Source organism: Streptomyces sp. NPDC017993, assembly GCF_044328065.1.
GTDB lineage: Bacteria > Actinomycetota > Actinomycetes > Streptomycetales > Streptomycetaceae > Streptomyces.
Genome location: NZ_JBIRGO010000003.1, coordinates 114,995 through 170,029, shown reverse-complemented (window position 1 = coordinate 170,029; position 55,035 = coordinate 114,995). Strand labels below are relative to the sequence as shown.

Sequence of the window (55,035 nt, the reverse complement as noted above, 5' to 3'; positions counted from 1 at the left end):
AGCCCGCCCCGAAGGCTCAGGCCCCTGCCCCGCAGGCCGCACCGCAGCCCAAGTCGGACGCCCCCAGCAAGATCGGCGTCGCACAGAACACCCAGTGCAAGTCGCACGACCTGAACGTCAACATCCTCGGCCAGGTCGGGCTGCTGAACGGCGCGTTGGGCAACGCGCTCAACGGTGAAGGCTCGCCGGGCGCCCAGCGCGGCAGCCAGGGCTCGAAGATGGGCTGCGACAACGCCGCCCTCAACAAGTAACGGGGACGGGTTCTGGTGTCCGAGCCTCACGCTCGGACACCAGCGCCTGTTTTCGGCATTTTCCAGCCCGGGCGAGGACCGCTTCGCGGCCATGGTCGCCCGGGCATCAATCACAAAGGACGCAGCACATGTTCAGTCGGAAGAAGATCGCAGCCGTCACCGCGCTCCTGGGCGGCCTCGCCGTGACCGGCGCCGTCGCCCCCCAGACGCACGCCGCCGAAGCCCCGGGCGAATGCACTCGCGACGTCCAACTCAACAAGGTCTGCGCCAAGAAGAGCGAGACCACCTACACCACCAAGGACGGCAAGGTCGTCATCAAGCAGAAGCAGAAGTGCTCGACGGAGTCCCGGCAGCGCACGGCGATGCCCGAAACCGGCCTGCTGAACAAGCAGAACACGAAGATCGGGCCTGAGGTGAGCTGCTCCAACAAGGTGCCGCCGCTCAAGGGCTTCAAGGCGCCTCGCATCGAGTTCTGAGCCGCACGCATTGATGGCCGGGCCGGGTCGACCCTGAGCCCGGCTCCAGTGCTTGATGCCACGGAGCGCAGCCCCGACCGGCCGGCTATCCCCCAATCGGCCACCGCGCCAGTGCGATTGCCTGGCCCGCGGGCGCATAGGCCCTCACCGACAGCTCCACCCGGTAGGCACCGCCAACGGCACTACGCCTACAGCCCGTACGGCGCTGGAACGGTCCCTCGCGCACACCAGCGCGCCCGCCCGGATGAAGCGCCCACGTGGAAGCCCGGCCTCATCGCCCCGACGCACCCATGAACCGGGCGCACGCGCGACGCTGGGCGCGCCGGTTCCATCCTTGGGTCTTGGGATACGGGGCAGGGTCGATCGTCGACCATCGCCATCCCTCCGGATGAATGCCCCACGCCAGGGCCGCCTGGACCCCAACTGCCCGCGTTCGACAAGGCGGCCGGGATCGGTAAGGCACAGGGACTGAGGGGACAGGTGCAGGGAGGGGACTTCAACCCTTACGAATCCGGGCGCCGGCCGCCAGGACTGCCAACAGGTTGCAGCCGATGGGTCGAACGGAGCCAATCCTCACCCGGTCCCGGCCCCGGCCCCGGCCTCTCTCGTGCCCAACCATCGTCGACCGGGGCCGAAATGTGGACCGCCCGGCGGCCACGGCCCCTCCCGGCGTCTCGGGCGCGACGGTCGGCGCCGCTGCCCAGGAAGGCCACCTTTTTTCAGGCCACCTCCTCGGCACGAACCGCCACTGGGTGCGGCCCCGCCCCGGCCTGCCGAGTGACAGATACGAGCGCGAAGAGCCCCCAGCACGCCAGAAGGCAAGCCAACTTGGCGCAGAACGCCCCTGGTGACGCGGGCATTCACCAAGGCTCCAGTAGGCGACCCGATGCGACAGACACCCGGGCAGTCGGAAGTCGCCCGGCAATCCCTCAGACGGGGCCCGGACATCACGATCGCCCCTCTACGGACGAAGGGGCCCAAAGAGCGCTAGCCACCCCACTCATGTCGGACAGGACACGAATGAGCAGGGTCGCCAGAGCCTATTGACTAATTGGCGCGCTGAGGCCTGCCGCATCTCACGGAAGAAGTTTCTGGGGGAATCTCGCATTCGCAGCCGGATGCGAATCAAATGCCCGCGATGTGGTCGCCCGGCCTACGGAAGTCCCTACCGCCCGGGCGGAAAATAATCGACTTCTCCCCGGTGTCCGCCGGCGGGACGGATGCCCGCGCGCTGAGCGAAATTCTTCGGAAGCCGCGCCAACGGACCACCACCCCAATTACCAATCGGCCCGAAGACATGAATGAGTTCCGGCGCCCGGCCACCTGGCCGGACACCGGAACTCTTTTCTGCTTACTTGCCGAAGGCGCTGTTGTCGCAGCCGACGGTCGACCCGAGGTGGGTCTTCTGCGCGCCCGGCGAACCCTCACCGTTCAGCAGGTTGCCGCCCAGGCCGTTGGCGATGCCGACCTCGCCCAGGACGTCCAGGTTGGTGTCGTGCGAGGTGCACGAGGCGCTCTGCTTGATGTCGAAGTGCCCGGCAGGCCCGCCGTCCGCGATCGCGGTGCCGACGCCGAGGAGGCTGACGCTGCCGAGGAAAGCGGCCACGGCAACGGCCTTGTGAAGCTTGCGCATTTCATCTCCGGTGGTTGAGCTGTGCGTTCTGTGATGTACCGACTTCGTACAGTCAGGGAGGCTAATGCGAAATGAGCTGAAGTGGCCGACCGACGCGCCGGGTTGTAGAGTATCGAATTTCGAATCTGGCTAGCTTTCGAGGCGGTTCAGGGCGAGCACAGGCCAGAACAGACACAGCGCCTGCGGTGCGCGTCACCTGTTCGGCCGCACGCCACCGAATTGTTCGGCACCGCATCGCCTGCACGCAGCTTGCATCACGGCAAAGCGTTCACCTTGCGGCCGTTGACGCCGGCGATCCAGGCTCTTACGCCAGCATCGCCGCGAGCGAGCCACAAGCGCTCCTCCCCCTCGCACGGGCCGGAGAGTCAGCCCCTCGGGGAGTAAGCGGGTCAGCGAACTACACTCCGCCCGATCTTTACCTCGGTCCGCAATTCGCAAAACCCCGTGCCTTAAGGCCAGAAGATCAACAGGTCTCGCACCCCCACCCAGTGGGAAGGTAGCTTCAGCACACAATAGAGCCGCCTTGCCCACCAGTTGACGCGTGACCAAATGCCGCTTCAAGTACCCGTCGACGGCAACGCCACCCGCGACCTCACGGAACACGGCGAAAGCCGCACCGAAAGGCGGGCGGACACCGAGCACCGTCACCGCGGATCAGCTGCCGACCCAACTCCAATACGCAACACGGATTGCGCAGCACCACCATCTGCCCTCCCGCGATCAGGTGACCGCCTCGCGTGGACGACGACGCCTACCGGGCACGAATGCAAGGGTGGGGCGCAAGCAGAATTCCCACTCCAAGTAATGAAACAGGAGCCGCTATGCGCCGCACCCTCGCCACCCTCCTGGGAGCCTTCGCTCTCGCCGGGGCCCTCTCCTTCCCCGCCCACGCCGATACTCCCGGCCTGGGCGTCGCCGGAGTCCTCGGCGATCCCGTGAAGGCCGCCTCCGGCGTCGGGCCCCTGCAAGTCGGCCAGCTGCCATTGGATGCGCTTCTCGGCTGAAGCTGATCAGCTCGTCCGTCCAGGACAACCGACACGGGTCGCAATCCACCGAGGCCAGGTGGGGCAACGACAACTCCGCGCGCGGCAGGGCGAAAGCGCAAAGGTCAGGACCACGACAGGCCCATCGGGCTTCCTTGCGCGAGGCGTTCGAGAAGACGCTCCCAGCCTGACTCCGCCCGGTGTGATGACCACCAGGAGCATCTCTCCATAAAAACAGACTTAGCGTCACTCTTCGGCCTCGTAAACGCAGATATCAAGCCGAAGGAGTGATCGAAATGCCTGAATCAGAGCTTTCCTCCTCGGTGCTCGTTATGTCTGTGCGGTCGTGGATGTGACCGCACCGTCAAGGAGGAGTCACGTGATCAAGAAGGTCATCGCCGCTTCGGTTGCCACCGGCGGCCTGCTGCTCGCGAGCGCGGGAGTGTCTGTTGCCGACGCCGATGCCCACGGGGCCGCCGTCGGTTCTCCCGGCGTCCTGTCCGGCAACCAGATCCAGGCGCCCGTAGATATCCCGGTCAACGTGTGCGGCAACACGGTGGATGTGGTCGGAGCGCTCAATCCCGCCTTCGGCAACGACTGCGTCAACAAGTCCAAGAAGCCGCCGGTGCACCACCACAAAGTGAAGGAGCACAAGCCGAAGGAGCGCCAGCAGACGCCGCCGAAGCCGGTCGTTGCTCCCAAGCCCGTGAACCACCCGCACAGTGCGCCTGCTGTTAAGCCCGCGCTGGCGAAGACCGGTGGCGAGGGAACCGCCCTGGCGATTGCAGCCAGCGCCGGACTCCTGGCGGGTGGCATCCTGCTCTACCGTCGGGGTCGCGAGGCTGCCGCACGCGGCTGAACGTAAGAGCGACAACTGCCTTCGGCAGCGCGGATGGTCAGGGCGGGGCACCATGCAGAGCGTGGTGCCCCGCCCGACACTGACAGGGTCAAGTGCCGGTGCACGGAGGGGGAACGGCGCAATCGCTGGACCGGTGTCCCAGGGCCGTGCCGCAACTGCGTTGAGCCATTGGTGCGGGACCGGGCCTCCGCCCCTGCCCCGAAGCCACGAATGTCATAGGCATTGGCCCCGTCGCTCCGCCGAAGTCGCCGTGGACGTCATAGCGAGTCGGCCTCGGAAACGAAGCCGGACAACGTCGACGAGAGCGGCGATCTGTCGCCGTTGGCTCAGGCCCTCGGCCGCTGCGGTGAAAGCACCAGAGTGACGAACACACTGGGCCGTCTACCTCGGTTCAACACCCGAGGCGGGCGGCTTCTTCATTCCTAAAGCCCGCAACCACGCCTCCTCCTTGGCGGGCGCAGCTGGCAGGTGACGTTCATCGACTGGACTCGCAAACGGCCTTCGTCGAGCCGGCCGATGGTGACGGCGTCGCCAAGTGGACCAATGGCTCGCTCGCCGGGCTCTCCCATGCCCTCACGCGCGCGATGCGAGAAGTCCTCCTGGGAGCCGACCCAACCGTGTCGCTCACACGACGGGCTGCGGTGTGCCTCGCCGCGTGGCGGGAGGAAGAAGCTCCTGACATTGTGTATACGGGTGGCACTCTGGCGGCGCGGCAGGGCAACGATGTGCGCTGGTGGACCTGGGCCGGTTACCGCGCGAACGCGACACTCGCGGCAACGCTGCAGTCGATCGCCGACCCCGTGCAGCGGCCGACGGACTGCTACGTGCGCCTGAGGGAGGACCTGACCCCCGCCATGTGGCGTGCGAGCCATGATGCGGCCGACGGCGGTGCAGCGCTCGTGCTGCCGGACGTCGACCGCCGCGCCGTGCAAAGGCTCAAATTCTCCGCAGCCTTACCCGAGCGGCTCACGGTGGCGTCCGTCACCGCCAAGCTCGCCGACTTCGACGGAGCGCGTGCGGCTCTTGAAGAGACAGCGCGGTTCCTCAGCGGCACCACCTGATAAATCGTCATGAGTGCACCAGAATGGCGTCATATCGCCGGTAGCGCCCACAACGCAGAACATGCACGCGAACTGAACCCGCAGTTCAGAACCGCTTTCCCGCAGATTCAAGGATCGCCGCACTCTCCACACGATGCTTCGTCAAGAAGGATTTGAGAGAGGAAGTCTGCGGCGACACCACAGTCAGAGCTCCATGCCATCAACGTGAAGAGGCCGCATGCGTTGGAGGAGCGTCACCAGTGCCGAAGTACGAGACGGCTGCCCAGCTCTGAGTACGTGATCCGCGTCCTGTTCTAGGATGACTAAACCATCTCAGCGGCCCGACGGGCTTCCGCTCCACGTCTGTGGAACAGCAAGGACATGCCCCCACCCGCACGAGCCACTTCGTGCTGCCTGGGGGCATTTCCTTGCTGTTCCGTGAGTCCGCGGCGTCGTTGGCCACTCGCACACACGTCGAAGGCCAGCTGGCGCAGCTTCTTACTGAGAACTTCCTGCACAAACACCGTCACGGGCCCCAGCCGGCGGAGGTGCGCTCCTGGGAGCGCAGCATCCCCGCGCTGACCAATGCGCTGATCGAAGCTGGGCTCGGTGAAGTCGAGATGCTGCTGGAGTACGGGCTGCCGCTGACCAGCAAACGCGCGGACGTGATACTGGCGGGCGTTCATCCGAGCACCGGAGAGCCCTCGTACGTGGTGGTCGAGCTGAAGCAGTGGAGCGAGGCATACCCGGAGGAGAACGATCCGCTGCTGTGCCGCATCGACGCCTACCCCGATCCGGTCCTCAACCCGATCGAGCAGGTGCGCGGCTACTGCGACTACCTGGTCTCGTTCAACGGAGCGTTGGAACGGGTCCCGGAGTCGATCGCGGGGGTCGCCTACCTGCACAACGCGACCGACTTCGGGGTGGCGGGGCTCCGCGCTGTTGCGGAGGACGATCGGGGCCGGATGTTCACCGGCGACCAGCGCGGTGCCTTCCTCGGCTACCTGCGTTCCAGGCTGGCGGCGAAGCCGGGTGCCGACGCAGCCGACGCCCTGCTGCAGGGCAAAGTCCGGCCGTCGCGGCAACTGATGGCCGTTGCCGCCGAAGAAGTGCGCAACCGAGAGCAGTTCGTGCTGCTGGACGAACAGCGGCTCGCCTACGAAACGGTCATGTCGGCAGTCCGACAGGCCCGGCGGTCCAACCGCAAGCAGGTCGTCGTCGTGGCCGGCGGCCCGGGCTCCGGCAAGAGCGTGATCGCCCTCTCCCTATTGGGCGATCTCTATCGGCGCGGGGTGCCCGCCCTGCACGCCACCGGTTCGCAGTCCTTCACCAAGACGATGCGCAAGGTCGCCGGTGCCCGCAAGCCCGAGGTCCAGCGGCTCTTCCGCTATTTCAACAGCTTCATGGAGGCCGAAGCGAACGACCTCGACGTGCTGGTCTGCGACGAAGCGCACCGGCTCCGCAAGACCTCCGCCAACCGCTACACCAAGGCGGCTCTGCGTACCGGCCGGCCACAGGTGGCTGAGCTGATGGACGCCGCTCGGGTTCCCGTGTTCCTGCTGGACCAGCACCAGGTGGTGCGTCCGGGCGAGATGGGAACCGTGGAACAGATCCAGGCGGCTGCGGCCGAACAGGATCTGGACTGCACGGTGGTGCGGCTCGACAGTCAATTCCGCTGTGGTGGCAGCGACGCCTACCTGCGGTGGGTGGTCGACCTGCTGGGACTCGAAGGCAACGCGCCCACCGTGTGGGAGCCGGACGACAAGGTACGGCTTCTGACCGTCGACAGCCCGCAGGAACTCGAGGACCTCCTGGCCGCCCGACGGGCCCTGGGCTTCGGCGCGCGCATGTCCGCGGGCTACTGCTGGAAGTGGACGACGAAGATCACTTCCAGCATGCACACCCTGCCCAGCGATGTGGTCATCGGCGACTGGGCAAGACCGTGGAACCTCTTCGGTGACCGCGCCCTCCTCGGCGCCCCACCGGCCCCACTCTGGGCCACCGACCCCGCTGGGTTCGGACAGATCGGGTGCGTCTACACCGCGCAGGGCTTCGAGTACGACTGGTCCGGCGTGATCATGGGCCCGGACCTCGTCTGGCGTACGGACCGATGGGTGGTGGACCGCAGTGCCTCCAGGGACCCATCCTTCACCAAGGCCACTCCGGACGACGACGTCGACCGCCTCGTCCGCAACACCTACAAGGTGCTGCTGACCCGGGGCATGATAGGCACGATCGTCTACTCGACGGACCCTGAAACCCGCGAGAGACTCCGCTCACTGATCCCTCCAGTGCTCTAGCCCTCGGCAGCCGACCGAAGTCATGCCTGCACCGTCCAGGCGCGTGCCACCGCGAAATCCACGTCCCCGGAGCCGACTCACGAGATAGCATGATCGCGCTGCGCACCTTCCCGGAGGGTGCGAGGCTGCGGTTCCTGAGCTCGCCCCAATGAGCTGCGGATGACGAATGGTTGTGCCCGTCGTGTGGTGACACGCGACGTGAGCGTGGATGCCCGGTAGGGCGTCCCCCTGCCATTCCGATCTCACTACTTGGAGTGGCCATGACCTCGGTCGAGTACAAGCCTGCGCGTCGTGAACGGATCCGTTCGATCCTGATCGAGATCGCTGCCGCAGTCGTCTCCAACCTTCTGGTGACGGCGCTGGGGGCGGTTGCAAGTCTGCTCTTCTAGCGCAGACCGGTGGCGGGCCCGGTGAGCCCGCCACCGCACTCGTGCAACAGCGCTAGTCAGAACAGCCGCAGATCAGGTGCCTGCGAACCCGCACCCTTCCTGCGCCTTCCCTTCCCCCGTCCTCTGCCCGGCCGAGGAAGGTGCGGCTTGCGCGCCTCCACCGGCAAGTTCTCCCAAGTGGGGCGCAGTCCGTGGATCTCGACCTTGCCGACGAGTTCCTTGAGGTAGTCCCGGGTCTCCTTGTCCGTGGAATAGAGGACCGTGGCGCGGCTGGCCCGGGTCATCAGCACGTGATACGCGTGCCGTACAAGCCGTTCGAATCCCTCGTCGTCGACGCTGCCGGCTTTCACCTTCGGATCGAACGAACCCGGCTCGGCGACCCTCTTGATGCCCGGCTCGGCTGTCTTGCGTTCCTTGCCCCGTCGGAACACCCACCGGTCATCACGGCGCACCATGTCCTCACCCATGATCACACCGCACCAGTCCCATTCGAGGCCCTGCGCGGTGTACACACACCCGATCTGGCCGAGGCCGTTCTCATGCACGGACCAGATCTTCGATGGCGGCGCCTCGTCCTCGCAGAAGCTTTCGCTGTCCGCGTTCCACGGCCGGTGCCACTCACCGATGCGGACGTCGGCCTCCAGCCGTCGCTCGTCGCCGAGCGGCTTCGTCCACGGCCAGCAGTAGCCGGCGACCATACGCGCGGACGCACCGGCAAGTGCTTCCGTGCGAATGATCTGTTCGAGCTCCTCCGGGGTGTCCGCTACTTCGATGTGCATCAGTCCGTCCGGTCGCCACTTACCGGGCTCCTCGTCCGTCACATCGAGCAACGCCCTTACCCAGTGAACGTAAGCGGCACTGCCACCGCACCGGAATTGTTCCCGCAGCTTGTACGGAACGATTCGGGCGTCGTGTCGTTCGGCCGCGTCCTTGATCAGATCAACGGTACCGACCTCGTTCGGTCGCACGGACTGGCCCTCATCCAGGAAGAACACCGTCAGGCGGGAAGCCGCGAGGAGTTCGTCCACCTGTGGGCCGGTGCCCCAGTCCTCGGGTTTCCAGAATCGGTTGGTCGACCGGTCCCGGAGACGATGTGCCTCGTCGCAGATCAGCACGTCCAAGAGCGGGTCAGGCGGGGTGACGAAGTTACTGAAGTAGGTGAACGTCTCCCTGAACTGCCGATCTCCGTAACCGACATGCTCTTGAAGGGCGCCGTTGAAGGCTCGGCTGCCGCTGGCGTAGTTGACCGTACGGCCTTGGGCCTCCAGCTCTGCCTTGATCTGCAGGCCGATCGCGCTCTTCCCGGTTCCTGCGCCACCGGTCACGAGGAAGATCACGCGCCGCTCGTCCGACACCAAGGCGGGATGCCGGGGGTCCGGAAGGACCTTCGAAGCGGTCTCCAGCACTTGGTCGGCGACCTCCTTCTGGCGCCCGCGCAGGGTGAAGACCGTGTCGGCTCCTCGGGACCAGATCATGGCGTCGAGCAGCGGGGTGTTGCGCAGGCCCATGCTCTGCAGCATCCTCTCGGCCTCGGAGGCTGCGCCTTCCTCGGCGAAGTTCCTCCTAAGGTCGGACAGCAGCTGCTCTCGTCGATCGCTCGTGTATATGCGGGCGTAGGAGCCTGTCGGTGCGTCCACGTCGATCAGGGCCCGCACGGAATCGTCGGTGGCATTGTGCAGGTAGGCGAAGCCGCCACATTCGAAGTCGGCACCCTGAAACGGGCCACGAGCGCTCGTGAACGCCTCGTAATATGCGCCCAATTGCAGCGCCGGGTGCTTCTTCTCCTCTTTGATGCCGGGCACGTGCAACAGATCTGCGGTCGCCCGTTCCACCCGGCTCACCGTCGACCAACGCTTCAACTCGACCAACTGCACAGAGGGAACGTGACGTTTCGGATGACGTCCCACCAGAACAACGTCGATGAGGCGGGGGTCACCAGGGCAGATCGCCTCGTCGAGCGTGGCAGCACACTCGACGATCATCTCCACGTTCCCGCGTCCCGCCGCGACCAGGTCGTTCGCGAGGCTCACCAGACTCTCCGCCCATGCAGAACGCTCCGACACCGAGGCGTCTGCTCCCCGCAAGTACCGCCACCGGGCAGCAAGGTGCGGCACCATCCGATCACGCAAATCGAGAGTGAGCAGATCCTGCGCCGATAGCTTCAGCAGGAGCATGGACACGAGATGGTCCCCCAGGGCACGAGTGACTCGTGCGGGTGGGGGCATGTCCTGTTCAGGAAGCCCGTCGGGCCGCAATTCGGTTGTGGTGAGCTTAGGTAAGGCCCGGCCTGACGAAAAATATCACCAAGGTATCGGCCGGAACTGCGGCGATCATGGCTGGATCACGACGCACGGATCACGAAGGACCGTCTCTGGGCCCGGCGCCGCCGCGGCCCTCCTTGGAGGCGCCGACCATCATTTGGCTCAGGCATCCGCGCGCACTGGCTTCAGGATCGCCGTGCATCGAGACAACCCGTCCTCGGAAGGAAATAGAAGGGAAACACATCGAAGGAGCCTCCAAGCCACCGCCTGGGGTACAGCTACCAAGCTGGCTCAGGAGTGCATCGTGTGCGGGGCGGACACTGGTGCAAGTGTGTGAACCTGACGGCTCGTTCCCATGGTTAAGCACATGGCGCACCGATCGAGATGAATCGCACAGGTTCGCCCACGGCGTCCGCAGGCCTCAAGCCGCCGAAGCGTCGCTTCCGCGAGCTCGCCGGCAGTGCCTCTGCGAACTTCAGGCCTCGTACCGCCCGCTCATCGGCCGCGGGAGAACAGAGCCGGCCCGCTGCACCTGCAGGGCCGACTCGTTCCGGACAACGGCGCCACGCCACGGGCCCCGACCTGCCGCTTCGACTACCTGACGCGCCATCAAGGTGAGCTTAAAGGGCGTCATTTCAAGACATCGCCCGTAGCACTCACACCGCCCCTGAGGCACGGCCGACAAACCCGGCTCAGGCGCCCTTCCCCGCCTTCTCCAAGATCGCCACGCACTCCACATGATGCGTCATCGGAAACAGATCGAACGCCCGCATCCGCCGCGGCGCATACCCCGCCTCGGCGAAGTACTTCAGGTCGCGGGCCAGGGCTGCCGGGTCGCAGGCGACGTAGGCGATGCGGCGGGGGGTGAGGGAGGCGAGGTGGGTGACGGTTTTCTTGCCGGCGCCGGCTCGGGGCGGGTCGAGGACGATGAGGTCGACGTCGTCGATGCCGGTGCGGGGGAGGATCTGGTCGACCTTGCCGTGTTCGATGCGGACGCGGTCGAGGTCCTGGAGGTTGTGGCGGGCGTCCTCGACGGCGCGCTTGCCGGATTCGATGCCGAGGACGGCGCCCTTGTCGCCGACGCGTTCGGCGAGTGCTCCGGCGAAGAGGCCGACGCCGCAGTAGAGGTCGAGGGCCATGTCGCCCTTCTTCGGCATCAGGCCCTGCATGACGGCTTCGACGAGGAGGTCGGCGGCCTTCGGGTGGATCTGCCAGAAGCCGCCGTTGCCGACGCGCCAGGTGCGGTCGGCGGCGCGCTCGCGGACGAAGGGACGGCCGTGGACGCGGTGGACCTGTTCGTCCTTCTCGCCGATGCGCATGACGGAGACGGGCTTGTCGAGTTCGACGATCGGCAGGCGGCCGCCGGGCTTGGGGGTGAGGATGACCTGGCGGTCGTGGGAGCCGGTGGCGGCGATGGCCTCGACGGTGGCGATCTGGGGCCAGGAGCGGGACTCGATGCCGAGTTCGGAGACGCCGGGGGCGGCGATCATGCAGTGGGTGACCGGCTCGACGTCGTGGGAGCGGTGCTTGCGCAGACCGGCGCGGCCCTCGTCGTCGATGGCGTACTGGACTCGGGTGCGCCAGGCAGGTACCTCGCCCTTGGCGACCTTGTCTCCCGGGGCGGGCTCGACGGTGCCGTCCCAGCGGGCTTCCTCCGGGGTCAGGCCGGCCAGCCGCTCCAGCTGCTCGGCGATGACGGAGCCCTTGAAGCGGCGCTGGGCGCCGGGCGCGGCGTGCTGCCAGTCGCAGCCGCCGCACTTGCCGGGGCCGGAGAACGGGCAGGGCGCCTCGACGCGGTCCTTGGAGGCGGTGTGGATCTCGACGGCGTCGGCGCGCAGGAAGCGGGCGCCCTCCTCGCCGTCGGTGATGCGGGCGGTGACCCGCTCGCCGGGGAGGGTGTGGCGTACGAAGAGGACCTGGCCTTCTTCGGTACGGGCGATGCAGTGGCCGCCGTGGGCGACCGGGCCGACCTCGACCTCGTACTCCTCGCCGACCAGCGACTTCTTCGGTTCTGTCTGCATGGCGGCGGAGCTCCTGAGGTGGGGTGGTGCGGCGGGGCCGCGACCGGGGGTACGGCGGGACAACAGCCTTCAAGTCTACGTGCCGTTGTCCGGTGCCCGTGCCGTGCGGCGAAGGGCGGGGCGGGGCCGCCGGCGGCGGGCCGGGAACGGCTCAGCGGCGGGCGCCGGGAGGGCGTCCGCCGCTGAGGGGGACACGCAGCCGCCGCTTCGGGAGCGGCGACGGGCGACCGCCGGTGGTGGCGGTCGCGGGGCGGCTACTTCTTCGTGGCCGCCTTCTCCTTCTTCGGCTGGCTGACCGGTCCGCGGCGCACCGCGCCCGGAGCGTTCCAGTCCGCGCGCTTGCGGGCCCGCTTCTTGGCGGCTTCGGAGGAGTCCAGCTGCCAGGGCACGGACGTCACCATCACACCGGGGGTGAACAGCAGCCGGCCCTTCAGGCGCAGGGCGCTCTGGTTGTGCAGGAGGTGTTCGTACCAGTGGCCGACGACGTATTCGGGGATGTAGACCGAGACGACGTCGCGCGGGCTCTCCCGGCGCAGCGACTTGACGTAGTCGATGATCGGCCGGGTGATCTCGCGGTAGGGGGAGGCGAGGACCTTGAGGGGGACCTCCATGCCGCGGCGCTCCCACTCCGCGCGCAGTGCCTTGGTATCGGCCTGGTCGACGTCCACGCTGACCGCTTCGAGGGTGTCCGAGCGCATCAGCTTGGCGTAGTTCACGGCGCGCAGGGTGGGCTTGTGGACCTTGGAGACCAGGACGATGGAGTGCACCCGGGAGGGGCGTACGACCTCGTCGGGGGAATCCTCGGCGGCGATCTCGTCGGAGACCCGGTCGTAGTGCCGGCGGATGGCGCTCATCGTGACGAAGAAGATGACCATGCCGAGCAGGGCCACCCAGGCGCCGTGGGTGAACTTCGTCAGCAGGACGACGACGAGGACCAGGGCGGTGAAGGTAGCGCCGAAGGCGTTGATGGCGCGCGAGCGGTGCATGCGGCGGCGCTTGGCCGGGTCCTTCTCGGTCAGCAGGTGGCGGTTCCAGTGACGGACCATGCCGATCTGGCTGAGGGTGAAGGAGACGAAGACGCCGACGATGTAGAGCTGGATCAGCCGGGTGGAGTCCGCGCCGTAGATGTAGACGAGGACGGCGGCGGCGCCGGCGAGCAGCACGATGCCGTTGGAGAAGGCCAGCCGGTCGCCGCGGGTGTGCAGCTGGCGCGGCAGGTAGCGGTCCTGGGCCAGGATCGAGCCGAGCAGCGGGAAGCCGTTGTACGCGGTATTGGCGGCCAGGAACAGGACCAGCGCGGTGGCGGCGGCAAGGACCACGAAGAGGAACGAGCCGCTGCCGAAGACCGCGGCCGCGACCTGGGAGATCACCGGGTCCTGGGTGAAGCCGGCGCCGACGGGGGTGCCGTTGTGCAGCAGGTCCTTGGCCGGGCTCTCCGCCATCTTCACGTCGGTGGCCATGGCCAGGCCGATGATGCCGCAGAACATGGTGACGGCCAGGCCGCCCATGAGCGCGAGGGTGGTCGCGGCGTTCTTCGACTTCGGCTTGCGGAAGGCGGGGACGCCGTTGCTGATCGCCTCGACGCCGGTGAGCGCGGCACAGCCGGAGGAGAACGCCCGCAGCAGCAGGAAGACCAGCGCGAAGCCGGCCAGGCCGCCCTGTTCGGCGTGGATGGTGTAGTCGGCGGTGGGGGCCTTCATCGTGTCGCCCATGACCAGGCCGCGGACCGCGCCCCACATGATCATGATGAAGACGCCGGCGACGAACACATACGTCGGGATCGCGAAGAGCTTGCCCGACTCCTTGACGCCCCGCAGGTTCATCAAGGTCAGCAGGATGATCGTGCCGACCGCGCAGAGCGTCTTGTGCTCGACGACGAAGGGGATCGCCGAGCCGAGGTTCTCCACTCCGGAGGAGATGGAGACCGCGACGGTCAGTACGTAGTCGACCAGCAGGGCGCTGGCCACGGTGAGGCCGGCCTTGGGGCCGAGGTTGGTGTTGGCGACCTCGTAGTCGCCGCCACCGCTCGGGTAGGCGTGCACGTTCTGCCGGTACGACGCCACGACGGTGAACATCAGCACGACGACCGCGACCGCGATCCAGGGGCTGAAGTGGTACGCCGACACACCCGCAACGGACAGGACGAGCAGCACCTCACCCGGCGCGTAGGCCACGGAGGAGAGCGGGTCGGAGGCGAAAACGGGGAGCGCGATGCGCTTGGGAAGAAGGGTCTCCCCCAGCTTGTCGCTGCGCAGCGCGCGCCCGATCAGGATCCGTTTGGGCACGTCGGTCAGTTTGGACACGCAGAGGATGCTAAGCCTTCGTCAAGGGTGGCGCCCACCCGCCACCCGCATGGGGGTCGGAGCGGCGCGGGAGGCGCACATCCGGCCTGCTCCGCGCCCACGGGAGCGCCCCAATCTGCACACGATCAGCACGTCAGGCCCGCACGGCAGCACATTCTGCCGGTGGATACGGGTCCGCCCGGGCCGGGCGGGCGACGTGGCGCTTTTCACGCGGGGCGCCGAAGGTGCAGCTCAGCAGCGGATCACCGCCCCGGCAGCCCGGCCGGTGGGGGTGTCGTCGTGCACATCCTCACCCCCGTCGAGGGTGTGCCCGCCGACACCTCCGATGCCGGCCGGGAGCCGGTGTCGGTGACGATCAGCAGCACGGAGCGCAACGGCGCCGCCCGCAGGCCGACACGGCCGGAGGGACCTCGTCCGTGGCGGTCACGCAGGGGCTGTACCGCCGTTGACGTGCTGCTTTGTCGATGTGCTGATCCTGCCGTCACAGCGGGGGCGCGCACATTGCAAGAACCCGGCAGTCTTAACGCACCTTTGATGTCCTGCTCCCGACCAAGGTGCCGTCGGGGTGGCCCCACAGGCCCGCGCCGCCGCCCCACTAGAGCGGCTTGTCGGGCCAGTCCAGCACTTGCGCGCCCAGGGCAGCGGTTTCCAGGGTGAAGCGCTGTAGGCCGTCTGCCGGGTCGTAGCCCGTGAGGATCTTGATGCGGTCCAGGCGGTAGGACAGGGTGCGCACGCTCACCTTGAGGCGGCGGGCCGCCTCGGCGTTGACGTAGCCGGCCGCGGCGCACGCTCGCAGCGTCTCCAGCAGCGGCCCCGCCCCGCCGCGGCCCTGGGTCAGCGGCCCCAGCACGGTCCGTACGAGATCGGCCATGGCGGCGCGGTCGCGCAGCAGCACCGGGAAGACCAGCAGATCCGCGGCGCGCAGTACCGGCTCGGTCAGCTCCAGTTGCTCGGCCAGTTCCAGGGCGGACAGTGCCTCTTCATAGGAGCGCACCACACCGCCGGCACCGGAGTGCGGCCTGCCGATGGCCACGCGGCGGGCGCCCCGCTGCCGCCCGTCGACGCGCTGCGCGCCGGCGGCAAAGGCGTCCAGGAGACTGTGCTCGCTGCTCGCACCGACGCAGATCAGCCGGCCTCCCTTCGTGGTGATCAGCACATCGCGGTCGCCGAAGCGGCCGATGAGTTCGCGCTCCACCCGCCGGGCGACGGGGTGCACGTCGTCGAACGGCTCGTCGCCCTCGGCCACCGCGACGGCGTGCTCATGGGCCAGCCGCAGCCCGAAGCGTTCCGCGCGCTCGGCCAGCCGGCCCAGGTCGCTGCGCCCGTACAGCAGATCGTCGACAAACTCGCGCCGGGCGGCCTCCTCCTGACGCACCGCCAGCCGCTGCGCGCGCTCGTGGCCCTCGCCGAGTGCCGCGATGGCCGCGTCGACGGCGCCCAGCACCGCGTCGCCGGTTCTGGCGTGGTCGGCGGCGCCGGACGCCCGCGCGACGCCCGGCAGGGTGCCCCACGCCCGGCGGGTCTCCCCCAGGAACAGGCTGACCAGTTCGCGCAGGCCGTGGCCGGCCTCGGCGGCCCGCTCGCCCCGGTCACGCAGGTCGTCGAGTTCTGGGCGGCGCGGCAGCCGCCCGGTGAGGGAGACATCGCCGAGGAGCGCGGCGTAGCCCTCGACGAAGTCGGCGGGGAGTGCGGCGGCGGGGCTGTATCGGTTCATCGGACGCCGCCACGCACTGCCGCCGCATCGACCGTCCGCGAGGACCGCCGCGGCGGCCGAAGCCGTTCTCCGTCGTCCGCACCCACCACGTCGCGTACTCCCTCGCACCCTGAAATTGCCGGGTCCCGGCCACCGGGACGGGGTCAATCCTGCCGGATCCCGGCAGCGTGCGGACGCCGGGCCAGCAGATCGCCCATCCCCTTGCGGGTGGCAGCCAGCAGGACCCGGTCCTCCGGACGCAGGACGTAGTCGTCCCCCAGCTCGTGCACGAGGCGCGCGGGCTCACGCTCCTTGCCCTGCGGCGGCGGTACGGGGGAGGTGTTCGGCGCCGGTTCGCCGGCCGCCGAGGTGTCGACCGCCAGCACCCGCAGCCGGCCGGGGCGCAGCACCTGAGCGATGGTGCGGCCCTCCAGCGTGCGCTGGCCGCGCACCTCGACACGGGCGACCAGCAGCACCCGGCGCTCGACCGGGATCGCCCCGAGAATCTGACGTCCCATCATGGCGCCGGCGAAGGCGGGCGCGGCCAGGAAGGAGACGCTGCGACTGCGCGTCAGCGCCCTCGGGTGCGCTGCGCGCAGGGTGCGGTAGACGGCGGTGGCGAAGCGGTCGTCGAACAGCCGCAGTGTGACCCGCAGCCCGGGTTTGACCGACCGCGCGTACAGGGCTGCCTCCAGGTTCGTCGTGTCCTCGCTGGTCAGGGCGAGCAGTGTCCGTGCCCGGTCGACCTTGGCGGCCTCCAGGACGCCTTCCTGGGTGACGTCCCCCAGGACCGTCGGCACGCGCAGCCGACGGGCCAGCGCGACTCCCCTCGCCTCGGGGTCGGACTCGACGCAGACCACCGGGATGCCCATCTCGTGCAGCCGGGCCAGGACGCGGGTGCCGACCTTGCCCAGACCGAGCAGCACCACATGGCCCGACAGACCGCGCGGCGGCCGGCGCAGCGCGGCGGCGCTGCGGAAGGTGCCGAGTCCCTCGAACGCCGCCGCCACCAGCACCGGCAGGAGCAGCAGCCCGGTCAGGCCGGACAGCAGTTGCAGCACCTTGCGTGCGGTGGGCTGGCCGATCGCGGGGTCGTTGATGGCGAAGAGGTCGAGCAGGGAGAGGTAGACGGCGTGCACCGGGTCGTCGCCGGTCGTCAGGGAAGAGGCGACGGCCAGCGCGAGTACCGCGCCGACAACGCCGCCCAGCGACCAGCGCAGCCGACGGGAGAATAACGAGGCGAGTGGTGCGCCCCGGCCCCGCAGCCCGCGGGGACGCACCGGGCGGCCGGTGTAGGACACGGTTTCCAGGACGATGGTGCCGCAGCCGTCGGCGGCCGCGGTCGCCGCGTCGTCCGGCAGCAGCACGGGCCCGTCGTCACCGGCGGCGGAGTTCGGTACCTCCGCGGGGTCGTTGGCCGAGGGGGAGAGCAGCGCCAGGGTGCACAGTCCGGGCCCGCCGGGACGACCGGGCGGCACGGGCATCCGCTCCACGGCGCGCAGCATCAGGCCGTCCGCCTCGATGACCTTGCTGGTGCCGGCGACGGCGGTGGCCGCCAGAGCCGGGGCGACGGTGTCGGCGTCGGAGAGCACCGTGGTGGAGGCGTCGACGCTCTCGGCGTCCTCGGTGCCGAGCGCCGCGACGGCCGCCGCCTGGTCGAGCAGTTCCTCCAGGTGCTGGCCCAGTTTGCGGTTGTAGAGCCGGATGACCAGCCGCAGCCGGGGGTTGAGACGGCGGGCGCGCAGCGCGGCGTGGATATTGGTCTCGTCGTCGTCATAGACGAGTGCCAGTGCACCCGCCTCGGGGACGCCGGCCTCGATCAGCGCGGCGTCGTCGGCCTCCGCCGCCTCCAGGATCCGCAGCGCTTCCTCCGGCGGCTCGTCCTCCTCCTGGGCCGCCTCGGACGGCAGCGGCGAGGGGCGGACCATCGCCGCCGACACCCGCCCTATCAGTGCGGTGGCTCTCCCCAGCCCGCCGCGCGCAGGCGGCGGGATGCGTGGTCGGTGCGGCTCCCGTGCCGAGGGCACGACGAGAGTCACCCGTTCGCGGTAGAGGTCGCGGAGTTCGGCGGCGAGCCGGTGCGCGAGCGCATCGTCACCGCAGATCACCATGTGCGGGGCGGGAGAGCCCTGTTGGGGCTGTTGAGGCAGGTTGGGCACACCTCGTAGCGTGCCTTACCCGCGCACGGCGGCGCAGCCCGGCGCGGGAGAAGCCGGCCACGCCCCTACCGACCGCACCCGACGAGCGCCGACCGCGCCCCCTACCGGGGTCGGCAATACAGCTACGGTTGTACCGGACCGCGGTGCACCCAACCCGCCCGTTGACGCACCAGGTCACTGTCGCGAGCCGTAGCTTCGTGCCGCCGGTACTGGGAGAAGAAAGTAGTGAGCAGGGTGTTTGTGCAGGTCAGCGCGCTAGTCCAGGGCACGGGGTAATCAGCATGCACATCGTCATCATGGGGTGCGGTCGCGTGGGCTCCGCGCTCGCGCAGACTCTGGAGAGCCAGGGGCACACCATCGCGGTGGTCGACCAGGACCCGACCGCGTTCCGCCGCCTGGGCTCGTCCTTCGGTGGCCGCCGGGTGACCGGGGTCGGCTTCGATCAGGACACGCTGCGTGAGGCCGGCATCGAGGAGGCGGGCGCCTTCGCCGCCGTCTCCAGCGGCGACAACTCCAACATCATCGCGGCCCGGGTGGCCCGCGAGATGTTCGGCGTGGAGAACGTCGCGGCCCGGATCTACGACCCGCGCCGCGCCGAGGTCTACCAGCGCCTCGGCATCCCCACCGTCGCCACCGTCCGCTGGACTGCGGACCAGATGCTGCGCCGGCTGCTGCCCTCGGGGTCCGAGCCGCTGTGGCGGGACCCCAGCGGCGCCGTCCAGCTCGCCGAGGTGCACACCTCCCCGGCATGGGTCGGACACAAGATCAGCACGCTGCAGGAGGAGACCGGCGTCCGCGTCGCCTTCCTCACCCGGCTGGGCGAGGCGACCCTGCCGACCTCGCAGACGGTGCTGCAGGAAGGCGATCTGGTGCACGTGATGATGCGCACCGACGATGTCGAGACGGTCGAAGCGGCATTCGCCGAAGGTCCTGAGGAGGCGCACGCATGAGGGTCGCGATTGCGGGCGCGGGTGCGGTGGGCCGTTCCATCGCCGGCGAGCTGCTGGAGAACGGGCACGAGATCCTGCTCATCGACAAGGCGCCGACCGCCATCTCGGTCGAGCGGGTGCCGCTCGCGGAGTGGCTGCTGGCCGACGCCTGCGAGATCACCTCGCTCGACGAGGCGGCGCTGCAGCGCTGCAACGTCGTCATCGCGGCGACCGGCGACGACAAGGTCAACCTCGTCGTCTCGCTGCTGGCCAAGACCGAGTACGGCGTGCCGCGGGTGGTCGCCCGCGTCAACAACCCGAAGAACGAGTGGCTGTTCAACGAGGCATGGGGCGTCGATGTCGCGGTCTCCACGCCGCGCCTGATGTCGGCCCTGGTCGAGGAGGCGGTGAGCGTCGGCGATCTCGTCCGGCTGCTGCGCTTCAGCCACGGCGACGCCAACCTCGTCGAGCTCACGCTGCCCCCGGAGGCGGCCCTGGCGGGCACCCGGGTCGGCGATGTGGAGTGGCCCGTGGACACCTCCCTGGTCACGATCATCCGCGGTACGCGGGTGCTCACGCCCAACAAGGAGGACGCGCTGGAGGCGGGCGACGAGCTGCTGTTCGTCGCGGCCCAGTCGCGCGAGGAGCAGCTGGAGGACCTGTTGTCGATGCGCCGCGAGGACGCGTCGGACTGAGTCCGCTCTGAAACGGCCGAGGGCCCCTGGGACCGATGTGGTCCCAGGGGCCCTCGTGCGTGGCGATGGGCGCCGGAAGGTGAGCGGGTCACCGGCGGGCCGGCGGAGCGCGTACGGCCCGCCGGGACCGGCCCGGAGCCTCAGCGGCGGTGGCGCGGACCCTCCGCCGGCTGCTCGGCGACCGCCTCGGGCGTGACGCCCTGCGACAGGTCGTCCGCGACCCGGCTCAGCACCGTGCGCTCCTTCTCGGCCTGCTCCGCCGCCTTCTCCTTCGCCTCCATCTCCGCGAAGACGTCGATGGGCGGCGGCGCCTTCGCCAGGAAGACCCAGGTGAGGTACACCGCGAGCAGGAACGGTGGAATCTTGAGCGCGATCAGCACCCAGCCCAGCTGAGAGGTGTTCGCCCACCAGTACAGCGGGAAGAGGATCGCGCACTTGGCGAGGAGGATCAGGCCCCACGCCATGCTGGCCTTGGCGTATGCCTTCTTCCGGCCGGGATTGCGGGTCCGCCAGGAGAGGTTCTCCTTGAAGACCGGGCCCAGGATCAGGCCGATCAGCGGGGCGCCCGCGAGCGTGGTCAGGATGTAGGCGAGGGCCAGGCCGAGCGTGTAGAGCATGCCCGGCAGGTAGAAGTCCTTGGCGTTGCCGGTCATCATCGCGAAGACGACGCCGAAGGCGACCCCGAAAACGCCGCTGAAGGCGTGCTTGACGGTGTCCTTGCGGACCAGCCGCACGGCCGCCATCACCAGCGAGACGGCCAGCGCCGCGATCGCCGAGAGGTGCAGGTCCTTGTTGATCGTGTAGATCGTGATGAACAGCAGGCCGGGGAGAACGGTCTCCACCATGCCGCGTACGCCACCGAACGCTTCGAACAGCGCCGCCTCGGTGACATCTCTGCCGTTGGCGTCCTTGCCCGCGCCGGAGGCGGGCGGAGCGGAGGAATGATCTGCGGAAGCGTCAGTGGTCGGTCGGTCGTGAGACGTCACCGGCTACTCCTGTCCGAGCGGTCGGAGTTCGTACTTCGGGTTGAAAAGCACCCGGCGTCCGTGGCTCATGGAGACCCGGCCCGAGGCGATGAGCTTACGTCCCGGCTCTATCCCGACGATGGAGCGGCGTCCGAGCCACACCACGTCGAGGGCGGCGGAGCCGTCGAACAGCTCCGCCTCCAGCGCGGGTACACCGGCGCGCGGCCGCAGCGTCACATGCCGCAGAGTGCCGGTGACCTTGACTATCTGGCGATCGTCGCAGTCGCAGATACGGGTACACCCCGTCGCCTGCGTGTCCTGCTGCAGCTCAGCGCTCTGCAGCTCCTCCTCGGAGGAGGACAGCCTGTCGAGCATCCGGCGGAAGCGACCGGCCGGCTTCTCGGATCGGGTCCCAGCACTCATAGCCCCAGCGTACCGGTGCGCCCGCTCGTGCATCACTGCCCGCACACCTCCTCCGCACGGGCCTCGCCCGGCCTCCCCACGCGACCTCGACCGGCGCGGACCGGCGACGAGGTCACTGCTCGAACCGGTAGCCCATCCCCGGCTCGGTGAGGAAGTGCCGGGGGTGGGAGGGGTCGCTCTCCAGTTTGCGGCGGAGCTGGGCCATGTAGACCCGCAGATAGTTGGTCTCGGTGCCGTACGACGGGCCCCAGACCTCCTGGAGCAGCTGCTTCTGGCTGACCAGGCGGCCCGCATTGCGCACCAGGACCTCCAGCAGATGCCACTCGGTGGGCGTCAGCCGGATGTCCCGGCCGTCGCGGTTGGCCTTCTTCGCGGCGAGGTCGACGGTGAAGCCCTCGGTCTCCACGATCACGTCGTCCCCGGCGGGCCCGGCCGGCTCGGCCCGGCGCACCGCCGCCCGCAGCCGCGCCAGCAGCTCGTCCATCCCGAACGGCTTCGTGACGTAGTCGTCCGCCCCGGCGTCCAGCGCCTCCACCTTCTCGTCGGAGGTCTGCCGGGCGGACAGCACCAGGATCGGCACCCGCGTCCAGCCCCGCAGCCCCTTGATCACCTCGACGCCGTCCATGTCCGGCAGACCCAGGTCGAGGACGATGACGTCGGGATGACGCGCGGCGGCGAGTTTGAGGGCGGTGGCCCCGTCCGGGGCCGCGTCCACCTCGTACTTGCGCGCCTTCAGGTTGATCACGAGGGCGCGGACGATCTGCGGCTCGTCATCGACCACAAGCACCCGGTTCACTGGCGTTCTCCTCGTGGGGTCGGTTCCCGCCGGTCGGGGCCGGCGGGGTGTGGGGTGGGGGTGGGTACGGCGGCCGGGCTCACGTGATGGCCTGCGCCGGAAGGGCGGGCGGAGCCGCCGACGGGCCGGCCGCCGCGCGCAGCGTCAGGACCATCGTCATCCCGCCGCCCGGGGTGTCCTCGGCGGCGAGAGTGCCGCCCATCGCCTCCGCGAAGCCGCGGGCGACGGCCAGACCGAGGCCCACGCCCGCCCCGCGCGGCGCGTCGCCATAGCGCTGGAACGGCTCGAAGATCCGGTCCTTGGAGCTGTCGGGGACGCCCGGCCCGCGGTCCGCGATCCGCAGCTCGACCCGGTCGCCCAGCGCACTGGCCGCGGCCAGCACCACCGCACCCTCCGGGCTGTACTTCACGGCGTTCTCGACGAGATTGGCGACCGCGCGCTCCAGCAGCCCCGGGTCGACCGCGACGATCGGAAGCTCCTCGGGGATGTCGAGCGTGACACTGCCTTCCGGCACGCCGCCCAGCGCCATCGGCACCACCTCGTCGAGGTCCGTCTCGCGGATCAGCGGGGTGACCGTGCCGGTCTGCAGGCGTGACATGTCCAGAAGGTTGCCCACGAGATGGTCGAGCCGGTCCGCGCCCGCCTCGATGCCCTCCAGCAGCTCGCTCTCGTCCTCCTCGGACCAGGCGACGTCGTCGGAGCGCAAGGAGGTGACGGATGCCTTGATGCTCGCCAGCGGGGTCCGCAGATCGTGGCTGACCGCGGCCAGCAGCGCCGTCCTGATCCGGTTGCCCTCGGCCAGTTCCCTGGCCTGCTCCGCCTCGCCCACCAGCCGCTGCCGGTCCAGTACGACGGCGGCCTGCGCGGCGAACGCGGCGAGCACCCGCCGGTCCTCGGCCGGCAGCACCCGGCCGGACAGGGCCAGCGCCATGTGGTCACCGACCGGCATGTCGACGTCCGCGTCCTCGGGGCGCAGCAGCGTACGGCCCTCGGCCCCCTCGCCCACCCGGCCGGCGCAGGTCCACGGGGTGACGTCGCTACTGCGCTCCAGCAGAGCCACCGTGTCCATCCCGAAGGTCTCCCGGACGCGCTCCAGGAGGGCGTCCAGCGTCGTCTCGCCGCGCAGCACACTGCCGGCGAGGAAGGAGAGGATCTCCGACTCGGCGCGCAGCCGTGCCGCCTGCTGGGTGCGGCGGGCGGCGAGATCGACCACCGAAGCGACCGAGACGGCCACCGCGAAGAAGATCACGATGGCGACGAGGTTCTGGGGATCGCTGACGGTGAGGGTGTGGGTGGGGGGCGTGAAGTAGTAGTTCAGGAGCAGGGAGCCGACGGCGGCCGAGGCCAGCGCCGGCCACCGCCCGCCGAGCAGCGCCGCGATCACGGTCAGGAAGAGGAACAGCAGCACGTCGTTGGCCAGGCCGGGGCCGTTCTCGACGCCGGTGAGCAGCAGCGACAGCAGCACCGGGCCCACCACGCCGACGAGCCATCCGGCGATGATCCGGGCCCGGCTCAGCCGCGCGCCGCGGGCGACGGGCAGCCCCCGGCCCCTGGCCACCTCCTCGTGGGTCACGATGTGCACATCGAGGTCCGGCCCGGAATCCCGGGCGACGGTGGCTCCCACGCCCGGCCCGAAGATGTACTGCCAGGTCTTGCGGCGGCTGGAGCCCAGCACGATCTGCGTGGCGTTCACCCCGCGCGCGAACTCCAGCAGCGCATGCGGGATGTCGTCGCCGATGACGTGGTGGAACGTTCCGCCCAGGTCCTCGACGAGGGTGCGCTGCACGGCGAGTTCCTTGGGCGAGGCGGAGGTCAGCCCGTCGCTGCGGGCGGTGTAGACGGCGAGCACCTCGCTGCCCGAGCCCTTGGCCGCCATCCGGGCGGCGCGGCGGATCAGCGTACGTCCCTCGGGCCCGCCGGTGAGCCCGACGACGATGCGCTCGCGGGCCTGCCAGGTGGAGCGTATGGAGTGCTCGGCGCGGTACTGCTGCAGATACTCGTCGACCCGGTCGGCGACCCACAGCAGCGCCAGTTCGCGCAGCGCCGTGAGGTTGCCGGGCCGGAAGTAGTTGGAGAGCGCGGCGTCGACCTTGTCGGAGCGGTAGATGTTGCCGTGCGCCATCCGGCGACGAAGCGCCTGTGGAGACATGTCGACAAGTTCGATCTGGTCCGCGCGGCGGACGATCTCGTCCGGGACGGTCTCCCGCTGGCGGACGCCCGTTATCGATTCGACGACGTCCCCGAGCGATTCGAGGTGCTGGATATTGACCGTGGACACCACGTCGACCCCGGCCGCCAGCAGCTCCTCGATGTCCTGCCAGCGCTTGTCGTTGCGGGACCCCGGGACGTTGGTGTGGGCCAGCTCGTCGACCAGCGCGACGGCCGGCTCGCGGGCGAGGACCGCGTCCACGTCCATCTCGGTGAAGGTCGTGCCGCGGTGCTCCAGCTCCCGTCGTGGGATCGCCTCGAGGCCGGCCAGCATCACTTCGGTGCGGGCCCTGCCGTGGTGCTCGACGAATGCCACCACGACGTCCGTGCCGCGCTCCGCGCGCCGGTGCGCCTCGGACAGCATCGCGTACGTCTTGCCGACGCCCGGTGCCGCACCGAGGTAGATCCGTAGCTTGCCGCGTGCCATGGCCTCATTGTCTTACGTAAAGGCCTCCCCCATCGGGCTGCCCCGGATCCGACACTACCGACCCGGTAATGTGACAAAAGGGGTGAACGATGGTAGGGCCCCCGGTCTTGACGCGACCCTGATACGGCGGGGCGGGCGTCGGGTTTCCGCCGCACGCTCCCGCCCTTGGGCGGGCCCGCCCCTGCCGCTCCCCCTCCCCTGGAATCCCGTCGTCGCCGCGCGCACCGGCTGCGAGGATGACGCGCATGACCGAGGTACGCATCGCCCATACCGCCGATCTGGACGCCGCCACCCTCGAGGCGGCCCGCACCCTGCTCTACGACGTCTTCGACGACATGACCGAAGAGGACTGGGAGCACGCACTGGGTGGCTTGCACGCACTGGTCCACGAAGGCGGGGAACTGATCGGGCACGCGTCCGTGGTCCAGCGCCGGCTCCTGCACGGCGGCCGGGCGCTGCGCTGCGGGTACGTGGAGGGCGTGGGGGTCCGCGCGGACCGGCGCGGACGCGGCCACGGCGCGGCCATGATGGGAGCCCTGGAGCGGGTGGTGCGCGGCGCCTACGAGCTCGGCGCGCTGGGCGCCTCCGACGAGGCCGCGGACTTCTACGCGGCGCGTGGCTGGCAGGTGTGGCGCGGCCCGTCCTGGGCGTTCACTCCGGACGGCATCCGCCGCACCGCGGACGAGGACGGCTCGCTCTACGTCCTGCCGGGGCCCGTACCCCTCGACCTCGACGGCGACCTCACCTGCGACTGGCGCGACGGCGACGTCTGGTAGCGGCACGGGCCGGAGGGCGCGGATCCCGGCCTCGGCCGGTGGACGCGGCGGATCAGCGGGCCGGACGGGCCCGCGTCTTCGCGGTCCCGTCCGGCCCCGAACCGCCCGACCCTCCACCTGGGGCCGCAAAGCGCGGTGCACCCAGCTCGGCTCAGCTGGGGTTTTCCGCGTGCGTGAGCGTCTCCCAGCCGACGAAGAGGTTGTTGGAGCCGGCGGGCCGCTGCTGCCCGGTCAGCTTCTGGGTGTTGGTCATCTCGTGGCCCAGCCGGTTGTGCAGGGCGTTGTAGCCGACCTCGGTGACCGGCCCCAGGCCGCGTTTGACGCTGCCGCCGCACAGCCAGGACGGCGGGGCGGTGCCCAGTTGGTAGGTGGAATGGAGGCCGAGCGCGTGGCGTAGCCGGTCGGCGACCTCGGGGTAGAGGTCCTGGCCCTGGAGGCGGGTGGTCTCGGCGATGTGGGAGATGGCCGACAGGCCGTAGCCGGTGTGCGTGAAGTCGCGGCAGGTCTCCTGACTGAGTCCGTCGACGAAGGTGGACTGCCCCTGCCAGTACTTGATGATCTTGTCCCGGCTGTTCAGGCCGCTGCCCGGGGCGGTCTTGGGCAGAGCGCCGTCCGACTTCAGATAGATGTACGCGGGCACACGGGTGCGGAACTTCGCGATGGCCTTGTCGTAGGACGCCTTGTCCTCGAGGAAGACCGAGATGCCGACGGCCGCCTCCATCATGCTCAATTCCCAGTTCCCGTTGCTGTGCGAGCCGTTGATGACCTCCGGCAGGTACACCTCGCGCAGCATCCCGGCGAAGCGGTCCACCCGGTCCTCGGCCCAGCCGTCGTAGGTGTAGCGAATGATCTCGGCGGCCCGCGGCCAGGAGGAGCCGGCCCAGCCGGTCTGCAGCGGGGCGTTGCTGTTGGTGTGGTCCTTGAGGGTGGCGGACCAGGCGTCCATGAGCGCGATGGCCTTCTCCGCGTACTTGCTGTCGCGAGTGATGTACCAGGCCAGCGAGAGGGTGTACGCGGCGAGCGCGTCCTCGCGTTCGTCGGTGCAGCCGTAGTTGGGGTCGGAGTAGGAGCCGCACTCGACGACGGCGCGGGGCTTGGGCGTACGGGAGAGCGAGGCGTACTTGCTCGCCATCATGCTGTCGTAGGCGCTCTTCCAGGGCTGGGCGCCGGAGTTGACCTTGCTGCGGGTGAAGTCGAGCTGGGCGGTCCCGACGAGGACGCCGGGGTGGGTGAAGGTGGCCGGTGCCGCGGAGGACGGGCCGCCTATGAGGAGGCCCGCCGTGAGGGCGCCGAGCAGCGCGCCTGCGACCAGGGTGAACTTTCTGCGCATGGGGGGTGTGCCTTCCTGTCGAGATGCTCGATGAGGAGAGCTGTTCTCGTACATGAACGACAAGCGTTGATATGAACACCTGTGATGGCTGGCGAACGTAAGGGCAGGCACGCACGCCGTCAAGGCTTGGCGTCAATGTCGCGCCACCGCAACCACCCTTCACGGAGGGCCCGTTCAGCGGCCGGTGCACGATTCACGACGGCGCGAACCGCGTGCCACCTGCCGGAAAGCCGAAGGCGGGCAGCCCCCGGGGGTCTCCCAGGGGGCTGCCCGATCGGTGCCCGTTCCTGGTGCACCCCCACTTGGCCTTCGGCGCAGGAATTCCTTCGCCGGAGAGCCAACTCCAGGAGACTGACCCACGGTTCACCCATGAAACCGACGGTGCGCCCGCCCACAAAAGCCGAAAGGGGTCGCACTCCCCTCGGGAAGTACGACCCCTCGCAACGGTCACTGTCGGGCCGCAGCCGGGCGCTCAGCGCGCCCGACCGGCCCAAGGACGTCGGGTCAGCGGATCTCGGTGATCTCCGGTCCCCGCTCCAGCCTCTCCACGCCACCGCTGAAGCGCGAACCCTCGGCCGGCTCCTGCTGCACACCGTCCGGCACCATCTGGGCGTCGTCCGGCAGCTTCAGGACGATCGGGTCACGCGGCGCCATCGGGGCGTCGCCGCGGATGACGACGGTGTCCAGGAAGATGTGCTCCAGGATCCCGGCGGCCTGCGGCTGCACCGCACCCTGCCCGGAGATCACACCACGCAGGAACCACCGCGGACCGTCGATGCCGACGAAACGCACGACCTGGACGCCGTTCGTCCCGTCCGGCAGCTGTACGGGCACCTGCGCGCGCAGTTCCCAGCCCAGGGGTCCCTCGACCTCGTCGATGATCCCACCCTGCTGGGTGATGCCGGAGGCGATCTCCTCGCGGACCTCGCCCCAGATCCCCTCGTTCCTGGGGGCGGCGAACGCCTGCAGCTGCACGGCGCTGTCCTGCAGCACCACGGTCGCGGCGACGATCGCGTCACCGGCGACCTCCACCCGCAGCTCCATGCCCTCGACGCCGGGCACGAACATGCCACCGAGGTCGACCCGGCCCTCGCCCGGGTCCTTGACCTCGGACACGTCCCAGGGACCGTCCGGCCGCGGCGCGGGCGGGAGGTTGAGCCGCTCACCCGTCGCCTCGTCCTCGTCGGCGTCGCTCACCGCTTCCTCCTCGGCGAGCGTCGTGTCCTCCGCCGACTCTTCAGGAGCCTCGTTCTTCTTGCGACGTCCGAACACGTCACTGTCCTTCCCGGTCGGCACCGACCGATGCGTATCCATTCCCGCCCGTGGAGCCGCCCACCGCCGCATGGCCGCCGGTGGAACCGAATCCCCCCTCGGCCCGCGCCGAGCCGGGAAGTTCCGCCACCTCGTGGAAGCGCACCTTCTCGACCTGCTGGACGACCAGTTGGGCGATCCGGTCGAGCCTCTCGAACCGCACGCTCTCGCGCGGATCCAGATTGACCACGATCACCTTGATCTCCCCACGGTACCCGGCATCCACCGTCCCAGGGGCATTCACGAGCGCCAGTCCGCAGCGGGCGGCGAGGCCCGACCTGGGGTGCACAAATGCGGCGTAGCCGTCGGGCAGCGCGATCGACACTCCCGTGGGGAGCACTGCGCGCTCCCCCGGGGCCAGTTCGGCGGCCTGTGTGGTCACCAGATCCACGCCGGCGTCGCCCGGGTGCCCGTAGGACGGGACGGGCACGTCCGCGTCCAGCCGCCGCAGCAGCACGTCCACCGGATTGCGTACCTGGGTCACGGGTTCACCTCGAAGGCGCGGGCTCGCTTGAGCTGGTCCGGGTCGGCCATCGCTGCCTGAATCTCCTCGGGCCGGCCGTTGTCGATGAAGTGGTCGACCTTCACCTCGATGAAGACGGCCTCCGCGCGCACCGCGACGGGCCCGTCGGGGCCGCCTATCCGCCCCACGGCCGTCGAGTAGATCTTCCGGCCGTGCACCGCCGTGACCTGCGCGTCCAGCCGCAGCAGCGTGCCCACCGGCACCGGTCGTACGAAGTCGGTCTCCAGCCGGCCGGTCACCGCGATCACCCGCAGCAGCCAGTTCAGCGAACCGAGCGTCTCGTCCAGCGCGGTGGCCAGTACGCCGCCGTGCGCCAGGCCCGGAGCGCCCTGGTGGGCCTCCTTGACGGTGAACTCCGCGCTCACGCTCACGCCGTCGCCGGCCCGCGCCTCCAGGTGCAGGCCGTGCGGCTGGCCGTCGCCGCAGCCGAAGCAGCGGTCGTAGTGCGCGCCGAGGAGTTCTCCGGGCGCCGGCGCATCGGGATGCCGGACCGGAGCGACGGCGTCCTTCGGTGGCGTCAGCCGCGGCAGATCCGTCCTCGTTCTGTCAGTTCCACTCACGAGTGCAGACCCTACCCGCGCGCATAAGGGGCCCGCGCCGCCGTGCCAAGCTGGAGCCATGCAGTCGTACGAAGAACGCCTCACCGCGCCCCGCTCCTGGTGGGTGATCGCGGCCCTGATCGGTGTCGCCTGTGCCCTGATGCTGCTCCCCCTGGGGACGCTGCCGATGCTCGGTGGGCTGATCGCCGGGGCCGCGGCCGCCGCGGTGGCGGTGAGCGCGTACGGCTCGGTGCGGATCCGGGTGGTGGGCGACGCGCTGATCGCGGGCGACGCGAAGATCCCGGCGTCGGCGCTGGGCGAGGCTCGGGTACTGGACGCCGAGGAGGCGCTGGCCTGGCGTACGCACAAGGCCGATGCCCGCGCGTTCATGCTGCTGCGCGGCTATGTGCGAACCGCGGTGCGGGTGGAGATCGCGGATCCGCAGGATCCGACGCCGTATGCCTATCTCTCGACGCGGGAGCCGGAGCGCCTGGTGGCTGCTCTGACGGCCGTACGCGCCTGAGGGGAGACGCGCGGGGCGGGGCTCAGTCGCCCGGCGGGGGCAGGGGCGCCCCTGCCCGTCTGCCGGCCGGCAGGATGCGGGGCGCGGAGTCGGGGAGCGCGTCCCAGGGAATCTGCCGGGCGCGCAGGTCCTTGCGGACCTTCTCCGCGAGTCTGCCGGTGTCCCGGCGGTTCATGAACGCGCCGACCGCGGCGCCGATCATGAACGGCGTGAGGTTGGGGAGGTTGCGCAGGGTGCGCTTCATGATCTGCTGGCGCAGTTCCCGCTTCATCTGCCCGCCGAGCGCGATGTTCAGCGACGCGGGTTTGGTGATCTCGATGCCGCGTTCCTCGGTCCAGGACGTCAGATAGGCCATCGCGCGCTGCGCACGGCTTCCGGCGGGCCGGAGGCCGTAGACCTCGTGCAACTCGGCGAGCAGTTTGATCTCGACCGAGGCGACTCCGACGACCTCGGCGGCCAGTTCGGCCGGCATGGCGGGCGGTGCGGGCAGCATCGCTGCCGCGCCGATGCCCGCGCCGACGGCGGCGGTGCCCCGCCGGGCGCCCGCGATGAGCTTGTCGGCGAGTTCCTCGGGCGTCAGGCCGGGAAACTGCGCGCGCAGGGTGGCGAGATCGCGGACCGGGATCCGCGGGGCGGTGTCGATGATCCGGTCGGCGATGGCGGCGAGACCGGCGCGCGCGCCACTGCCGCCCTTCTTGGCTCCACGACCGAAAGCAGCCGCGAGCGAGGCCGTGCGGCCTCGCTCCTGCAGTGATTCGGTCGTCCGCTCCGCGGGGAGGGCGGTCTGGTCGGCGGGCACGGGCGCGGTTTCCTCGCGTGATCGTGCGCCGGCCGCCGAGCCTTTCTCGCCCTTGTGGCCCTTACGGAACGGGTTCACGCCTGCCACGGCGTAGACCGTTCCTCAGGCCGCGCAGTCGCGGCAGATCGGCTGGCCGTTCTTGTCCTCGGCAGCGAGCTGGCTGCGGTGGTGCACCAGGAAGCAGCTCATGCACGTGAACTCGTCCTGCTGCTTGGGCAGCACGCGCACGGCCAGTTCTTCGTTGGAAAGGTCGGCGCCGGGGAGTTCCAGGCCCTCGGCCTGCTCGAACTCATCGACGTCGACGGCCGAGGTGGACTTGTCGTTCCGCCGGGCCTTCAGCTCTTCGATGCTGTCCTCGTTGAGGTCATCATCTGTCTTGCGTGGGGTGTCGTAATCCGTAGCCATTAGTCGCTCTCCCCCTCTGGGTGTCTGCGGTGTCTCAGCGCTCGTAACGCGTGAGAGGCCGGACTTGTGCCCGACCTGAGGCGGAGATTTTGCCTCACATCAAGGTCTGTTACTCAATCGACACCCAACCGCGCCTCTGAAGAGGCGATCGGTTTGGATGCGATCAGGACCGTACACGGTCCGAATGTCGCACCTCGCGCAGCCCATCCCGTGTACTTCCCGTGATCAGGGCCCCGGGAAACCCGGATTTTCCCGGCTTTCCACCGGGAGTTTCGATCACGGAGCGTAGATGGCCGGAAAAGCGCAGCTGTGAGGGATCACACACGGTCGGACCGGTGGGTGGACCAGCCGAATTCCGCGCAAAGCGAACTTGGGCGAAGGATCCACGCCCACCCGCCGTCACGTCAAACCGCGAGGCGAGGCGATGTACGGGCGTTCGGCGGGCGACTCTACGCACAGATGTCCGAGGTCACCCGGGCGCCCCCGCGACGCCCCCACGGGCCGCACAGCGCCTCTGCGGCCCCCGCGCAGCCGCCCCGCGAGGCTCCCGGAACAGGAGGCTCGCGGGGAAACCGCGCTCAGAGCGGCAGAACGACCCGCATCACGAGTCCGCCGCCCTCGCGCGGCTCGGCCATGATGCTGCCGTCGTGCGCCCGCACCACCGAGCGCACGATGGACAGGCCGAGCCCCACACCCTTGTCGCTGCCGGTGCGCTCGGTACGCAGCCGCCGGAACGGCTCGAAGATGTTCTCCACCTCGTAGGCGGGAACCACCGGCCCTGTATTGGCCACGACCAGGACCGCGCAGCCGGGCTGCGGTTCCGTGGTGACCTCCACCCAGCCGCCCTCCCCGACGTTGTACCGCACGGCGTTCTCCACGAGATTCAGCGCGATCCGCTCCAGGAGCACCCCGTTGCCCTGGACGAACACCTGCCGGCGCACTCCGCGGAACTCCACACCCCGGCTCTGCGCCTCCTGACGGGTCTGGTCCACGGCCTGCGAGGCGACCTCGGCCAGGTCGACGGGCTTCTTGTCGACGACCTTGTTCTCGCTGCGGGCGAGCAGCAGCAGGCCCTCCACCAGCTGCTCACTGCGCTCGTTGGTCGCCAGCAGCGTCTTTCCGAGCTGCGCCAGCTCGGGAGAGGCGTCCGGGTCGGCGAGCTGGACCTCCAGCAGGGTGCGGTTGATCGCCAGAGGCGTGCGCAGCTCGTGCGAGGCGTTGGCGACGAAGCGCCGCTGCGACTCGAAGGCCCGGTCGAGGCGGTCGAGCATCTCGTCGAAGGTGTCGGCCAGCTCCTTGAGCTCGTCGTCGGGCCCGCCCAGCTCGATCCGGCGGTGCAGATCGGAGCCGGCCACCCGCTGGGCGGTGCGCGTGATGCGGCCCAGCGGCGACAGCACGCGCCCCGCCATGGCGTAGCCGAAGGCGAAGGCGACCACGGTCAGGCCGAGCAGGGCCAGCAGGGAGCGGTTGAGGAGGCTGTTGAGCGCCACCGCCCGCTGGTGCTCCAGGCAGTTGTTGACCGCCTCCTGGAGCATCTGCCCGGAGGTCTCGGTGGGCAGATCGCAGATGTCACTGGTGGACTGGAACTTGCCCCCGAGAATCTTCAGCGGCAGCGCACTTCCGTCGTGCAGCGCGTCCGCCGCGAGCATGTAGATGATCGTCAGCAGCACGATGCCGGCCATCAGGAACATGCCGCCGTACAGCAGGGTGAGCCGTATCCGGATGGTCGGACGCAGCCACGGGAACGGCCGGACGTTGATCGGCCGGGGGTCCCAGGTGGGCTTGGGCGGGGTGCCCGGCGGCGGATGGGACGGCTTGGAGAACGAGGGCAGGGAGGGCATCGGCGGTCAGATCCGGTATCCCGATCCGGGGACCGTCACGATCACCGCGGGTTCGCCGAGTTTGCGGCGCAGCGTCATGACCGTGACCCGGACGACGTTGGTGAAGGGGTCGGTGTTCTCGTCCCACGCCTTCTCCAGGAGCTGCTCGGCCGAGACGACCGTGCCCTCGCTGCGCATCAGCACCTCAAGCACCGCGAATTCCTTGGGTGCGAGCTGCACCTCCTTGCCGTCGCGGAAGACCTCGCGGCGGTTGGGGTCGAGCTTGATGCCGGCCCGTTCCAGGACGGGCGGCAGGGCGACGGTCGTACGCCGCCCCAGGGCGCGCACCCGGGCGGTCAGCTCGGTGAAGGCGAAGGGCTTGGGGAGGTAGTCGTCCGCGCCGATCTCCAGGCCCTCGACGCGGTCGCTGACGTCGCCGGAGGCGGTGAGCATCAGGACGCGGGTCGGCATCCCCAGCTCGACGATCTTGCGGCAGACGTCGTCACCGTGGATGAGCGGGAGGTCGCGGTCGAGGACCACGACGTCGTAGTCGTTCACCTCGATCCGCTCCAGGGCGGCAGCGCCGTCGTAGACCACGTCGACGGCCATGGCCTCCCGGCGCAGTCCGGTGGCCACAGCATCGGCGAGCAGCTGCTCGTCCTCGACGACGAGAACACGCACGTCGCTAGTCCTTCCTCAGGGCCCGTTCGGGCAGGGCGGTACCAAAAAATCATGTCTCGGAGCTCTTCCATCCTGCCCCGAAGAGCCATAAACCGGCGGTAAGGGGGGTGCGAGGGGGTGGAGAGCGGGTCCGGTCGCCCGATTGCCAGGATTCTTCTGTGCGTTGAGGTTTCCCTGAGGTGGCGCGGGGGGAGGACGACTGCACACCCGCGATCACGCCCTGTACGGCGCTTTGCCACGACCGATCCTCCACAGGGACCACGCCGTGATCGACCCACCCGTCGGCACACCCCTGTGCCACCGACCCACGACGAGGGGGCGCACCATGGACGCGTTCACCGCAGGCATTCTGCAGCGCATACGGAACACCGAAGCTGATCTGGACAGGGCCCGCGCGACGGGCGACGACTTCCTCGCCGAGGTCGAGCAGGCAGAGCTCGAAGACCTGCAGCGCCTGGCGACCGAGCACGGAGTACATGTCGGCGCGGCGACCCCCGCCTGACCTTCCGGCTGCACAGCACAGCGCCCCGGCACCCAGTGGACGGTGCCGGGGCGCTGTCGTGCCCGGTCAGTCGTGCCAGGCGCCGAGGTCGTCCAGCAGGGGCTGGAGCTGCTCGAAGAGCGCCGGGGCGGCCGCCACGGTCAGCTCGTGGGAGGCGGGCTGCCCGGGGCGACCGCCGGTGAGCGCGCCGGCCTCACGGGCGATCAGCACGCCGGCGGCCAGGTCCCAGGGGTTCAGCCCGCGCTCGTAGTAGGCGTCGACCCGGCCGCAGGCCACATCGCACAGGTCGATGGCGGCGGAGCCGCCCCGCCGGATGTCGCGGACCTGCGGGATCAGGGTGCGCAGCACCTCCGCCTGGGCGGCCCGGCGCTCGGCGAGGTAGCCGAAGCCGGTCGCGACGAGTGCCTGGGACAGCGGCGGAGCGGGCCGGTGGTGAAGGCGCTCACCGTTGTTGAACGCTCCACCGCCCACGACGGCCTGGTAGGTCTCGCCGCGCATCGGGGCGGCGACGACGCCCACGACCGTCTCGCCGTCCCGCTCGGCGGCGATGGACACCGACCAGGACGGCAGGCCGTAGAGATAGTTGACGGTGCCGTCGACCGGGTCGATGACCCAGCGCACACCGCTGCTGCCGTGGACGCTGGCGCCCTCCTCCCCCAGGAAGCCGTCGTCGGGACGGTGTTCCGCGAGGAAGCCGGTGATCAGCTTCTCGGAGGCGATGTCCATCTCGGTGACGACATCGATGGGGCTGGTCTTGGTGGAGGCAACGCCGAGGTCGGCGGGGCGGCCGTCGCGCAGCAGGGTGCCGGCGCGGCGAGCGGCTTCCAATGCCAGTTCGAGAAGTTCGTCGTTCAGCGGGTCGGGGTGCAGCGGGTCGGGCACGATGCTCCTTGCTCGGACGAGCGGTGGTCGGGTGGGCGGGCTGTGGCCTTACGCGGGGGCCTCGGCGACCGGGCCCTGCCAGTCCGCGCCGGCCGCGGCCGGCCGGGGCGCCCGCGCGGGGCAGCAGCCGACCGGGCACAGGTCATGGGAGGCGGCGAGGGCGCCCAGGGCGCAGCGCTCCGGGGCGCCTCCCCGTTCGGTGGCAGCGCGCTCCAGGAGGAGGTCGCGGACGGCGGCGGCGAACCGCGGGTCGGCGCCGACGGTGGCCGATCGGGCGACCGGCAGGCCCAGCTCGGCCGCCTTGGCGGTGGCCTCGGTGTCGAGGTCGTACTTGACCTCCATGTGGTCCGAGACGAACCCGATGGGGGCCATGACGACTGCGGGGGCGCCCTCGCCATGCACCTCCTCCAGGTGGTCGCAGATGTCCGGCTCGAGCCACGGGATGTGCGGTGCGCCGCTGCGGGACTGGTAGACGAGCCGCCAGGGGTGGTCCACACCCGTTTCCGCCCGTACCGCGTCCACGATCGTGCGTGCCACGTCCAGGTGCTGGGCGACGTAGGCGCCGCCGTCGCCGTCCCGGGTGTGGTCCTCGGGCGTACCGGAGGTGTCCGCCGCGGCGAGGGGGATGGAGTGCGTGGTGAAGGCGAGGTGCGCGCCGGACCGCACCTCCTGGGGCAGTTCGGCCAGCGAGGCCAGCACGCCGTCGATCATCGGGCGGACGAATCCGGGGTGGTTGAAGTAGTGCCGGAGCTTGTCGACCCGGGGCACGGGCAGGCCCTCGGCCCGGAGCACGGCGAGCGCGTCCGCGAGGTTCTCGCGGTACTGCCGGCACCCGGAGTACGAGGCGTAGGCGCTGGTCGCCAGCACGGCGATACGGCGGTGGCCGTCGGCTGCCATCGTGCGCAGGGTGTCGGTGAGGTAGGGCGCCCAGTTGCGGTTGCCCCAGTAGACCGGCAGATCCAGGCCGTGCTCGGCGAAGTCCTTGCGCAGCGCGTCCAGCAGTTCCCGGTTCTGGGCGTTGATGGGGCTGACGCCGCCGAACAGGAAGTAGTGCTGACCCACCTCCTTGAGGCGCTCTCGGGGGATGCCGCGGCCGCGGGTGACGTTCTCCAGGAACGGGACGACATCGTCGGGGCCCTCGGGGCCTCCGAAGGACAGCAGCAGCAGGGCGTCGTAAGGACGTGAATCGCACTGTTCGGGCATGTCATCGATCCTGCCACCCCCACCGCGGATGCGACGTGCAGGCCCCCGGGCGGACGGTCTGCGGCCTGCTGCGCCTTCCCCCGGGGCCGGCCTCCGGAGGGAGCGGAAATCCGGCAGCGGCCGGGGCTTTGCGCCCGTAAGCTGTATCGGCCACAGACATTCCTTACCGAGATTCGGTCCTCACCCGGCGGAGCCCCCGTTGCCCAGTCCCTACCGCGCCATTTTCGGCCGCCCCGGCACCCTGTCCTTCTCCGCCGCCGGACTGCTGGGCCGGATGCCGCTGTCGATGATGGGCATCGGCATCGTCACGATGGTCTCCCAACTCACCGGCCGCTACGGCCTGGCGGGCGCCCTGTCCGCCGCCGTCGCCCTGTCCGCGGCCGTCCTCGGCCCGCAGATCTCCCGGTTGGTCGACCGGCACGGCCAGCGCAGGGTGCTGCGCCCGGCCACCCTCGTGTCCATCGCCGCGGTCGCCGGTCTGCTGCTGAGCGCACAGCAGCGCTGGCCCGACTGGACGCTGTTCGTGTTCGCGGCCTGTGCGGGGTGTGTGCCGAGCGTCGGCGCGATGATCCGGGCGCGCTGGGCGGAGCTCTACCGCGGCTCCCCCCGGGAGCTGCACACCGCGTACTCCTGGGAGTCGATCGTCGACGAGACGTGCTTCATCTTCGGCCCGATCCTCTCCATCGGGCTGTCGACCGCATGGTTCCCGGAGGCGGGCCCGCTGCTGGCCGCGGTCTTCCTCGGCACCGGCGTCTTCTGGCTGACCGCCCAGCGCGGGACGGAACCGGTGCCGCATCCCCGGGAGCAGCACTCCACGGGCTCCGCACTGCGCTCGCGGGGCCTGCAGGTGCTGGTGGTGACGTTCGTGGCGACCGGCGCGATCTTCGGGGCGATCGACGTCGTGACCGTCGCGTTCGCCGAGGAACAGGGCCACAAGGCGGCCGCCAGCCTGGTGCTGGCCGTCTACGCGCTCGGCTCGTGCCTGGCGGGCGCGGTCTTCGGGCTCCTCCACCTCAAGGGGCACGCCTCACGCCGCTGGGTGGTGGGCGTCTGCGCGATGGCCGTCAGCATGGTGCCGCTGCAACTGGTGGGTTCGCTCCCGTTGATGGCGGTGGCGCTGTTCGTGGCGGGGCTGTCCATCGCCCCGACGATGGTCACCACCATGGCGCTGGTCGAGGAACATGTGCCCCGGTCGAAGCTGACCGAGGGGATGACCTGGACGGGCACCGGACTCGCGGTGGGTGTCGCGCTCGGTTCGTCGGCGGCGGGCTGGGTCGTGGACGCCGCCGGGGCGGGGCGTGGCTATCTGGTGCCGGGTGCGGCGGGGGCCCTCGCCGCGCTGGTCGCCTTCGCCGGCTGGCGCAGGCTCCGGCCGCAGCCCGTCACACAGTCGGTGCCAGTGGCGGCCGCTCCCCTCCCCGGAGCGAGCCGGGCCGCGGAGGAACAGGACGGCGAGCGCGTCGGCTAGCCGGCGCTGCGCCCCTGGCGGGCCGGCAGCGTCGGAAGCGGCGGGCCCGGCCGCGCGCCTGGCGGACGCCCGAGGCGACATGTCCGGAAGCCGGGCGACAGCAGCCGATCCCCACCTCTGTGATTCGCGTCACCCCGCCTGGATGTCGCGTCGGTGACTGACATCATGCGCTCACACCAACGGCGGCCGAACGCGGCCTGCCCGCGCGGAGGGGAGGGGACGTCACCATGGCAGCCAGCAACGCCGACGGCGGCTCGGGAGGGCGCGGCTCGGGAGGACCGTGGCGCAACTGGGCGGGCAACGTCACCGCCCGCCCCGCCCGCACCGTGGCCCCGGCGTCCGCCGAGGAACTGGCGGCGGCCGTGCGCGGCGCGGCCGCGGACGGACTGACGGTCAAGGCGGCCGGCACCGGCCACTCCTTCACCGCCGCGGCCGCCACCGACGGACTGCTGATCCGTCCCGAGCGGCTGACCGGCGTACGGAAGATCGACCGCGAGGCCGGGACGGTGACGGTGGCCGCCGGCACGCCCCTCAAGCTGTTGAACGAGACCCTGGCCGCGCACGGACTGTCGCTGACCAACATGGGCGACATCATGGAGCAGACGGTCTCCGGGGCCACCAGCACCGGCACCCACGGCACCGGCCGCGACTCCGCCTCGCTGGCCGCCCAGATCACCGGCCTCGAACTCGTCACCGCCGACGGCTCGGTCCTCACCTGCTCCGCGAAGGAGAACCCGGACGTCTTCGCCGCGGCCCGGCTGGGCCTGGGCGCGCTGGGCGTGATCACCGAGCTGACCTTCGCGGTGGAGCCGGAGTTCCTGCTGACCGCCCGCGAGGAGCCGATGGCCTTCGACGAGGTGACCGGCCGCTTCGATGAGCTGGTCGCCGAGAACGAACACTTCGAGTTCTACTGGTTCCCGCACACCGGCAGCTGCAACACCAAGCGCAACAACCGCAGCCAGGGTCCGTCGGCGCCGCCCGGCCGGGTCAGCGGCTGGATCGAGGACGAGCTGCTGTCCAACGGCGTCTTCCAGGTCGCCTGCAGCGTCGGCCGGGCCGTACCGGCGGCCATACCGGGCATCGCCAAGATCTCCAGCCGTGCCCTGTCGGCCCGTACCTACACCGACATCCCCTACCGGGTGTTCACCTCGCCGCGGCGGGTGCGGTTCGTGGAGATGGAGTACGCGGTGCCACGCGAGGCCGCCATTGCCGCGCTGGGCGAGCTGCGGACGCTCATCGAGCGCTCGGACCTCAAGGTCAGCTTCCCGGTGGAGGTGCGCACCGCGCCGGCCGACGACATCCCCCTGTCCACCGCCTCGGGCCGCGACACCACGTACATCGCCGTGCACATGTACCGCGGCACACCGCACGAGAGGTACTTCGCCGCCGCCGAGCAGATCATGGCGGCGCACGACGGGCGTCCGCACTGGGGCAAGCTGCACACCCGGGACGCCGGCCACCTCGCCGCCGCCTATCCGCGGTTCGGTGAGTTCACCGCGCTGCGCGACCGACTGGACCCCGACCGCCTTTTCGCCAACGGCTATCTGCGGCGCGTACTGGGCGACTGACCGACGACGGCCGCGCACCGGCCACCCCTGGGCGGGGCACCGGGGCGCGGCCGTCGACCGGTCCCCTCCCTGTCAGGAGGCGTCCGGAGCAGGGGCCTGCTGTGCGTCGGAGTCGTTCCGGTTCTGCTGGGTTCCCTCGTCCTGACCGCCGGTCGAGCCGTCACCGGTGTCGCCACCGGATCCGGTGGGGTCGTCCGGGGACGGACCGGTGCTCGGCGAGGAATCGGGATCGGGAGAGGTCTTGCCGCCGTCCGGGGTCGGCGACGGGGACTTCGTCCCACGGTCGGTGTCACTGCCGGTCTTACCGGAGGTACTCGGGTCCGGTGACGGCTCGTCGCCGCTCCCGCGCGTCCCGTCGCCGGTGGAGTGCCCGGGGTCGGGCGACCGCGGGGTTTCGGGCTGCTGCCGGCCGGAGCCGCCGGTGTGGGTGATGTTGGTGAGCGTGGTGCCCTTGTCACCGCTCGGCGTCTGACCGGTGATCAGCTCGGTCCCCGTCACCACGCCCATGGCCAGCACGAAGACGGCGAGCGTGCCGAGCGCGGGCCGTTTCCAGCCGCGCAGCCGGGTGCCGTACGTCGCGGCGCTGACCTCTTCGGCCGGATGCGCCCCGGGCATCGCCACGGTGGCGTCTGCCGGAGGCGTCGCCGCTCCGGCGGGCCTGACGGTCCGCTCGTCGAGGCGCGGCACCATCTGGGTCCTGTCGGTGGGCCGCCCCTGAGCACCCGCGTACGCCGGGCGCAGCACTCGGGTCTCATCGGAGCGGCCGGCCTCGACGGAATCGATGGACCCGTCAGCTCCGGCAGCACCGGCAGACGTCGCCGCACCCTCGGCTTCGGCGCGCCCCGGCAGCCGGGTTCCGGCATCGGCGTCCGGGAGGGGATGCGCGGCGGTCGGGTCCCGGCGGTGGACCGCTTCGGCCCGCGGGGTCAGCTGCGTACGGTCCGTGCCGGGACCGGTCCGCCGGGCCGCGACGGACGTGATGTCGTCCTCCGCGCCCTGCTTGTCGAAGGTGGGCAACACCATGGTGGGGTCGGCGCGATGCGCCTCCCCGGTGGTGGATCGAGTGGTGGTGGAGAAGCGGAGCGGCTTCGGCCGTGTGGTGACCGTGGCTTCCTTGAGCTGCTCGCCGGTGCGCCGGAACAGATGTTGGAATATCGAGCCGCCGGTGGTGGCGACGACACTGACCACACCCGCGCCGATGATCGTTCCGTAAACGCCCAGCCGGCCCGCGAGGAACGCGGCGACGGCCGCTGCGAGAGCACTGCCCGCGACCTGAGCCACGCTCAGGTCGATCCGCTTCTCCTTCTTCTTGGCGTCGGTTTTGGTTTCTTCGTCCATCTCCAGCCTTTGATCGCCCCTTCGATCCATCTTGCATGGAGAAGAGACCATTTGGCGGAGCCAATAGTTCCGATTCTGGGGAATCTGTGAATCTCGCCACCGCGAGACCGGTAGAGAGATCGACAAGGCGACCAACTCCGTTACCCCACCAGAAGTTCAGCGGCGCGGCGGTCCACCTCGGTGGCCCGAATGGAGTACTGTGGCGAGCCCTGGCCCCGGTTCCCGTCCGGCTGCCCGGACCCGCGGGAGGGGCCCTGGAGGCGGCACCCGACCTGGGGCGCCGCCGCTCGACACGGGTGATCGGCGACAGGACGAACGACACGGGCACCGAGCGTTGCGAACCGGTAACCGTGTCATAACGGCGTTTCTGGGCCCAACCCGGACACGCCGGGCAACTCGGCAATGTTGTGGCAGGCTGCACCCGGGCAGGTCACACTCGACTAGCGGAAGCAGCGACGCACGTGACGTCGGCAGGCACCACCCGGGAGGTCCCCATGCCCGAACTGCGTGTCGTGGCCGTCTCCAACGACGGCACACGGCTGGTGCTCAAAGCTGCGGACAGCACCGAGTACACGCTTCCGATCGACGAGCGGCTGCGCGCCGCCGTCCGCAACGACCGTGCGCGGCTCGGCCAGATCGAGATCGAGGTCGAGAGCCACCTCCGCCCGCGGGACATCCAGGCGCGTATACGTGCCGGGTCCTCCGCGGAAGAGGTCGCCCAGTTCGCCGGCATCCCGGTCGACCGAGTGCGCCGCTTCGAGGGCCCAGTGCTGGCGGAACGCGCGTTCATGGCCGAGCGCGCCCGCAAGACCCCGGTGCGACGGCCCGGCGAGAACGCCGGCCCGCAGCTCGGCGAGGCGGTCGCGGAGCGGCTGCTGCTGCGCGGCGCCGACAAGGAAAGCGTCCAGTGGGACTCCTGGCGCCGCGATGACGGCACCTGGGAGGTGCTGCTGGTCTACCGCGTCGCGGCCGAGCCGCACTCCGCGTGCTGGACGTACGACCCGCCCCGGCGGCTCGTACAGGCCGTGGACGACGAGGCGCGGGCGCTGATCGGCGAGACCGACGACACCCCCGAGCCGAGCTTCCCGTTCGTGCCCCGGATCGCGCGGCTGCCGCGCGACCGGCCGCTGGACCGCGCCCTGGACCGCCAGTCGTCGCCCGAGCGCGGGGACCGCTCCGCGCCGGCCGGCGACGCGGAGACCGAGGCGCCGCTGACGGACGAAGCCGTCAGTGAGCGGGACCGCGAGCGCGACTCGCTGACCAGCCTGCTGGAGGCGGTGCCCAGCTTCCGCGGCGACATGATCGTGCCCGAGGCACCCAAGGCGCCGCAGAGCGACGAGGCGGCCGCGGAGGCCGAGGTCGAGGAGCCGCCCGCGGCCAGCGCGGGCGCCGGCTCGGCGTACGCCGATGTGCTGATGCCCAGGGCCGTCGGCGGCCACCGCGACCGGCTGACGGGGACGACGGACCGCCAGGCCGAGGCCGACGGCGTACGCCCCGGGCGCCGGGCCGCGGTGCCGAGCTGGGACGAGATCGTCTTCGGCACCCGGCGCAAGAAGCCGGAGTAACGCAAGCGGGCGCACGCGCCCGCGGCAATCGCGTGGCAACGCCCGCTGCCTGCCCCCCACCGGGGCGGACAGCGGGCGTTTGCTCGTTGCCCTCCGCGGGCCGCTCAGCCCGGCTGGGGGCCCGTGGCGATCGGGCGGGACGGATCGGCGGACCACTCGCTCCACGAGCCGACATAGAGCGCGGCGGGCACACCGGCCACCGCGAGGGCGAGAACCTCGTGGGCACCGGAGACGCCGGAGCCGCAGTAGACACCGACCTCCGCGTCGGCGGTGGCACCCAGCGACGCGAACCGCTCGGCCAGGTCCGGCGCGGCACGGAAGGTGGTGCCGTCCGGGGCGACGTTCTCCGTCGTCGGTGCGGACACGGCGCCCGGGATGTGCCCGCCGACCCGGTCGATGGGCTCGACCTCACCGCGGTAACGCTCGGCCGCCCGCGCGTCGAGCAGGACACCGCGGCGGGCCAGGTCGGCCGCGTCCTGCGCGGTCAGCAGCGGCAGCGCGCCAGGCGCGGGTTGGAAGTCGCCGGGGCCCGGGGCGGGGATCGTGGCGGTCACTTCCCCGCCCGCCGCCTGCCAGGCGGGAAGACCGCCGTCCAGGACACGGACGGCGGGGTGGCCGGTCCAGCGCAGCAGCCACCAGGCGCGGGCGGCGCCCCAGCCCAGCCCGCCGTCGTAGACGACCACGCGGCGGTCGGCGCGCACGCCGGCCGCGCGCATGGCCGCGCCGAAGACGGCGAGGTCGGGGAGCGGGTGACGGCCCGCCGGGCCGGCCGCACCGGCCAGGTCGGTGTCGAGGTCGACGAAGACCGCGCCGGGCAGGTGCGCAGCCTCGTAGTCGGGGCGGCTGGACGGACCGCCGAGCTGCCAACGGACGTCCAGAAGTACCGGAGTGGCGGACCCTGCCAACTCGCTCGCGAGTTCGGTAGCGGTGATGATGGCATTCATGGGACTCATCCTTGCGTAGGGACGGCTACGCACAGAAGGCGGGTGCCCACCCTCCGTATGACGGAGTTCTGTCGGAACGTAACGCCGCCGAAAAGGATGCGAAACACCAAAACGGGCATTCTCCATCGCGAACGTCTCGCGGTCGGCGCGGCCGAGGCATACACCAGGACCCGGGGTGCGAGCATCTGCTCCAGACCCCCGCGGTACCCGCACATGGCCACACCCGATGGTCCGAGGAGAATATCGATGACGACCGAGGCAGCGACCCGGCGGATTCCCGGTGCGCCCTGCTGGGTGAGCCTGCTGGCACACAGCCTGTCCGCGACCCAGGAGTTCTACGGCGCGCTCTTCGGCTGGGAATTCCGCCCGGGGCCGCAACACTTCGGTCCGTACGCCCGCGCCTTCCTCAACGGCCGGGAAGTGGCAGGCCTGGGCGAAGTGGCGCCCGACCGTCATCTTCCGGTCGCCTGGACCACCTACCTGGCGAGCGACGACGCGGACACGACCGCCGAGCAGATCCGTTCCTGCGGCGGCACCGTGGCCGTCGGACCACTGGACGCGGACGCGGCGGGGCGGATGGCGATCGCCTCCGACCCGCAGGGCGCCATCTTCGGCATCTGGCAGGGCAGGACGATGATGGGCACCGCGCTCAGCGGCGAGCCCGGCACCCCGGTGTGGAACGAACTGATCGCCCAGGACACCGACTCCGTCCGCACGTTCTACGAGCACGTCTTCGCCTTCGAGGCGGAAGCCGCGGACGCCCCCGGCTTCGACTACCTCACGCTGCATCTCAAGGGGCGGGCGGTGGCGGGTATCCACGGCGCGGGCGCCGACCTGCCGCGCGACCGCGGCCCGCACTGGATGACGTACTTCGCCGTCCCGGACACCGACGCCGCCGCGCGCCGTGTCACCGAGCTGGGCGGACATGTGCTGCGCCCCGCACGGGACTCCGCACACGGCCGGCTGGCGACGGTCGCCGACAGCGACGGTGCCGTCTTCACCATCATCCAGCCGCGCTGACACGGCAGTTGCCTCCGCGTCGCGATGCGCCGGATGGCTACCGCGGGGCGTCGACCGGCAGGACGTCCGGGGAGAGCGCGGCCGCGCGAGCGGCGGCGGAGGTCTGCTGACGGCGGTGGTGGCGCCGGCAGAGCACTTCGTAGCCCACCTCCGCCTGTGGGCTGTCCACATCGCCGACGACGTCACCGACGACGACCTGCTCCCCCTCGACGACCATCCGGCCGTCGACGGTACGGGCGTTGTGCGTGGCACGGGCGCCGCACCAGCACAGCGCCTCGACCTGCAGGACCTCTATGCGGTCGGCCAGCTCCACGAGCCGCTGGGAGCCGGGGAAGAGCTTGCTGCGGAAGTCGGTGGTGATGCCGAACGCGAAGACGTCCAGGTCGAGGTCGTCCACCACCCGGGCGAGCTGGTCGACCTGCTGCGGGGCGAGGAACTGGGCCTCGTCGACGATGGCGTAGTCGACCCGGCCGCCGGAGCTGAGATGACCGACGACGTGTGCGTAGAAGTCCATGTCGTCCGCGGCCTCGACGGCTTCGGTCACCAGTCCGAGGCGGGAGGAGAGCTTGCCGTGCCCGGCCCGGTCGTTGCGGCTGTAGATCATGCCTTGCAGACCGCGGGCCGAGCGGTTGTGCTCGATCTGCAGAGCGAGGGTCGACTTTCCGCAGTCCATCGTTCCGGAGAAGAACACCAGCTCGGGCATGGGAAGTTGCGGGCCTTTCGGGCTCGTTTGCGGCGGGCGGGGCGGGCGGGGCCGTGCGTCAGGTACGGACTTCCAGGAGCGGCACCAGCTGCTCCACCGGGGTCATCGAGCCGTGCATCCCGACCATCTCCGACTCACGGGGCTCGCGTTCGGTCGCGATGATCACCATGTCGGCGTGCGCGGCCGCGACGACATCGCCGATCCGGCCGCGGACGCGGTCGTCGACGCGCGGGCCGAACCACCCGGCGGCGATGGCCTCTTCACGGCTCGCCACCCACATCTGCTCGCCGACCACCTCGCGCCATACGGCGAGCACATCGGCGGCCGCGCCCGGGTGGGCGTACAGATGCCGGGCCCGGCCCTCGCCGCCCAACAGGCGTACGCCGGCGCGCAGTTCCCAGTCCTCGTCGAAGTCGATCCGGGAGTCCGGGTCGAAGGGGATGTCGATCATGCCGTGGTCGGCGGTGATGTAGAGGGCCGTGCGGGGCGGGAGCTGCTCGGCCAGCCGCTGCGCGAGCCGGTCGACATACATCAGCTGGCCACGCCAGGCGTCGGAGTCGACGCCGTACCGGTGCCCCTTGCCGTCGACCTCGGAGTAGTACGTGTAGACCAGCGAGCGGTCACCGGCGGCGAGTTGCGCCGCGGCGAAGTCCATCCGCTCCTCGCCGGAGAGCCGGCCGTGGAACGTGCCGCCGCTGAGCGCCACCTTGGTGAGCGGGGTGTGCTGGAAGTTCGGCGCGGAGACCTGGCAGGTGTGGATGCCCGCGGCGTCCGCCAGCTGGAAGACCGTCGGGTAGGGCTGCCAGACATGCGGATCGGTCCACGGGTGCCAGCGCAGCTGGTTCATCAGCGCGCCGGTGTCCGGGTCCTCGCAGGTGTATCCGGGCAGGCCGTGCGCGCCGGGCGGCAGGCCCGTGCCCACCGACGCGAGGGAGGTGGCGGTGGTGGAGGGGAAGCCCGCGGTGAGCGGATGTCCGCTGCCGTTGAACGAGGTGCCGAGCAGGGAGGTCAGGAACGGCGCCTCGTCGGGGTGGGCGCGCAGCAGATCCCAGCCGAGGCCGTCGATCAGGAAGACACAGGCGCGGTCGGCGGGGGCCAGCTCCATCGGGGAGCCGGGATTTCCCAGCCCCTGGCCCGCGACGATGGCGGGCAGCAGGTCGGCGAGCGACCCGGCGCCGTAGCGGGGAACCGGGGCGGTGAGCGGGTCGAGTGGTTCCGGCTCCGGCCAGGCGGGGGCGGCGTGCACCATCAGCGGGTGCTGGTGGTGGCCGCGGTGGCCTCGGAGAGTGCTTGGGCGAAGGTGAGCGTCTCGCGCACGGAGTCCGGTCCGTCGCCCGCCTCGCTGACCCGCAGCGAGAGGTCGTCGGCGGTGGAGCTGCCCGTGTAGCCGTGGTCCGCCTCGCAGTTGGGGTCGCCGCAGGTGGCGGGCTCCAGGTCCAGGCGGGCGACGGCGCCCCAGCCGATGGTGAGAACGACCTCGCGGGGCAGCTGCCCGGGGGTGTAGGACTCGGGGTTGGCGACCACCCGGCTGAGCACCACCGAGGAGATCCGGCCGAGCTTCACGGACTCGGTCGAGGTGGTGGCATACGGCGAGGGGGAGGTGGCATCGGCGGCCTGCTCGTCGGTGTGGCTGACGATGAAGCGGGTGCCGGTCAGGACCAGGACGGTGACATGGCGGCGGACCTCGTTGGCGTCGAAGGTCGTCTCCTGGTGCACGAGGTACGACACCACGGGCTCACCGCCGACCGCGGCCTGCACCGCCTCGGCCACGAGCGTCGGGTAGTAGCCACTGCGCTCGATCGCCGCGCGCAGCCCCTGGGTCGTCGTACCGGTCTTAGCCATGGGGTCCATCTTACGGGGCGTGCCGGGCCTTAAGAGCCTCAGTAGACGGGCAGACGGCGGGGGCCGAGGTCGGTGGTCACCGGAGGACGGGCCAGGCGGACGGCGGCTCCCAGGACGGAGAGGCCGCTCGGGGCGACGACGACCGGTTCGAGGTCCACGGCGACGACCTCGGGGTGGTCGTCGACGAGCCGGGAGACCCGCAGCAGGAGCTCCGAGAGGGCGGTGGTGTCGACGGGCTGGGAGCCCCGCCATCCGAAGAGCAGGGGGGCGGTGCGGATCGACCGGATCTGGTCGGTGACATCGCGGTCGGTGGCGGGGATGAGTCGGTGGGCGACGTCGCCGAGCAGCTGGGAGGGGGCGCCGGCCAGGCCGAAGGAGAGGACGGCACCGGCGGCCGGGTCGATGGCGGCGCGGATGACCGTGTCCACCCCACGCGGCACCATGGCCTGGACGACCGGGCGGAGCTCTTCCGCGGAGCCGAGGAAGTCGGTCAGTTCCGCGAAGGTCCGGCGCAGTTCGGTCTCGTTGGCCACGTCGAGGCGGACGCCGCCGAGGTCGGCGCGGTGCCGGAGGTGGGGCGCGGTGGTCTTGAGGGCGACCGGATAGCCGAGCCGGGCGGCGGCGCGGACCGCGGTGTCCGGATCGGGGGCCGGGAAAGCGGGGTGGGTGTGAATGCCGTACCGGGCGAGGAGGTCCGCGGCGTGGTCCGGCGACAGTGGGACGGACCGGCCGGTGTCGGTGTCGGGCACGAGCCGGTCGAGCAGCCGGTCGATGTCGGCGCCGGCGGCCGCCTCCTCGATGTCTTCGTATGCGGGCACCCGGCCCGGCTCGGCGGCCTCGCGGCGCCAGGCGGCGTAGCGGACGGCCTCGGCCAGCGAACGCACGGCGCGCTCGGCGGCCGGGTAGGCGGGGATGCGCACGGGACCTGGTCGGCGGACAGGGGCGGGCGCGGCGCTGTCCTGGGCCTCGGGGGGCCTGGAACTGAACGGGCTGGGCGGCGGGCCCGAGGGGACCTGGGGCCGTGCTGGGCGCGTCGCGTACGGCGGGGCCGGCGGGCGGGGCGTGGGCGGGGCCGGGGGACGTGGCGTGGGCGGGTCCGGGCTTGCGGAGGGATCGAGCGCCTCCGAAGGCGGCACGTCCGCCGGTACGGAGGTCTTCTCGCCCGGGGCCGCCAGCGTCCGCGCCAGGTCGTCCATCGCGAGGTGGACGACCGTCACCGGCTTGTCCGGGGCCGCTTCGGCGGCCGCGCGCAGGGCGATGGCGAGCGCGGTGCCCTCTCCTTCTTCGGGGGAGCCGGGCGCCTCCTCCCCCACCCAGGGGATGGCCGTGACGACGACGGCGTCGCAGCTGTCGGCCGCGAGCGCCTCGGCGAGGGCCTCGCGGAAGTCGTCGGGCGTCGCCGCGGACGCCAGCGCCCGGGGGCTCATCGGTCGCAGCCCCTCGGTCAGGCAGGCGTCGTAGGCGAGCAGGGCGAGGGACTCGGAATTGCCGAGGATGGCGATGCGCGGGCCGGCCGGCAGCGGCTGGGAGGCCAGCAGCAACCCGGCGTCGATCAGCTCGGTGACCGTGTCGACGCGGATCACGCCGGCCTGGCGCATCAGGGCGGCGACGGTGCTGTCGGGGATGCGGACGGTGGGTACCGCGTGGCCCTGGGGCGCGACGCCGGTGTGCCGGGCGCCCTTGGCGACCACGACCGGTTTGACGAGCGCGGTGCGGCGGGCGAGCCGGGTGAATTTGCGCGGATTGCCGATGGACTCCAGGTAGAGGATCACGACGTCGGTGTCCGGGTCGTCGTGCCAGTACTGGAGGAGGTCGTTGCCGGAGACGTCGGCGCGGTTGCCGGCCGAGAGGAAGGTGGAGATTCCGGCGATGCCGCCGTCGCCGGGGCCCCGGGCATGCAGCCCGCTGAGCAGGGCGATGCCGATCGCGCCGGACTGGGTGAACAGGCCGATGTTGCCGGCTCCGGGCATCCGGGGCGCGAAGGAGGCGTTGAGCCGGGCGTCGGGGGCGGTGTTGATCAGACCGAAGGCGTTGGGGCCGATCAGCCGCATGCCGTAGGAGCGGGCCTGCTGGAGCACCGCCCGCTGCCGCTCGCGGCCTTCGGGACCGGCTTCCGCATAGCCGGACGAGAGGATCAGCACGCCCTGGACGCCGTGCTCACCGCAGTCGCGGACCACCTCGGGGACGCGGGCGGCGGGGACGGCGATAACCGCGAGGTCGACCGGGTCGGGGATCTCGCGCAGGGAGCGGACAGCCGGCACGCCCTCGGGCTCCAGCCGCTCCGTGCCGTCGGCGAAGGCGTGGTTGACGGCGTGCAGACGGCCCGTGAAGCCGGCGTCGAGGACGTTGCGCAGGGCGGTGCGGCCGATGCCTCCGGGGGCACGGCCGGTTCCGATGACGGCGACCGAGCCGGGGGCCAGCAGCCGATGGACGGAGCGGGCCTCGGCGCGCTGCTCGCGGCCGCGCATCACGGCCATGGACTGCTCGGTCGGTTCGAGGTCGAATTCGAGGCGGACCACGCCGTCCTCGAAGGTCCGCTTCTGGGTGTAGCCCGCGTCCGTGAACACCTTGATCATTTTAGTGTTCGCGGGGAGCACCTCGGCGGCGAAGCGGCGGATGCCGCGCTCGCGGGCGACGGCGGCGATGTGCTCCAGGAGGGCCGAGGCGACGCCGCGGCCCTGGTGGGCGTCCTGGACCAGGAAGGCCACCTCGGCCTGGTCGTCCTCGGGGTCCTTGGCGGGCAGCCCCTGGTCGTTGATCCGGTCGTAGCGGACGGTGGCGATGAACTCGCCGCCGACGGTGGCGGCTAGGCCGACCCGGTCGACGTAGTCGTGGTGGGTGAAGCGGTGCACATCGCGGTCGGACAGGCGCGGGTAGGGCGCGAAGAAGCGGTAGTACTTCGACTCGTCCGAGACCTGCTCGTAGAAGGAGACCAGCCGCTCGGCGTCGTCGGCGGCGATGGGGCGGATGCGCGCCGTCCCACCGTCGCGCAGCACCACATCGGCTTCCCAGTGGGTCGGGTAGGCGAGGTCCGGCGGCGTCTGCATGCGGCCAGGGTACGGCCGGGCACCGACAGCCGGCTCGGCATGCGTACCCTCTGGAAGCGGAACAGGCACGGGGTACCGTGCCCGGCGCGGGCCTTGGCCCGTTCCGCCGGTAACTCCCCCGGGAAGTGCCTGCTCGCAAGAAGGCCAGGCCGAAGGGCCGCCGGGGCATCCCGGCACCGTGAGAGACTGGTCTAGACAACAGTCACGACTTGAAGGGCAACACCATGGCTGAGCGCCGCGTCAATGTCGGATGGGCCGAGGGCCTGCACGCCCGTCCCGCGTCGATCTTCGTCCGTGCCGCGACCGCGTCCGGCGTCCCGGTGACGATCGCCAAGGCCGAGGGCAACCCGGTCAACGCCGCCTCCATGCTCGCGGTCCTGGGCCTCGGCGCCGAGGGCGGCGAGGAAATCGTGCTGGCCTCCGACGCCGAAGGCGCCGACGCCGCGCTCGACCGCCTGGCCAAGCTCGTCTCGGAGGGCCTCGAGGAGCTCCCCGAGACCGTCTGAAGTCCCTCGGGACCCCAGCGTCCACGGCCCCGCCGCGGCGACCTGACAACGGTCGCCGCAGCGGGGCCGTGCCGTTGCCGGGGGTAGCGCGATGCGCGGCGGGACGCGATGCGCGGCGGGACGCCGGCCGAGGTCTCGGCGCCATCAACGGGCGCGTGGGGGCGTGCAGCGAAGGCCTTGATTGCCGCATCGGTGGAACGCCCGTTAGAAAATATGGCGCGGGATAATCGGTGCCCCGCATTCCATCGAGAAAACAGCGCCACCGCGCGGGCATGCCGAATATCCGGTTCACCGAATTCCGGGACCGGCCATGAGGAAACAGGCCGAATACCGGCCACCGCTTCCCCGCGCGCAAATGCATTGCGCGCCTTCTTTGTATACGGGGCGCTTGTTAATGGCGGGCGCGTGCCGTGTTGACGGGCTGTTTCGGATTCCTCACCTCGGCCGCGCCGGGGCGCCGCAGCCGGTGCACCGGCAGGGACCGCTCGATATGAGCGGCCATCAGGGCGCGGGCGCGCTCGGCGTCACCCCGGGCCACCGCGTCCAGCACCGCGCCGTGCTCGTCCCACGACTCGGCCACCCGGGCGGGCAGTTCCACGACATACATCCACTCGATCTTCCGCCGCAGCTGGGTGAGCAGCGCCGTCAGGCTGGGGCTGCCGGCCGCCTGGGCGAGGGTTTCGTGGAACCAGCCGTCCAGTTGGCGCAGGTCCGCGGGATGGCCGTGGCGGGCCCGCTCCCGGCCCAGTCGGACGAGGCCGCGCAGCACCTTGAGGTGGGCCGGGCTGCGGCGGGTGGCCGCGCGGGCGGCGCCCAGCGGCTCCAACAGGGCGCGGATGTCCAGCAGATCGGCGGCCTCCTGCTCGGTCGGCTCGGCGACGCAGGCGCCCGCGTGGTGGCGGGTGGTGACGAACCCCTCGGACTGCAAGGTCCGCAGCGCCTCCCGGACAGGGACCCTGGAGACGCCGTAACGGGCCGCCAGGATGTCCTCGATCAGCCTGCTCCCCGGCGCGAGCACACCGGAGACGATGTCATCGCGAATCGCCGTGCATACCGCGTGCGCGGAAATATGGCCTCGCATCGCCTGGTGCCTCCGCCGTAATCCCCTGGAAACGCCGCCGATCGGCGACTTTTCCGTGACTCTATTCGACCGGGCCGGGTTTTCCGACGGGCTTCGGGTATTCATGGATATTTTTTGGCCATCGGCGTATCCGGTGGCCGACGTGCACCGGATACGCCGAAGCCCCGGCCGGGGCCGGGGCTTCGGAGAGGCTGCGGTGTCGGACGCGTCAGACGTTGACGCCGTGCCCGCGGAGGTACGCGACCGGGTCGATGTCCGAGCCGTAGTCCGGACCGGTGCGGGCCTCGAAGTGCAGGTGCGGCCCGGTGACGTTGCCGGTGGCCCCGGAGAGGCCGATCTGCTGGCCGGGGGTGACGGTCTGGCCGACCGAGACACCCAGCGACGACAGGTGGCCGTACTGGGTGTACGTGCCGTCGTTCATCTTGATCACGATGTTGTTGCCGTACGAGCCGCCCCAGCCGGCCTCGACGACGGTGCCCCGGCCCACGGCGTGCACGGAGCTGCCCGAGGCGGCGTGGAAGTCGATGCCGGAGTGGCTGCCGGAGGACCACAGGCCGCTGGTGGCCTTGTAGGCGGTCGAGACGTAGGAGCCGTCGACGGGGGCGACGTAGGCGTTGAGGCGCTTGCGCTCCGCCTCGCGGGCGGCGCGCTCCTTGGCCTCGCGCTCCGCCTTGGCCTTCGCCTCGGCCTTCTTCTTGGCTTCCTCGGCACGCCGCTTGGCCTCTTCGGCCACCTTCTCGGCCAGGGCCTCGGCCTTGGCCTTCGCGGCGGCGGCCTCGGCGGCCTCCTGCTGGGCGTCGGCCTGGGCGGCGATGCGGCCGGCGAGTTCGTCGCCCAGCACGACGGCCTGCTGCAGGCCGGTGTCCTGGGTGCGGGCCGTGTCCGTCGCGGCCAGCGCCGGCGAGGCCACGGAGGCGACGACGCCGGTGGCGGTGAGGGTGGCTATGCCGGCGATTTTGCGGGTCGTGCGAGCGGTGCGGCTCGCACCACGATGCTTCCCGGTGGCACGGGTGAACGCCATGTGCTGGCTTGTCCTTTCCTTCCTTCTCGCCTACCGGGTTAGCTGACGGGTTCGGAGCAGGAAGGTCTCCTACGGCCCCCTCCGAGGAGGGATCCGATTCACCCCAGGGGACATGTGGGTCCCCGGCTCCCCTGGCTCGCGCCGTACGGGGACTCGGCGATGACTGCCCGGTGCCACGGTTGCGGCGTACTTCTGACGAACAGCCGGACTGACGCTAAACGGGACATCTTTCAATCGGCAAACAGAACCGGCACTTTGTGCGGCACGCCACAGGGGCACCACGCAACCAGCCACAATAATCCGGACATAAAGGTGATCCCGTGACGGGTGAGCGTCACGGGATCACTTTTCATGCGATATGTGCGACGGTCGCCGGCCTCCGCCGGACCGCCGCGGTGTCACCACGGCAGGTCAGCCGCTGACGACCTTCACCTCACCGACACCCAGCGCCTTGACGGGCTCGGCGATCTGCACGGCGTCGCCCACCAGGATCGTCACCAGCCGGTCCCCGGGGAAGGCGTTGACCACCGCGGCGGTCGCCTCGACCGTGCCGGTCTCGGCCAGCCGCGCGTACATCTGCGCCTGGAAGTCGTCCGGCAGATGCTGCTCGACCTGATCGGCGAGGGTGCCCGCGACGGCCGCTGCCGTCTCGTACTTCAGCGGCGCGACCCCGACGAGGTTCTGCACGGCGACATCACGCTCGGCGTCCGTGAGTCCCTCCGCCGCCACGGTACGCAGCACCTTCCACAGGTCCTCAAGCGCCGGTCCGGTGGAGGCGGTGTCCACCGAGCCGCTGATCGCGAGCATCGCGGCGCCGCTGCCGTCCGCGGAGGAACGCAGCACCTGTCCGAACGCACGCACCCCGTAGGTGTAGCCCTTCTCCTCACGCAGGACGCGGTCCAGACGGGAGGTGAGGGTGCCGCCCAGGCAGTACGTGCCGAGGACCTGCGCCGGCCAGACCCGGTCGTGCCGGTCGGCACCGATGCGGCCGATGAGCAGCTGCGTCTGGACGGCGCCGGGGCGGTCCACGATCACCACGCGGCCGGTGTCGTCCGCGGTGATCGGCGAGGCCTTCACCGGCTCGGCGGTCGAGCCGGTCCAGGCGCCGAGGGTGCCGGCGAGCGCCGCGTCCAGGTCGATGCCGGTGAAGTCACCGACGATGACGGCGGTGCCCGTCGCGGGCCGTACATGCGCCGCGTAGAAGGCACGGACGGCCGCGGCGTCGATCCGCTCGACGGTCTCCTCGGTGCCCTGGCGGGGCCGCGACATCCGGGACGTCGCCGGGAACAGCTCCTTGGACAGGGCCATCGCGGCCCGCCGCGCGGGGTTGGCGAGCTCGTGCGGGATCTCGTCGAGGCGGTTGCGTACCAACCGCTCGATCTCGCTGTCCGGGAAGGCGGGCGCGCGCAGGGCGTCGGCGAGCAGGCCGAGGGCGCGGTCCAGCCGGGACGCCGGCACTTCGAGGGAGACCCTCAGGCCCGGGTGGTCGGCGTGCGCGTCCATGGTGGCGCCGCAGCGCTCCAGCTCGGCCGCGAACTCCTCGGCATCGTGCTTGTCGGTGCCCTCGGACAGCGCGCGGGCCATGATCGTGGCGACGCCGTCCAGGCCCTCGGGCTCGGCCTCCAGGGGCGCGACGAGGTTGATCTCGACGGCCACGACCTGCTGGCCGGGGCGGTGGCTGGTCAGGAGGGTGAGCCCGTTGGGCAGTTGACTGCGGTCGGGGGCCGGGAAGGCCCACGGCCGGGGAGCGCCACCCTGCGGCCTGGGGTGGAAGTCCATGCTGGTCATGGCGGAATCTGCGCTGGTCACGGCATCGCTCACTGGGCCGCCTCCTCTTCGTCGTTCTCGGCGGTATCGGCCGCCGCGTCGGCCGGCTCGGTGGGCTCGTACACGAGCACCGCGCGGTTGTCGGGACGCAGTCGTGCCTTGGCGACCGCCTGCACCTCCGACGCGGTGATCTCCAGAACGCGCTGCACGGCCGTCAGCGCGAGCTGCGGGTCGCCGAACAGGACGGCGAACCGGCAGAGTTCGTCGGCGCGGCCGCTGACCGTCGCGAGACGGTCCAGCCACTCGCGCTCCAACTGGGCCTGCGCACGCTCCATCTCCTCCGGGGTCGGTCCCTCGGCGGCGAACCGGGCGAGCTCCTCGTCGACCGCCCGCTCGATGTCCGGGACCTCCACCCCGCCGGACGTCTTGACGTCCAGCCAGCCGAGCGACGGCGCGCCGGCCAGCCGCAGCAGCCCGAAGCCGGCCGCGACGGCGCTGCGGTCACGGCGCACCAGGCGGTTGTAGAGGCGGGAGGACTCGCCGCCTCCCAGGACGGTGAGCGCGAGGTCCGCGGCGTCCGCCTCGCGGGTACCGTCGTGCGGCAGTCGGTAGGCCGCCATCAGCGCGCGGGCGGGGACCTCCTCCTCGACGACCTCGCGCAGCTCACTGCCGAGGGTCTCGGGCAGCGAGCCGTCCCGCGGCGGCTGCTTGCCGTCGTGCCCGGGGATCGAGCCGAAGTACTTCTCCGCCCAGGCCAGCGTCTGCGCGGGGTCGATGTCGCCGACGATCGACAGGACGGCGTTGTTGGGCGCGTAGTACGTACGGAAGAAGGCGCGCGCGTCCTCCAGGGACGCCGCGTCCAGGTCGGCCATCGACCCGATGGGCGTGTGGTGGTAGGGGTGGCCCTCCGGATACGCCATGGCCGTCAGCTTCTCGAAGGCCGTGCCGTAGGGGACGTTGTCGTAGCGCTGGCGGCGCTCGTTCTTCACGACGTCGCGCTGGTTCTCCAGCGACTCGTCGTCGAGCGCGGTGAGCAGCGAGCCCATGCGGTCCGCCTCCA

Annotated in this window: 45 protein-coding genes, 3 pseudogenes and 1 riboswitch (1 of these 49 running past the window's edge); of the genes and pseudogenes, 18 read left to right on the top strand and 30 right to left on the bottom strand. The window is 70.7% G+C overall.

What is annotated here, in order from left to right; translation table 11 throughout:
• A pseudogene (locus tag ACH4FH_RS06070) lies at positions 1-251 on the top strand (hypothetical protein); the annotation flags it as partial.
• Positions 252-379: 128 nt separating this feature from the next.
• Positions 380-727, top strand: a complete 348-nt coding sequence (locus tag ACH4FH_RS06065; RefSeq protein ID WP_398554528.1) for a hypothetical protein — start codon at positions 380-382, stop codon at positions 725-727.
• 1,351 nt (positions 728-2,078) lie between these two features.
• Here ACH4FH_RS06065 and ACH4FH_RS06060 read toward each other — a convergent pair.
• A complete protein-coding gene (locus tag ACH4FH_RS06060) occupies positions 2,079-2,360 on the bottom strand; it encodes a hypothetical protein (RefSeq protein ID WP_398554527.1) in 282 nt (93 codons plus the stop codon).
• 821 nt (positions 2,361-3,181) lie between these two features.
• On the opposite strand from ACH4FH_RS06060, the gene ACH4FH_RS06055 reads away from it, so the two are divergent.
• The 6 genes and pseudogenes from ACH4FH_RS06055 to ACH4FH_RS06030 all read left to right on the top strand — a co-directional run bounded on the left by ACH4FH_RS06055 (position 3,182) and on the right by ACH4FH_RS06030 (position 7,931).
• Positions 3,182-3,364, top strand: coding sequence for a hypothetical protein (locus tag ACH4FH_RS06055; RefSeq protein WP_398554526.1), 183 nt, complete (start codon positions 3,182-3,184; stop codon positions 3,362-3,364).
• A gap of 358 nt (positions 3,365-3,722) precedes the next feature.
• Positions 3,723-3,950, top strand: a pseudogene (locus ACH4FH_RS06050) (chaplin); the annotation flags it as partial.
• Between the two features lie 18 nt (positions 3,951-3,968).
• Positions 3,969-4,202, top strand: coding sequence for an LPXTG cell wall anchor domain-containing protein (locus ACH4FH_RS06045; RefSeq protein WP_398554784.1), 234 nt, complete (start codon positions 3,969-3,971; stop codon positions 4,200-4,202).
• A gap of 438 nt (positions 4,203-4,640) precedes the next feature.
• A pseudogene (locus ACH4FH_RS06040) lies at positions 4,641-5,263 on the top strand (ATP-dependent helicase); the annotation flags it as partial.
• Between the two features lie 407 nt (positions 5,264-5,670).
• Positions 5,671-7,542, top strand: coding sequence for a DNA/RNA helicase domain-containing protein (locus ACH4FH_RS06035; RefSeq protein ID WP_398554525.1), 1,872 nt, complete (start codon positions 5,671-5,673; stop codon positions 7,540-7,542).
• Between the two features lie 260 nt (positions 7,543-7,802).
• Positions 7,803-7,931 carry a DUF6408 family protein gene (locus ACH4FH_RS06030; RefSeq protein ID WP_398554524.1) on the top strand — a complete coding sequence of 43 codons (129 nt, stop codon included), beginning with the start codon at positions 7,803-7,805 and terminating at the stop codon, positions 7,929-7,931.
• Positions 7,932-7,987: 56 nt separating this feature from the next.
• Here the strand turns inward: ACH4FH_RS06030 and ACH4FH_RS06025 are convergent, their stop codons facing one another.
• From ACH4FH_RS06025 to ACH4FH_RS06005, 5 genes are all read right to left on the bottom strand, one after another.
• A complete protein-coding gene (locus ACH4FH_RS06025) occupies positions 7,988-10,105 on the bottom strand; it encodes a DNA/RNA helicase domain-containing protein (RefSeq protein WP_398554523.1) in 2,118 nt (705 codons plus the stop codon).
• A 779-nt stretch (positions 10,106-10,884) separates the two neighbouring features.
• Positions 10,885-12,213: a class I SAM-dependent RNA methyltransferase gene (locus ACH4FH_RS06020; protein WP_398554522.1), complete on the bottom strand. Its 1,329-nt coding sequence runs from the start codon at positions 12,211-12,213 to the stop codon at positions 10,885-10,887.
• Between the two features lie 254 nt (positions 12,214-12,467).
• Positions 12,468-14,516: an APC family permease gene (locus ACH4FH_RS06015; protein ID WP_398554521.1), complete on the bottom strand. Its 2,049-nt coding sequence runs from the start codon at positions 14,514-14,516 to the stop codon at positions 12,468-12,470.
• Positions 14,517-15,111: 595 nt separating this feature from the next.
• Positions 15,112-16,230, bottom strand: a complete 1,119-nt coding sequence (locus ACH4FH_RS06010) for a PucR family transcriptional regulator (RefSeq protein WP_398554520.1) — start codon at positions 16,228-16,230, stop codon at positions 15,112-15,114.
• Between the two features lie 143 nt (positions 16,231-16,373).
• Positions 16,374-18,320, bottom strand: coding sequence for an NAD-binding protein (locus tag ACH4FH_RS06005; RefSeq protein ID WP_398554783.1), 1,947 nt, complete (start codon positions 18,318-18,320; stop codon positions 16,374-16,376).
• 329 nt (positions 18,321-18,649) lie between these two features.
• On the opposite strand from ACH4FH_RS06005, the gene ACH4FH_RS06000 reads away from it, so the two are divergent.
• The gene (locus ACH4FH_RS06000) at positions 18,650-19,318 is read left to right on the top strand and encodes a potassium channel family protein (protein ID WP_398554519.1); all 669 of its coding nucleotides are present in this window, start codon (positions 18,650-18,652) and stop codon (positions 19,316-19,318) included.
• A complete protein-coding gene (locus ACH4FH_RS05995; RefSeq protein WP_393893398.1) occupies positions 19,315-19,992 on the top strand; it encodes a potassium channel family protein in 678 nt (225 codons plus the stop codon). The genes ACH4FH_RS06000 and ACH4FH_RS05995 overlap by 4 nt, the downstream gene beginning before the upstream one ends.
• A 140-nt stretch (positions 19,993-20,132) precedes the next feature.
• On the opposite strand, the gene ACH4FH_RS05990 is transcribed toward ACH4FH_RS05995, so the two are convergent.
• From ACH4FH_RS05990 to ACH4FH_RS05975, 4 genes are all read right to left on the bottom strand, one after another.
• Positions 20,133-20,978, bottom strand: coding sequence for a DUF3159 domain-containing protein (locus ACH4FH_RS05990; protein WP_398554518.1), 846 nt, complete (start codon positions 20,976-20,978; stop codon positions 20,133-20,135).
• A 3-nt stretch (positions 20,979-20,981) separates the two neighbouring features.
• On the bottom strand, positions 20,982-21,380 hold the full coding sequence (locus tag ACH4FH_RS05985; protein ID WP_362711830.1) for an OB-fold nucleic acid binding domain-containing protein: 399 nt from the start codon (positions 21,378-21,380) through the stop codon (positions 20,982-20,984).
• A gap of 112 nt (positions 21,381-21,492) precedes the next feature.
• Positions 21,493-22,176 (bottom strand): response regulator, encoded by a 684-nt coding sequence (locus tag ACH4FH_RS05980; RefSeq protein ID WP_393893396.1) that lies wholly within the window; start codon positions 22,174-22,176, stop codon positions 21,493-21,495.
• A 79-nt stretch (positions 22,177-22,255) separates the two neighbouring features.
• A complete protein-coding gene (locus ACH4FH_RS05975) occupies positions 22,256-24,811 on the bottom strand; it encodes a DUF4118 domain-containing protein (RefSeq protein WP_398554517.1) in 2,556 nt (851 codons plus the stop codon).
• A 236-nt stretch (positions 24,812-25,047) separates the two neighbouring features.
• Between ACH4FH_RS05975 and ACH4FH_RS05970 the strand changes: the two genes are divergently transcribed.
• Positions 25,048-25,587 (top strand): GNAT family N-acetyltransferase, encoded by a 540-nt coding sequence (locus ACH4FH_RS05970; RefSeq protein ID WP_398554516.1) that lies wholly within the window; start codon positions 25,048-25,050, stop codon positions 25,585-25,587.
• Between the two features lie 151 nt (positions 25,588-25,738).
• On the opposite strand, the gene ACH4FH_RS05965 is transcribed toward ACH4FH_RS05970, so the two are convergent.
• From ACH4FH_RS05965 to ACH4FH_RS05950, 4 genes are all read right to left on the bottom strand, one after another.
• A complete protein-coding gene (locus ACH4FH_RS05965; protein ID WP_398554515.1) occupies positions 25,739-26,917 on the bottom strand; it encodes an alginate lyase family protein in 1,179 nt (392 codons plus the stop codon).
• A 504-nt stretch (positions 26,918-27,421) separates the two neighbouring features.
• Positions 27,422-28,189, bottom strand: coding sequence for a DUF3710 domain-containing protein (locus ACH4FH_RS05960; RefSeq protein ID WP_398554514.1), 768 nt, complete (start codon positions 28,187-28,189; stop codon positions 27,422-27,424).
• A 1-nt stretch (position 28,190) separates the two neighbouring features.
• Positions 28,191-28,712: a dUTP diphosphatase gene (dut, locus tag ACH4FH_RS05955; protein WP_393893391.1), complete on the bottom strand. Its 522-nt coding sequence runs from the start codon at positions 28,710-28,712 to the stop codon at positions 28,191-28,193.
• A complete protein-coding gene (locus tag ACH4FH_RS05950; protein ID WP_398554513.1) occupies positions 28,709-29,311 on the bottom strand; it encodes a PaaI family thioesterase in 603 nt (200 codons plus the stop codon). Before ACH4FH_RS05950 ends, dut begins: the two co-directional genes overlap by 4 nt.
• A 58-nt stretch (positions 29,312-29,369) precedes the next feature.
• Between ACH4FH_RS05950 and ACH4FH_RS05945 the strand changes: the two genes are divergently transcribed.
• Positions 29,370-29,813 (top strand): DUF3093 domain-containing protein, encoded by a 444-nt coding sequence (locus tag ACH4FH_RS05945; RefSeq protein ID WP_398554512.1) that lies wholly within the window; start codon positions 29,370-29,372, stop codon positions 29,811-29,813.
• A 22-nt stretch (positions 29,814-29,835) separates the two neighbouring features.
• Here ACH4FH_RS05945 and ACH4FH_RS05940 read toward each other — a convergent pair whose 3' ends face one another.
• The 4 genes from ACH4FH_RS05940 to ACH4FH_RS05925 all read right to left on the bottom strand — a co-directional run bounded on the left by ACH4FH_RS05940 (position 29,836) and on the right by ACH4FH_RS05925 (position 33,518).
• Positions 29,836-30,699, bottom strand: a complete 864-nt coding sequence (locus ACH4FH_RS05940; RefSeq protein ID WP_398554511.1) for a hypothetical protein — start codon at positions 30,697-30,699, stop codon at positions 29,836-29,838.
• Positions 30,700-30,714: 15 nt separating this feature from the next.
• On the bottom strand, positions 30,715-31,017 hold the full coding sequence (locus ACH4FH_RS05935) for a DUF4193 domain-containing protein (RefSeq protein WP_393893387.1): 303 nt from the start codon (positions 31,015-31,017) through the stop codon (positions 30,715-30,717).
• A 578-nt stretch (positions 31,018-31,595) separates the two neighbouring features.
• Positions 31,596-32,858: a sensor histidine kinase gene (locus tag ACH4FH_RS05930; protein WP_398554510.1), complete on the bottom strand. Its 1,263-nt coding sequence runs from the start codon at positions 32,856-32,858 to the stop codon at positions 31,596-31,598.
• Between the two features lie 6 nt (positions 32,859-32,864).
• Positions 32,865-33,518 carry a response regulator transcription factor gene (locus ACH4FH_RS05925; RefSeq protein ID WP_393893385.1) on the bottom strand — a complete coding sequence of 218 codons (654 nt, stop codon included), beginning with the start codon at positions 33,516-33,518 and terminating at the stop codon, positions 32,865-32,867.
• Positions 33,519-33,843: 325 nt separating this feature from the next.
• Here ACH4FH_RS05925 and ACH4FH_RS05920 point away from each other — a divergent pair, with 325 nt between their 5' ends.
• Positions 33,844-34,020 (top strand): hypothetical protein, encoded by a 177-nt coding sequence (locus tag ACH4FH_RS05920; RefSeq protein ID WP_393893384.1) that lies wholly within the window; start codon positions 33,844-33,846, stop codon positions 34,018-34,020.
• A gap of 66 nt (positions 34,021-34,086) precedes the next feature.
• Here the strand turns inward: ACH4FH_RS05920 and ACH4FH_RS05915 are convergent, their stop codons facing one another.
• Together ACH4FH_RS05915 and ACH4FH_RS05910 are read right to left on the bottom strand one after the other, a co-directional pair.
• Positions 34,087-34,902, bottom strand: a complete 816-nt coding sequence (locus ACH4FH_RS05915; RefSeq protein ID WP_398554509.1) for an inositol monophosphatase family protein — start codon at positions 34,900-34,902, stop codon at positions 34,087-34,089.
• 48 nt (positions 34,903-34,950) lie between these two features.
• Complete coding sequence (locus tag ACH4FH_RS05910; RefSeq protein ID WP_398554508.1) at positions 34,951-36,105, bottom strand: ferrochelatase; 1,155 nt, start codon at positions 36,103-36,105, stop codon at positions 34,951-34,953.
• A 199-nt stretch (positions 36,106-36,304) separates the two neighbouring features.
• Between ACH4FH_RS05910 and ACH4FH_RS05905 the strand changes: the two genes are divergently transcribed.
• On the top strand, positions 36,305-37,573 hold the full coding sequence (locus ACH4FH_RS05905; RefSeq protein WP_398554507.1) for an MFS transporter: 1,269 nt from the start codon (positions 36,305-36,307) through the stop codon (positions 37,571-37,573).
• A gap of 227 nt (positions 37,574-37,800) precedes the next feature.
• Positions 37,801-39,141: a D-arabinono-1,4-lactone oxidase gene (locus ACH4FH_RS05900; protein ID WP_398554506.1), complete on the top strand. Its 1,341-nt coding sequence runs from the start codon at positions 37,801-37,803 to the stop codon at positions 39,139-39,141.
• Positions 39,142-39,213: 72 nt separating this feature from the next.
• Here ACH4FH_RS05900 and ACH4FH_RS05895 read toward each other — a convergent pair whose 3' ends face one another.
• Positions 39,214-40,479 carry a hypothetical protein gene (locus ACH4FH_RS05895; protein ID WP_398554505.1) on the bottom strand — a complete coding sequence of 422 codons (1,266 nt, stop codon included), beginning with the start codon at positions 40,477-40,479 and terminating at the stop codon, positions 39,214-39,216.
• 494 nt (positions 40,480-40,973) lie between these two features.
• On the opposite strand from ACH4FH_RS05895, the gene sepH reads away from it, so the two are divergent.
• A complete protein-coding gene (sepH, locus tag ACH4FH_RS05890; RefSeq protein WP_398554504.1) occupies positions 40,974-42,044 on the top strand; it encodes a septation protein SepH in 1,071 nt (356 codons plus the stop codon).
• Positions 42,045-42,148: 104 nt separating this feature from the next.
• Here the strand turns inward: sepH and ACH4FH_RS05885 are convergent, their stop codons facing one another.
• On the bottom strand, positions 42,149-42,988 hold the full coding sequence (locus ACH4FH_RS05885) for a sulfurtransferase (protein WP_398554503.1): 840 nt from the start codon (positions 42,986-42,988) through the stop codon (positions 42,149-42,151).
• A gap of 246 nt (positions 42,989-43,234) precedes the next feature.
• On the opposite strand from ACH4FH_RS05885, the gene ACH4FH_RS05880 reads away from it, so the two are divergent.
• Positions 43,235-44,008: a VOC family protein gene (locus ACH4FH_RS05880; protein WP_398554502.1), complete on the top strand. Its 774-nt coding sequence runs from the start codon at positions 43,235-43,237 to the stop codon at positions 44,006-44,008.
• 37 nt (positions 44,009-44,045) lie between these two features.
• On the opposite strand, the gene ACH4FH_RS05875 is transcribed toward ACH4FH_RS05880, so the two are convergent.
• From ACH4FH_RS05875 to ACH4FH_RS05860, 4 genes are read right to left on the bottom strand one after another with little or no spacing between them, the layout of a single operon-like run.
• Positions 44,046-44,711 (bottom strand): thymidine kinase, encoded by a 666-nt coding sequence (locus ACH4FH_RS05875; RefSeq protein ID WP_393893375.1) that lies wholly within the window; start codon positions 44,709-44,711, stop codon positions 44,046-44,048.
• 58 nt (positions 44,712-44,769) lie between these two features.
• Positions 44,770-45,960 (bottom strand): alkaline phosphatase family protein, encoded by a 1,191-nt coding sequence (locus ACH4FH_RS05870; RefSeq protein ID WP_398554501.1) that lies wholly within the window; start codon positions 45,958-45,960, stop codon positions 44,770-44,772.
• Positions 45,960-46,553 (bottom strand): DUF5998 family protein, encoded by a 594-nt coding sequence (locus ACH4FH_RS05865; RefSeq protein WP_393893373.1) that lies wholly within the window; start codon positions 46,551-46,553, stop codon positions 45,960-45,962. Before ACH4FH_RS05865 ends, ACH4FH_RS05870 begins: the two co-directional genes overlap by 1 nt.
• 38 nt (positions 46,554-46,591) lie before the next feature.
• A complete protein-coding gene (locus ACH4FH_RS05860) occupies positions 46,592-49,600 on the bottom strand; it encodes a GNAT family N-acetyltransferase (protein WP_398554500.1) in 3,009 nt (1,002 codons plus the stop codon).
• Positions 49,601-49,824: 224 nt separating this feature from the next.
• On the opposite strand from ACH4FH_RS05860, the gene ACH4FH_RS05855 reads away from it, so the two are divergent.
• Complete coding sequence (locus ACH4FH_RS05855) at positions 49,825-50,106, top strand: HPr family phosphocarrier protein (RefSeq protein ID WP_398554499.1); 282 nt, start codon at positions 49,825-49,827, stop codon at positions 50,104-50,106.
• 391 nt (positions 50,107-50,497) lie between these two features.
• Here ACH4FH_RS05855 and ACH4FH_RS05850 read toward each other — a convergent pair whose 3' ends face one another.
• The 4 genes from ACH4FH_RS05850 to ACH4FH_RS05835 form a co-directional block, all read right to left on the bottom strand.
• Positions 50,498-51,187, bottom strand: a complete 690-nt coding sequence (locus ACH4FH_RS05850; protein ID WP_398554498.1) for a GntR family transcriptional regulator — start codon at positions 51,185-51,187, stop codon at positions 50,498-50,500.
• Between the two features lie 208 nt (positions 51,188-51,395).
• Positions 51,396-52,208 carry a M23 family metallopeptidase gene (locus ACH4FH_RS05845; RefSeq protein WP_398554497.1) on the bottom strand — a complete coding sequence of 271 codons (813 nt, stop codon included), beginning with the start codon at positions 52,206-52,208 and terminating at the stop codon, positions 51,396-51,398.
• Between the two features lie 12 nt (positions 52,209-52,220).
• A riboswitch (cyclic di-AMP (ydaO/yuaA leader) is annotated at positions 52,221-52,377 on the bottom strand.
• Between the two features lie 242 nt (positions 52,378-52,619).
• The gene (locus ACH4FH_RS05840; RefSeq protein ID WP_398554782.1) at positions 52,620-53,996 is read right to left on the bottom strand and encodes a M16 family metallopeptidase; all 1,377 of its coding nucleotides are present in this window, start codon (positions 53,994-53,996) and stop codon (positions 52,620-52,622) included.
• A gap of 29 nt (positions 53,997-54,025) precedes the next feature.
• Positions 54,026-55,035 carry the 3' portion of a M16 family metallopeptidase gene (locus ACH4FH_RS05835; protein ID WP_398554781.1) on the bottom strand. It continues 343 nt past the right edge of the window, so only the last 1,010 of its 1,353 coding nucleotides appear in the window; the start codon falls outside the window, past its right edge; its stop codon occupies positions 54,026-54,028.

Coding starts and splice junctions, on each gene's coding strand:
- ACH4FH_RS06065 (WP_398554528.1), top strand. CDS start 380: ATGTTCAGTCGGAAGAAGATCGCAGCCGTCACCGCGCTCCTGGGCGGC.
- ACH4FH_RS06060 (WP_398554527.1), bottom strand. CDS start 2,360: ATGCGCAAGCTTCACAAGGCCGTTGCCGTGGCCGCTTTCCTCGGCAGC.
- ACH4FH_RS06055 (WP_398554526.1), top strand. CDS start 3,182: ATGCGCCGCACCCTCGCCACCCTCCTGGGAGCCTTCGCTCTCGCCGGG.
- ACH4FH_RS06030 (WP_398554524.1), top strand. CDS start 7,803: ATGACCTCGGTCGAGTACAAGCCTGCGCGTCGTGAACGGATCCGTTCG.
- ACH4FH_RS06025 (WP_398554523.1), bottom strand. CDS start 10,105: ATGCTCCTGCTGAAGCTATCGGCGCAGGATCTGCTCACTCTCGATTTG.
- ACH4FH_RS06020 (WP_398554522.1), bottom strand. CDS start 12,213: ATGCAGACAGAACCGAAGAAGTCGCTGGTCGGCGAGGAGTACGAGGTC.
- ACH4FH_RS06010 (WP_398554520.1), bottom strand. CDS start 16,230: ATGAACCGATACAGCCCCGCCGCCGCACTCCCCGCCGACTTCGTCGAG.
- ACH4FH_RS06005 (WP_398554783.1), bottom strand. CDS start 18,320: ATGGTGATCTGCGGTGACGATGCGCTCGCGCACCGGCTCGCCGCCGAA.
- ACH4FH_RS06000 (WP_398554519.1), top strand. CDS start 18,650: ATGCACATCGTCATCATGGGGTGCGGTCGCGTGGGCTCCGCGCTCGCG.
- ACH4FH_RS05995 (WP_393893398.1), top strand. CDS start 19,315: ATGAGGGTCGCGATTGCGGGCGCGGGTGCGGTGGGCCGTTCCATCGCC.
- ACH4FH_RS05985 (WP_362711830.1), bottom strand. CDS start 21,380: ATGAGTGCTGGGACCCGATCCGAGAAGCCGGCCGGTCGCTTCCGCCGG.
- ACH4FH_RS05975 (WP_398554517.1), bottom strand. CDS start 24,811: ATGGCACGCGGCAAGCTACGGATCTACCTCGGTGCGGCACCGGGCGTC.
- ACH4FH_RS05970 (WP_398554516.1), top strand. CDS start 25,048: ATGACGCGCATGACCGAGGTACGCATCGCCCATACCGCCGATCTGGAC.
- ACH4FH_RS05965 (WP_398554515.1), bottom strand. CDS start 26,917: ATGCGCAGAAAGTTCACCCTGGTCGCAGGCGCGCTGCTCGGCGCCCTC.
- ACH4FH_RS05945 (WP_398554512.1), top strand. CDS start 29,370: ATGCAGTCGTACGAAGAACGCCTCACCGCGCCCCGCTCCTGGTGGGTG.
- ACH4FH_RS05935 (WP_393893387.1), bottom strand. CDS start 31,017: ATGGCTACGGATTACGACACCCCACGCAAGACAGATGATGACCTCAAC.
- ACH4FH_RS05930 (WP_398554510.1), bottom strand. CDS start 32,858: ATGCCCTCCCTGCCCTCGTTCTCCAAGCCGTCCCATCCGCCGCCGGGC.
- ACH4FH_RS05920 (WP_393893384.1), top strand. CDS start 33,844: ATGGACGCGTTCACCGCAGGCATTCTGCAGCGCATACGGAACACCGAA.
- ACH4FH_RS05910 (WP_398554508.1), bottom strand. CDS start 36,105: ATGCCCGAACAGTGCGATTCACGTCCTTACGACGCCCTGCTGCTGCTG.
- ACH4FH_RS05900 (WP_398554506.1), top strand. CDS start 37,801: ATGGCAGCCAGCAACGCCGACGGCGGCTCGGGAGGGCGCGGCTCGGGA.
- ACH4FH_RS05895 (WP_398554505.1), bottom strand. CDS start 40,479: ATGGACGAAGAAACCAAAACCGACGCCAAGAAGAAGGAGAAGCGGATC.
- sepH (WP_398554504.1), top strand. CDS start 40,974: ATGCCCGAACTGCGTGTCGTGGCCGTCTCCAACGACGGCACACGGCTG.
- ACH4FH_RS05885 (WP_398554503.1), bottom strand. CDS start 42,988: ATGAATGCCATCATCACCGCTACCGAACTCGCGAGCGAGTTGGCAGGG.
- ACH4FH_RS05880 (WP_398554502.1), top strand. CDS start 43,235: ATGACGACCGAGGCAGCGACCCGGCGGATTCCCGGTGCGCCCTGCTGG.
- ACH4FH_RS05875 (WP_393893375.1), bottom strand. CDS start 44,711: ATGCCCGAGCTGGTGTTCTTCTCCGGAACGATGGACTGCGGAAAGTCG.
- ACH4FH_RS05870 (WP_398554501.1), bottom strand. CDS start 45,960: ATGGTGCACGCCGCCCCCGCCTGGCCGGAGCCGGAACCACTCGACCCG.
- ACH4FH_RS05865 (WP_393893373.1), bottom strand. CDS start 46,553: ATGGCTAAGACCGGTACGACGACCCAGGGGCTGCGCGCGGCGATCGAG.
- ACH4FH_RS05860 (WP_398554500.1), bottom strand. CDS start 49,600: ATGCAGACGCCGCCGGACCTCGCCTACCCGACCCACTGGGAAGCCGAT.
- ACH4FH_RS05855 (WP_398554499.1), top strand. CDS start 49,825: ATGGCTGAGCGCCGCGTCAATGTCGGATGGGCCGAGGGCCTGCACGCC.
- ACH4FH_RS05850 (WP_398554498.1), bottom strand. CDS start 51,187: ATGCGAGGCCATATTTCCGCGCACGCGGTATGCACGGCGATTCGCGAT.
- ACH4FH_RS05845 (WP_398554497.1), bottom strand. CDS start 52,208: ATGGCGTTCACCCGTGCCACCGGGAAGCATCGTGGTGCGAGCCGCACC.
- ACH4FH_RS05840 (WP_398554782.1), bottom strand. CDS start 53,996: ATGACCAGCATGGACTTCCACCCCAGGCCGCAGGGTGGCGCTCCCCGG.